35 protein-coding genes, 1 tRNA gene and 1 pseudogene are annotated in these 44,633 nt (G+C 49.4%); 16 read left to right on the plus strand and 21 right to left on the minus strand.

The features are described 5' to 3' along the window. Positions 1-73 precede the first annotated feature (73 nt). The 4 genes from D9T21_RS17400 to D9T21_RS17420 all read left to right on the plus strand — a co-directional run bounded on the left by D9T21_RS17400 (position 74) and on the right by D9T21_RS17420 (position 5,180). Complete coding sequence (locus D9T21_RS17400) at positions 74-1,285, plus strand: IS256 family transposase (protein ID WP_123323316.1); 1,212 nt, start codon at positions 74-76, stop codon at positions 1,283-1,285. A gap of 516 nt (positions 1,286-1,801) precedes the next feature. Next, a complete protein-coding gene (locus D9T21_RS17410) occupies positions 1,802-2,866 on the plus strand; it encodes a chemotaxis protein (protein ID WP_123326414.1) in 1,065 nt (354 codons plus the stop codon). Positions 2,867-2,886: 20 nt separating this feature from the next. Continuing rightward, positions 2,887-3,939, plus strand: a complete 1,053-nt coding sequence (locus tag D9T21_RS17415) for an aldo/keto reductase (protein WP_123326416.1) — start codon at positions 2,887-2,889, stop codon at positions 3,937-3,939. 74 nt (positions 3,940-4,013) lie between these two features. After that, positions 4,014-5,180, plus strand: a complete 1,167-nt coding sequence (locus D9T21_RS17420; RefSeq protein ID WP_123326418.1) for a Na/Pi symporter — start codon at positions 4,014-4,016, stop codon at positions 5,178-5,180. An 84-nt stretch (positions 5,181-5,264) separates the two neighbouring features. On the opposite strand, the gene D9T21_RS17425 is transcribed toward D9T21_RS17420, so the two are convergent. Beyond that, positions 5,265-6,428, minus strand: coding sequence for a DcaP family trimeric outer membrane transporter (locus tag D9T21_RS17425; RefSeq protein ID WP_123326420.1), 1,164 nt, complete (start codon positions 6,426-6,428; stop codon positions 5,265-5,267). 260 nt (positions 6,429-6,688) lie between these two features. On the opposite strand from D9T21_RS17425, the gene acs reads away from it, so the two are divergent. After that, positions 6,689-8,635, plus strand: coding sequence for an acetate--CoA ligase (gene acs / locus D9T21_RS17430; RefSeq protein WP_123326422.1), 1,947 nt, complete (start codon positions 6,689-6,691; stop codon positions 8,633-8,635). 11 nt (positions 8,636-8,646) lie between these two features. Further along, positions 8,647-9,300: a response regulator transcription factor gene (locus D9T21_RS17435; protein ID WP_123326424.1), complete on the plus strand. Its 654-nt coding sequence runs from the start codon at positions 8,647-8,649 to the stop codon at positions 9,298-9,300. A 5-nt stretch (positions 9,301-9,305) separates the two neighbouring features. Here the strand turns inward: D9T21_RS17435 and D9T21_RS17440 are convergent, their stop codons facing one another. The 6 genes from D9T21_RS17440 to D9T21_RS17465 all read right to left on the minus strand — a co-directional run bounded on the left by D9T21_RS17440 (position 9,306) and on the right by D9T21_RS17465 (position 17,220). Continuing rightward, positions 9,306-10,208: a type 2 periplasmic-binding domain-containing protein gene (locus D9T21_RS17440; RefSeq protein WP_123326426.1), complete on the minus strand. Its 903-nt coding sequence runs from the start codon at positions 10,206-10,208 to the stop codon at positions 9,306-9,308. An 8-nt stretch (positions 10,209-10,216) separates the two neighbouring features. Then, a complete protein-coding gene (locus tag D9T21_RS17445; protein WP_164464744.1) occupies positions 10,217-11,083 on the minus strand; it encodes a type 2 periplasmic-binding domain-containing protein in 867 nt (288 codons plus the stop codon). A gap of 136 nt (positions 11,084-11,219) precedes the next feature. After that, positions 11,220-11,666: an ATP-dependent zinc protease family protein gene (locus tag D9T21_RS17450; RefSeq protein WP_123326431.1), complete on the minus strand. Its 447-nt coding sequence runs from the start codon at positions 11,664-11,666 to the stop codon at positions 11,220-11,222. Next, positions 11,667-12,698 carry a succinylglutamate desuccinylase/aspartoacylase family protein gene (locus tag D9T21_RS17455; protein WP_123326433.1) on the minus strand — a complete coding sequence of 344 codons (1,032 nt, stop codon included), beginning with the start codon at positions 12,696-12,698 and terminating at the stop codon, positions 11,667-11,669. Then, complete coding sequence (rimK, locus tag D9T21_RS17460; protein ID WP_123326473.1) at positions 12,698-13,603, minus strand: 30S ribosomal protein S6--L-glutamate ligase; 906 nt, start codon at positions 13,601-13,603, stop codon at positions 12,698-12,700. Before rimK ends, D9T21_RS17455 begins: the two co-directional genes overlap by 1 nt. Before the next feature lie 185 nt (positions 13,604-13,788). Next, positions 13,789-17,220, minus strand: a complete 3,432-nt coding sequence (locus D9T21_RS17465) for a PAS domain-containing hybrid sensor histidine kinase/response regulator (protein ID WP_123326435.1) — start codon at positions 17,218-17,220, stop codon at positions 13,789-13,791. Between the two features lie 255 nt (positions 17,221-17,475). Between D9T21_RS17465 and D9T21_RS17470 the strand changes: the two genes are divergently transcribed. The 6 genes from D9T21_RS17470 (at position 17,476) to D9T21_RS17495 (ending at position 23,445) form a co-directional block, all read left to right on the plus strand. Then, complete coding sequence (locus tag D9T21_RS17470) at positions 17,476-17,742, plus strand: DUF4212 domain-containing protein (RefSeq protein ID WP_105933789.1); 267 nt, start codon at positions 17,476-17,478, stop codon at positions 17,740-17,742. A gap of 4 nt (positions 17,743-17,746) precedes the next feature. Continuing rightward, positions 17,747-19,471, plus strand: a complete 1,725-nt coding sequence (locus D9T21_RS17475; protein WP_123326437.1) for a sodium:solute symporter family protein — start codon at positions 17,747-17,749, stop codon at positions 19,469-19,471. 183 nt (positions 19,472-19,654) lie between these two features. Then, entirely contained in the window at positions 19,655-21,487 is a 1,833-nt protein-coding gene (locus tag D9T21_RS17480; RefSeq protein ID WP_123326475.1) for a putative nucleotidyltransferase substrate binding domain-containing protein, read from the plus strand. A 1-nt stretch (position 21,488) separates the two neighbouring features. Next, entirely contained in the window at positions 21,489-22,196 is a 708-nt protein-coding gene (locus D9T21_RS17485; RefSeq protein ID WP_123326439.1) for a 3'-5' exonuclease, read from the plus strand. Between the two features lie 63 nt (positions 22,197-22,259). Further along, positions 22,260-22,346: transfer RNA gene (locus tag D9T21_RS17490), tRNA-Leu, on the plus strand. A gap of 550 nt (positions 22,347-22,896) precedes the next feature. Then, positions 22,897-23,445 (plus strand): YaeQ family protein, encoded by a 549-nt coding sequence (locus tag D9T21_RS17495; RefSeq protein WP_123326441.1) that lies wholly within the window; start codon positions 22,897-22,899, stop codon positions 23,443-23,445. A gap of 61 nt (positions 23,446-23,506) precedes the next feature. Here D9T21_RS17495 and D9T21_RS17500 read toward each other — a convergent pair whose 3' ends face one another. The 7 genes from D9T21_RS17500 to grxB all read right to left on the minus strand — a co-directional run bounded on the left by D9T21_RS17500 (position 23,507) and on the right by grxB (position 33,511). Continuing rightward, the gene (locus D9T21_RS17500; RefSeq protein ID WP_123326443.1) at positions 23,507-24,274 is read right to left on the minus strand and encodes an AsmA family protein; all 768 of its coding nucleotides are present in this window, start codon (positions 24,272-24,274) and stop codon (positions 23,507-23,509) included. A gap of 167 nt (positions 24,275-24,441) precedes the next feature. Beyond that, on the minus strand, positions 24,442-24,726 hold the full coding sequence (locus D9T21_RS17505; protein ID WP_105933794.1) for a hypothetical protein: 285 nt from the start codon (positions 24,724-24,726) through the stop codon (positions 24,442-24,444). Positions 24,727-24,796: 70 nt separating this feature from the next. Beyond that, positions 24,797-25,546 carry an alpha/beta fold hydrolase gene (locus tag D9T21_RS17510; protein WP_123326445.1) on the minus strand — a complete coding sequence of 250 codons (750 nt, stop codon included), beginning with the start codon at positions 25,544-25,546 and terminating at the stop codon, positions 24,797-24,799. A gap of 110 nt (positions 25,547-25,656) precedes the next feature. Beyond that, positions 25,657-28,410: a M16 family metallopeptidase gene (locus tag D9T21_RS17515; RefSeq protein ID WP_123326447.1), complete on the minus strand. Its 2,754-nt coding sequence runs from the start codon at positions 28,408-28,410 to the stop codon at positions 25,657-25,659. Positions 28,411-28,558: 148 nt separating this feature from the next. Next, positions 28,559-30,622, minus strand: coding sequence for an amidohydrolase family protein (locus tag D9T21_RS17520; RefSeq protein WP_123326449.1), 2,064 nt, complete (start codon positions 30,620-30,622; stop codon positions 28,559-28,561). A gap of 54 nt (positions 30,623-30,676) precedes the next feature. Then, positions 30,677-32,659 (minus strand): methyl-accepting chemotaxis protein, encoded by a 1,983-nt coding sequence (locus D9T21_RS17525; protein ID WP_123326451.1) that lies wholly within the window; start codon positions 32,657-32,659, stop codon positions 30,677-30,679. 207 nt (positions 32,660-32,866) lie between these two features. Continuing rightward, on the minus strand, positions 32,867-33,511 hold the full coding sequence (gene grxB / locus D9T21_RS17530; protein ID WP_123326453.1) for a glutaredoxin 2: 645 nt from the start codon (positions 33,509-33,511) through the stop codon (positions 32,867-32,869). Between the two features lie 91 nt (positions 33,512-33,602). Between grxB and D9T21_RS17535 the strand changes: the two genes are divergently transcribed. After that, positions 33,603-34,244 carry a LysE family translocator gene (locus D9T21_RS17535; protein ID WP_123326456.1) on the plus strand — a complete coding sequence of 214 codons (642 nt, stop codon included), beginning with the start codon at positions 33,603-33,605 and terminating at the stop codon, positions 34,242-34,244. 14 nt (positions 34,245-34,258) lie between these two features. On the opposite strand, the gene D9T21_RS17540 is transcribed toward D9T21_RS17535, so the two are convergent. Beyond that, entirely contained in the window at positions 34,259-35,026 is a 768-nt protein-coding gene (locus D9T21_RS17540; protein ID WP_123326458.1) for a ParA family protein, read from the minus strand. A 177-nt stretch (positions 35,027-35,203) separates the two neighbouring features. Here D9T21_RS17540 and D9T21_RS17545 point away from each other — a divergent pair, with 177 nt between their 5' ends. Continuing rightward, the gene (locus D9T21_RS17545) at positions 35,204-36,364 is read left to right on the plus strand and encodes a tetratricopeptide repeat protein (RefSeq protein ID WP_123326461.1); all 1,161 of its coding nucleotides are present in this window, start codon (positions 35,204-35,206) and stop codon (positions 36,362-36,364) included. After that, the gene (locus tag D9T21_RS17550) at positions 36,364-37,284 is read left to right on the plus strand and encodes a M28 family peptidase (protein ID WP_123326463.1); all 921 of its coding nucleotides are present in this window, start codon (positions 36,364-36,366) and stop codon (positions 37,282-37,284) included. Before D9T21_RS17545 ends, D9T21_RS17550 begins: the two co-directional genes overlap by 1 nt. Before the next feature lie 42 nt (positions 37,285-37,326). Here D9T21_RS17550 and D9T21_RS17555 read toward each other — a convergent pair whose 3' ends face one another. The 5 genes from D9T21_RS17555 to D9T21_RS17575 all read right to left on the minus strand — a co-directional run bounded on the left by D9T21_RS17555 (position 37,327) and on the right by D9T21_RS17575 (position 42,105). Continuing rightward, positions 37,327-38,166, minus strand: coding sequence for an isopenicillin N synthase family dioxygenase (locus tag D9T21_RS17555; RefSeq protein ID WP_123326465.1), 840 nt, complete (start codon positions 38,164-38,166; stop codon positions 37,327-37,329). Positions 38,167-38,272: 106 nt separating this feature from the next. After that, positions 38,273-39,484, minus strand: coding sequence for a NupC/NupG family nucleoside CNT transporter (locus tag D9T21_RS17560; RefSeq protein ID WP_123326467.1), 1,212 nt, complete (start codon positions 39,482-39,484; stop codon positions 38,273-38,275). 11 nt (positions 39,485-39,495) lie between these two features. Beyond that, the gene (udk, locus tag D9T21_RS17565; protein ID WP_123326469.1) at positions 39,496-40,119 is read right to left on the minus strand and encodes a uridine kinase; all 624 of its coding nucleotides are present in this window, start codon (positions 40,117-40,119) and stop codon (positions 39,496-39,498) included. A gap of 242 nt (positions 40,120-40,361) precedes the next feature. Then, positions 40,362-41,333 carry a hypothetical protein gene (locus D9T21_RS17570; protein ID WP_123326471.1) on the minus strand — a complete coding sequence of 324 codons (972 nt, stop codon included), beginning with the start codon at positions 41,331-41,333 and terminating at the stop codon, positions 40,362-40,364. After that, positions 41,320-42,105 carry a PhnD/SsuA/transferrin family substrate-binding protein gene (locus D9T21_RS17575; RefSeq protein WP_241155751.1) on the minus strand — a complete coding sequence of 262 codons (786 nt, stop codon included), beginning with the start codon at positions 42,103-42,105 and terminating at the stop codon, positions 41,320-41,322. The genes D9T21_RS17570 and D9T21_RS17575 overlap by 14 nt, the downstream gene beginning before the upstream one ends. Positions 42,106-42,681: 576 nt before the next feature. Here D9T21_RS17575 and D9T21_RS17580 point away from each other — a divergent pair. Beyond that, a pseudogene (locus D9T21_RS17580) lies at positions 42,682-43,557 on the plus strand (carboxypeptidase-like regulatory domain-containing protein); the annotation flags it as partial. A 20-nt stretch (positions 43,558-43,577) separates the two neighbouring features. Here the strand turns inward: D9T21_RS17580 and D9T21_RS17585 are convergent. After that, complete coding sequence (locus tag D9T21_RS17585; protein WP_105933364.1) at positions 43,578-44,630, minus strand: ISAs1 family transposase; 1,053 nt, start codon at positions 44,628-44,630, stop codon at positions 43,578-43,580. Positions 44,631-44,633: the final 3 nt, after the last annotated feature.

Here is a 44,633-nt window from a genome sequence, read left to right on the forward strand (position 1 = left end):
GAGACTGTAACTAATTTTGTGTAACTGCCTATCTCAACATACTCTATTAAGAGTTAAGGATAGGCAGATGAACATGAATAAGAAAGAGCTTGAAGCTTTCGCAAGGGAAGCAGCCAAAGGGATTAAAACACCTGAGGACTTGAACGAGTTTAGCCAGATGCTGAAGAAAATTACTGTTGAAGCGGCATTGAACGCGGAGATGGATGAGCATCTTGGCTACGAGAAACACCAACAGTCCACGTCTACCAATACCCGTAACGGCAAGAGCAGTAAACGGGTCAAAACCGAAGACGGCGAGTTTAAACTCGATACGCCTCGCGACCGTGAAGGCTCCTTTGAACCCAAACTTGTCAAAAAGCACCAAACCCGTTTCACCTCCATGGACGATAAAATCCTCTGGCTGTATTCACAGGGCATGAGCACCCGTGACATCGTCAATGCCTTTGAGGAATGGTATGGCGCAGAGATATCGCCCACGCTCGTTTCTCGTGTCACCAATGCCGTTATTGAGCAGGTGATTGAATGGCAATCTCGCCCTTTAGATGCCGTCTACCCGATTGTTTACCTGGACTGCATCGTAGTGAAGATTCGTCAGGATAAACGGGTCATCAATAAATCTATCTTCCTGGCTCTGGGTATCAACACCGAAGGTCACAAAGAACTGATGGGGATGTGGATTGCTGAGAATGAAGGCGCTAAGTTCTGGTTGAGTGTGCTGACTGAGCTTCAGCAGCGTGGCGTCGAAGATATTCTTATCGCCTGTGTGGATGGCCTGAAAGGCTTCCCTGATGCTATCAACACCGTTTTCCCTCAGACACACATCCAGCTATGTATCGTGCACATGGTGCGCAACTCACTCAAATACGTATCATGGAAAGACTACAAGGCCGTCACGACGGATTTAAAGCGGGTTTACCGCTCAGCGACTGAAGACGAAGCCTTGCTCGAACTGGAACGCTTCAGTGAAATCTGGGATGGCCAGTACCCACAAATCTCTAAATCATGGCGTAACCACTGGCAGAACCTTAATACGTTGTTCAGTTACCCTGAAGATATCCGTAAAGCGATTTACACCACCAACGCCATTGAGTCGCTCAACAGTGTCATCAGAAAGGCTATCAAAAAGCGGAAAATCTTCCCCAGTGACGATGCAGCAAGAAAGATGGTTTACTTAGCGATTCAAGATGCCAGCAAAAAATGGACAATGCCCATTCAAAACTGGCGTCAGGCTATGAGTCGTTTTATTATCGAGTTCGAGGAACGCCTCGAAAGACACATTAACTAAATGGCAGTTACACAGAATCTGTTACAGGCTCCGATCCACTACTGTAAATATAAATTTAACAGGAGGTCCTAGAACCTCCTGTTATTAGTTTAGGTTTAGGGATAAGAACAATGTTGAAAAAAGTTTTTATACATACTTTCCAAAGCTTCGGTATCTATATTGTTTACATTAATATTAATAACTTTATTCTTGATGACTTGTTTGAATTCACTACAGATCCGACTCTGATTCCATTTTTTATAATACTATCGTTTATAAATATCTTTTTGCGTAAAGAAGAGTCAAAACATCAATCTTTATATTAGATGAATTACTCATAGATTGTTTACGTATTAAAGTCATATTCAAATAGCCTGAAACGCACTGCGTTCCGGAGTCTTTTCATCGTTATCCTTTTCAGTTGCCCTACGTTAGTTAAGGTGATTTTATGATAGGCGCAATTCTCTAAGTAATTCTTCATGTAAACGTCACAAAGTTATCGTAGCGTCGGGCTTTATTTGCCAGCGAGGTGAAGCGATGAAATGGGATTCAATTAAGTCCCGGTTACTCCTGATGACAACTTTATGTGTGCTGGGCATGGGGTTAATGACAATTAACCAGCATTATTTTGGACAGAAGTTAAGTGCGCTCAACGAACAGAATGTAGCGCTACAGCAAATGCAAACCGATTTACTGCAGTTAAGGCGTCACGAAAAAGATTTTTTACTGCGCCATGACCGTCGCTACCTCGAGCAGTTTCGTGAGCAATACCAACGTTTTATCGCTACTGTTAACAGCCTCGACCAAGTCATTGGCCAATATGAATTACCCGCTAGCCTGGTTAGCGATATCGCGGTAAACAGCGAACTTTACGCGCGTGATTTTTATAAGTTGACGCAGTTGATGGAAGTGTACGGACTCACAGCAGACACTGGCATCAATGGCGAACTTCGCCAGCTTTCCACGGCGTTAAATACCCGGGCTGAAGGGCTCACGCCAGCTTTGGTAAGCTTGCTCGGTCGGGCTACTTATCTGGCCGCTGATTATCAACTTATCGCCGACCCGAAGACCCTGGAAGCACTCAGACAAACGCTGTCACTCATCCTTGGTAATCAGTCGCTACCCGTTGAAGTCGAAAGCCTGTTGGTTGATTTTCGCCAGCAGGTAAATCGTCTGGCTCAGGTTAAGCAACAAATCGGCCTTACCGAACAGCAGGGCCTGCGCGGTCAGTTTCGCCAGCAGGCCCACCGGGTTGAAGAGGATCTTAAAACGCTGGATAACGCCTTGCAGCCAGTGTTGGTATCGCACAAAGAACAGGCTACTGTGTTCAGTACTGTGATTGCTGTACTGACGTCAGTCGCACTAATCTTGTTACTGGTCAAAAGTTTTGCCACCTTTCACCGGTCTTTTGCTAACTTCGTACTGTTTTTTTACCGCTGTAAACGGCAATATCAACGTATAGACCCAAAGCAACTGGGATTTTCGGAATTTCGCTCGCTGGCCGCACTGGCCAATGAAATGGTTGAAAGCCGCCGGCAAATTGAGCGGCGACTGGCTAAGTTAGAAGCGAGTGACCCCAAGCCCGCGGAGGTTGCACCATAACATTTTATAAGAGGGCAGCAATGCAATTTAATCAACTAGGTAGCAGTGATTTACAGGTATCGGAAATTTGCCTGGGTACCATGACCTTCGGTATTCAGAATACCCAGCAGGATGCGAACGACCAGCTGGACTACGCGGTCGATTACGGTATTAACTTTATCGATACCGCCGAAATGTACCCTATTCCGCCAAACGAAGCGACCTACGCTGATACCGAGCGCTTTATTGGAAACTGGCTGGCAGCTAATCAGGATAAGCGTGAAAAGCTGGTGTTGATGACCAAGATTGCCGGCAGTGGTCTGGCTTATATTCGTGATGCCAGTCCTATCAGCAGTAACACCATTGCTATGGCTCTGGATGACTCTCTGAAACGGTTACAAACCGATTACGTGGATGTGTATCAGTTGCACTGGCCAAACCGTACCTCACCACATTTTGCTAAACACTGGCCCTGGCGCACCAATCCTCAGGATACCGATGTTGAACGCGAGCGCGAAGGCATGCGCGACATCGTAAAAGGCATTGGTGAGGCTATTGATGCCGGTAAAATTCGTCACTGGGGGCTTTCTGACGATACGCCCTGGGGGATTCATACGTTTTTAACCCTGTGTCAGGAAATGGGGGTGCCCAAGCCGGTTTCCATCCAGAATGAATTCAGCCTGTTACATCTGAAAGACTGGCCTTATCTGATTGAGACCTGCGTGTTTGAAAACATTGCTTATCTGCCCTGGTCGCCGCTGGCAACCGGATTACTGACCGGTAAATACCAGAATGATGAACGCCCTAAAGGTAGTCGCTGGACCTTTGTGCAGCGTCAGGGGTTATTCCGCAATACCACCGAGGCGCACGAGGCAACGGCGCGTTATCTGGAAATCGCTGAGCGCGCTAAAATTACACCCGCCCAACTGGCGCTGGCCTGGTGTAAGCAGGTTCCCGGCGTGACATCTACCATCATTGGCGCAACCAGTGTGGCACAGCTGAAAGAGAATATTGAAGCCTTTGAAATAGACCTGTCAGAAGACACCAAAAGACAAATCAACCAGGTGATCAAGCGCTATCCTATGCCTTTCTAGGGCGTTTACCCCTTCATAGATTTGTCATGTTACGTCCATAGACTGGAGGTTGATTAACTTTCCACCTTCAGTTTATGTCGACAACATCAATTCCATTAGGCAGCCAGGCGGGCGCTGCACCTCAACCAAACCGCCATCAGTGGGTGGTCTTGCTGGGGCTTATATACCTGATGCTGGTTGCCGTCTCGGTAATTGGCAATGGCTTTCAGGCCATGACGGCCGGCCATGCAGAGTCGCTTTTTCAGTTTGCCGAAAACCCGGTTACAGGTTTAATCATTGGCATTCTTGCTACGGCCCTGATCCAGTCGTCCAGTACGGTAACCTCGATAATAGTGGCAATGGTTGCCGGCGGGTTACCCATAACACTGGCGGTGCCAATGATGATGGGCGCTAATGTTGGCACCAGTATTACCAATACCATCGTCAGTATGGGCCATATCAAAAATGCCGATGAATACCGTAAAGCCTTCCAGGCCGCTACGATTCACGACATTTTTAATCTGATGGCGGTGGTTATCTTCCTACCGCTGGAGATTATGTTTAATCTGCTGGAGAAAATCAGTGGCATGCTGGTGAGCTGGATGCACAGCGATGAGGTGCTGGAGGTGGGGGGATTTAACCCCATAAAAGCGGTTACCTCGCCGGTAAGCCAGCAACTGGAGTCGATGCTGTCGGGCTTATCCTCCGGCTTTGCCGGTGCGCTGATGATTGTGGCAGGGGTACTACTGATCATCGTTTCCATTACTTATCTTGGTAAAATCATGAAAGCGTTGATGGTCGGTCGGGCCAAAACCATGCTGTACAGCAGTATTGGCAGAGGGCCGGTTTCCGGTATTGCCTCCGGCACGGCGGTAACCGTGCTGGTGCAGTCCTCGTCAACCACCACGTCGCTGATGGTGCCGTTGGTCGGCAGTGGCGTACTCACGGCCAGAGATATCTATCCATTTACGCTGGGGGCTAATATTGGCACCTGCATTACTGCAATTATTGCTGCGCTTGGGGTCAGTGGCCTTATGGCAGAGCCTGCGCTGCAAATCGCGCTGGTGCATTTTGTCTATAACTTGCTGGCGGTTTTGTTGATTTTTGGGTTGCCATGGTTACGGGAAATCCCGCCGCTGTTGTCTGGTTTGCTGGCTGACAGGGTGGCCAAACAAAAGGTACTGGGTCTGGTGTATATTCTGAGTGTCTTTTTTGCAATGCCTTTCGGCTTTTTACTGTTATCGGGATTTAAGCTGGCATAAAAAAGGCCACAATCAATGTGGCCAACTTGGGAACAACCGAACACAACGGGCAGCGCGCAGACGCTGCCTTTTCTAAGTGTAGTCTTAAAAAGCGTACTTCGCAGAAAATTGCACGCGGCTCATATCACCTTCAAGACCGGCATCAGTTTCACGTTTTGCATAAGCATACTCTGCACCCACCGTAACCGTTTTGCTCATCGAGTAAATGTAGTTAACGCGGGCACTGTAGGTTTTGTCAGTGTAATCGCCCATGGTGACCTCAGTGATTTGCTCAGCGTCAGCGTCGAAGGCCGAAAACATGATGCTGGAACGGGCTTTGTCGGTCCACATATGGCGGTAAGCCACACCGTAACCCGTTGAGTCGATGGCATCCAGACTGCCAGTTTCTTCGTTGTACACAGCACCTTGCGCGGCGTTCAGTGCAGCATAACGGCCCAGACCACTACCAGTGAAGAAAGTAAAGCGCAGATCGTCGGTATCGCTTAACTTCACTTTTGATGTAATCGACACACCCATGCCGGTGTCTGAGGCATCAATGCCGCCAACTTCATAAGATAACTGGCGTAAGATACCTGCTACTTTTACGTGACCCCAGTCTGCTTTGTGCGTGTAGGCACCAATTACGTCTGGAACTGAGTTGTCATCTGTTGCGCCAACACCCACCACGGTGGTTTCTGGATTTTCCAGCGCAAAATCAAAGCCGTTCTGTGAATAACGCACCATTACCTGACGACCGAAGGTAATCCCATCGGTGGTGCCGATAAAGTCCAGAGACTCCGGTAATGCACCCACGTCCATAAAGGTGGTCCAGGTTTGACCAACTAACCAGTTTTTATATTTTAAGAAGGCGTGGCGCATACGAGGCAGATAAGAGTTGGAGATCCGCTCGTTATCGTAGTCGCCTTTGGTTACCATGAAATCAAATTCCAGCACACCTGTGATGCTGTCACCGCCATCTACCGGCGTATTGGTAGTTAAGCGAAAACGTGATTGTCTGGCATGACCGTCGAAGCGGCCGCCAATGTCATCGTCTGACGCGCCAACTGCAATAGTGGAAGGCACGTAAAAATCCCGGTTAAGCGGGTGGCCTTCACCATTAGAGTAGTCACTGTAGATGCCATCTACTTTGATATAGCCGGTGTATTTGACGTCTGTTGAGCCGATGGTAGCGGCGTTGGCAGATGCCATTGCAAAGCCAGCTACAGCCAGTGATACTGCGCGGGTAATTGTTTTCATAGTGGTTTTCATGTTTCTCGTCCCATTTGTCCAGGAATTGGATGATTGGTAAAAAAAGTGTAAAAATACAGTTAACGAATAATAATTTGGATGAGTTTAGACCAATTGCAAATAAGCGGATGGTCTATAAGACGAAAGTCGTAACACATGGTAAGTAAATAGAATTTTCGCACTCGGTAAGACCAAAGTCGCATTTTTCTTTGGTCAGGAACGGCTACATTGATCTATCAACAATATCACTGCTTTTTATTAAAAAATTGGAGGCACATCAAATGACTGCCAGCAAGATATACCCGGTTCCAGAGGACATCAAAGCATCTACGCACCTGACTGAAGAGCAATACTTCGAGATGTACAAGAAGTCGGTCGAAGATCCTGAAGGGTTCTGGGGCGAACATGCCAGCACGCTGGATTGGTATACCAAGCCTACAAAAGTAAAAAATACTCACTTCGGCGCCGATGACGTCTCAATTAAGTGGTTCGAAGATGGCGAGATCAATGCCAGTTATAACTGTATCGATCGCCACCTGGCTGAAAACGCAAAGAAAACTGCCATTTTCTGGGAAGGTGACTCGCCTGAAGACAGTGATGAAATTAGTTTCCAACAGCTCCATTATGAAGTCTGTAAGCTGGCCAATGGCCTGAAAAAACTGGGCGTCGAAAAAGGCGACCGCGTAGCTATTTACATGCCGATGGTGCCCCAGGCGGCTTACGCCATGCTTGCGTGTGCACGTATTGGTGCCGTGCACTCAGTAATCTTTGGTGGTTTCTCGCCAAACGCGATTGCCGACCGTATTAACGACAGCAGCGCCAAGGTAGTGATTACCTGTGACGAAGGCCGTCGTGCTGGTCGTAGTGTGCCGCTTAAAGCAAACGTTGACCGCGCGCTGGCCAATGATGCCTGTCCTTCTATCACCAACGTTATTGTGCATAAGTTAACAGGCGGCGATGTTGCCTTTGATGACAGTGTTGATGTGTGGTGGGACGCGCTGGTAGAAGACTGCTCTGCGCAGTGCGAACCAGAAGTGATGAACGCGGAAGATCCGCTGTTTATTCTGTACACCTCCGGCTCTACCGGTACCCCTAAAGGTGTGGTTCACACTACCGGCGGTTACCTGTTATATACCGCAATGACCTTTAAATATGCCTTCGATTATCGCGAAGATGATATTTACTGGTGTACCGCCGATGTGGGTTGGATCACCGGTCACAGTTACATGACTTACGGCCCGCTGATTAACGGTGCTACGCAGGTATTCTTTGAAGGTGTACCTACTTACCCGGATGTACGTCGTATTGCTCAGGTTGTTGAAAAGTACAAAGTAAACTCTCTGTATACTGCACCTACTGCTATCCGTGCGCTAATGGCCCACGGTGATGCGCCGGTGGAAGGCTGCGATCTGTCTTCTCTGCGTCTGTTAGGTTCGGTAGGTGAGCCAATCAACCCGGAAGCCTGGGAATGGTACTACCGTGTTATCGGTGAAAGCCGTTGTCCGATTATGGATACCTGGTGGCAAACCGAGACCGGCGGCATGATGATCACTCCTTTGCCTGGTGCCACACCGCTCAAGCCGGGGTCTGCTTCACGTCCGATGTTCGGTATTCAGCCGGCACTGTTTGATGCAGAAGGTAAAGAACTGGAAGGTGCTAACGAAGGTAACCTGGTGATTAAAGAAAGCTGGCCAAGCCAGGCTCGTACCGTTTATGGCGACCACGAGCGTTTCATTAATACCTACTTCAGTGCCTATAAAGGCGTTTACTTTACTGGCGACGGTGCCCGTCGTGATGAAGATGGTTACTACTGGATTACTGGCCGCGTAGATGACGTACTCAACGTATCTGGTCACCGTTTAGGTACTGCTGAAATCGAGAGTGCACTGGTTGCTCACCCTAAAGTGGCAGAAGCCGCTGTAGTGGGGTATCCGCACGATATCAAAGGTCAGGGCATCTATGTGTACATCACGCCTAATGAAGGTGTTGAGCCGGACGACGATCTGACTAAGGAAATCCGTGCCTGGGTACGTACTGAACTGAGCCCAATCGCAACACCGGATATGATCCAATGGTCACGCGGTCTGCCGAAAACTCGTTCAGGTAAGATTATGCGTCGTATCCTGCGTAAGATTGCAGCCAATGAGCATGAGCAATTAGGCGACACGTCAACGTTGGCGGATCCGTCGGTTGTTGATACACTCATAGAGGAGCGCCTTAACAAGTAAACGGAGTCACAATGATAACGCTGCTGATTGCTGATGATCACCCTTTATACCGCGATGCGCTAAAGGGGGCGTTGTCATTGTCGTTGCCAGATCTAACGATTTTAGAAGCTGGTGACCTCACCACCACGGTCGACATGCTCGAAAAAGAGGATGTCGACCTGTTGTTACTTGATCTGCATATGCCGGGCAGTAACGATTTGTTCGGCTTATTGCATATCCGCAAACTCTATCCCGATTTACCCGTTGCAGTAGTCTCCGGCACCGAAGATGCTACTATCATTTCCAAAATTGTGGGCGTGGGCGCGCTTGGTTTTATTCCTAAAACCACCAGTGCCGATAATATCGCCAAAGCGGTGGAAGTGATTCTGGACGGTGACATCTGGCTGCCCGAGTCAATCAGCGAAAAAATCGAAGACGTCGACGAAGAGTTCTCTGAACTGGCGGATAAAGTGTCAAGCCTTACACCTTCTCAGTATAAAGTGCTGTGTTACATGCGCGATGGCCTGCTCAATAAGCAAATTGGCTATAACCTCGATATCGCAGAAGCCACAGTTAAAGCTCACGTTACGGCAATCTTTAAGAAGCTGGGTATCAACAACCGCACTCAGGCGGTTTTGATTGCTTCACAGCTGGAACTGGAACCGCCGGCCACACCGGGCAAATAATCGTTTTAAAATAAGTGCTCAAGCGGGCTGTCGAAGCTTGCTGTCGCTGCTTTGGTGGCATCGGATAATAGTGGGTTCTGTAGTCTGATAAGCTCTCTGCCTGCGAGCAGGTTACGTGCTCTGATATAGAAATGCTGGGAGGTAAGCAGACGGGACAAGTCGCCATTGGCGGTGAGTATTGCTAACCCTTTTTCTAACCGTCGGGCGAGCTCGGGTTTACTCTTTGTCACAAAGAAAAACATCGGATTATCGTAATGCAGGGTAATGTGCTTGGCGATGATAAGATCCTTTGTTGAACGGGATGCCAGCTCGGTAAAAACCTCATTAGCGGCCCTGGGAAAATAGTCTGCCCGGCCGTTGCTCAGGCTTTCAAAAGCGCCGCTGTAGCTGTCGGTTATGAGATTAAAACCGTTAAAAGTCAGCACGCTGGTATCCGGCCAGCCTGTACCTTGCACGGCGGTGAGTGCTTTAAGCTCGGCAACGCCCAGCTGCTCGTCGAAGCGTTCATCAGAAGCTCTTACCAGTATCACCCGGTAACCAAACAGGCCTGCGGTTAATGGTACCCGTACGGCAATATGCTGTTGCTCCCGCTTGATAGTGGTAATCGACCAGTTTATGTCTGTGGTGCCCTGTGTTAACTGATTAAACTGTTCTTGCTGGCTTGCCACCTCAGAGTCGGGCACCAGAATCACCGGTCCGAACTGATTATCGGTTTGTGCTAATGCCAGGCTAAGCAGCGTTTTTATGTAAAAGTAAAACTCATCGGTGCCTTGCTGAAAATTAGGAATATTGACTTCGGTAACGTCGTCGAATGCGCCTGGCTGGGCCAGGCATGAAGATGCAGCCACCATCAACCAACTGGCGAGTAGGCAGCCGATAATTAACCTTGTCCCTGGTAGTCTTTTCATTTTACGAACTAATTATTGCCATAGGGGGCCTGTAACAGTGTCTGGTATAGTTTCTCGGCCTGCAAACACCCTCCCAGTGAACCGCTATTTTCCAGATCAAAAATCGTTCTGCCCCGCATAATAGAAATGGCTTGCTGATACCACTGCTGGCTTTCCATCAGCGCCAGAAAACTCCCATCCTGAATTGAGCGTTCAAAACCGGTGGTGAGCCTTTGGGCCAGCGCCGTATTGCCTTTTTTAACGTACACTAAAAACAACAGGGGATAGCGTAAAGCGTGATCAGGGGCGATTACCAATCCCTTTGTTTGCGCCGTTTGCATTTCGCCCAATACCTCTGCAATGCCTCTGGGGTAGTAATCGGCCAGCCCTTTCTCGACCGCGCGGTAAGCGGAAAATCGATCGGAGGAAAGCACGGTAAAGCCGTTATTTACCAGAATATCGTAATCATGCCATTTGGAAGACTGTACTGCTACGAGTCCTTTCAGAGCGTCGACAGAATTGATGTTAGCAAAGCGCGTGTCATCTTCGCGTATCAGACTCACCCGCAGACCAAACAACCCGGCTATTTGCGGCACTAATACTGGTTGATAGTCTTCGTTGCGCTTCAGCGAACAGGTGGCCCAGGCGATGTCCGTGATGCTCTGGTTAAGATTACGTAACTGACGTTTTTCCTCAACCGGGATTTTGAGCCTGACCACTTCGGTTTCACCGTAATCCTGCTCGGTGGCCCTTATGGCCTGTTCCAATTGTAAATGAAGGTATTCAATAATCGGATGTTCAGTGGTGAAGGTGGGTAGCCTTATGACCTCCTTGGCATTACTCTTTGCAGAATAAATTCCAAGTACAACAACGGCTATCAGGGCCAGTTTATTCATGCTCAGCACACTTCCTTTATCATCACCTTGCAAGTATAGGTGATGGGTTTGCTTCCTGCACAACCGTCGGGCGAAAATTGCTGAAGTTAAGTAAAATCCGGAAGCGGGTGCTTCCGGATGACTCAGGTTGGAATGGCTATGGTCGGGCTGGCAGGATAAACTCGTATTCTGGGTCAACATAAAACTTGCCTACCATGGCTTGTCTGCCTAATAACATCAGATAGGTCATTTCAGAACGGTCGGTTAGCGTGAGCTTAATTTTCCATGACCGGGTACCCATCTGCAGGCGCGTGTTGATGACATAGCGGCGCTGCCTGTCTGCCGTGGAGCTCTTAATTTTTTTCTGGCTGAGCACCTTACTTTCGCAACGTACCGTGCGGGCAACGTCGTGAATATCCGGGTGAATATCAAAGCGGATCCAGCGTTCGTTGTCGCGCTCGAATTCTTCGATATTGTCTACATGCAGTGAAGACGTTGCGGCACCGGTATCTACCCGCATGACTAAGTTATTAATCCCCAGTTCTGGCATGCTGCCATACTCAAGGGCGCCAATCATTTGTTTGGTTTTACTGGATTTGCTCATTTACAAGGCCACCGTAGTGTCATTAGGTACCAGATTGTCCTGCAGCATTTCCACCTGTTCTGCCACGGTATCCGGAGTTTTAAAATAGGCAATGTGATAAATCGCCTCACCTTCCTGGGTTAACGGAATATTTTGTTTACCAATCACTACACCCTCTGCCGGACTGATGAGAGTGCCCAGAAACTGCCCGTAAGAGTCCGCAATGGTAGCCAGCTTATCGCCTTTTTCCACATGGTCTCCCAACTGCGCCAGGTGGTTAATAAAGCCACTTTCCGGCGCGCGCACCCAGCCACTGGAGCGGGCGATGTAAGGTTTAATCGGCACACCTTTTGCGCGGCTTTTATTGAGCATACCCAGATGACGCATGGTATTGATAATGCCTTTTACGCCAGCCCGAATGGAAAACTCGTCGTAACGTAAGGCCTGACCGGCTTCGTACAACAGAATTTTGATTCCGGCTTCACTGGCCGTAGCACGTAAAGAACCATCACGAATATCGGCGTTTAGCAGCACGGGTACCCCAAAGGCCTGCGCCATAGCGAGGACTTCCTCGTCGTCGAGGTCGGCGCGGATCTGCGGTAAGTTACTGCGGTGAATCGCACCGGTATGCAGATCGATGCCAACGTCGCACTTACTGACTACCTCGTTAAAAAACAAATGGGCCAGACGTCCGGCCAGACTGCCTTTCCGGCTCCCAGGGAAGCTACGATTAAGGTCGCGTCGGTCGGGTAAATAGCGAGACTGGTTAAGCACGCCATAAACATTCACGGTTGGCACGGCTATTAGAGTGCCTTTTAACCTGTCGATAGCCCGGGATTTAATGAGGCGGGCAATGATTTCAATGCCATTGAGCTCATCACCGTGGATCGCCGCACTTACGAATAACGTAGGGCCTGGACGTTTACCACGCTTCACATAAACCGGAATACTCATACTGGTAGCAGTATAAAGAGGCGGCATATCCAGCGCGATTTTCTTCGTTTCACCCGGCAGTATGGTTTCACCGCCAATCACAAGCCCTTTGGTGGCCATCAGCCTTTTCCTTTGGTTTTAGTTTTGTGTGGTTTTGCAGAGGTTTCGATGAACTGAATAATCATACTGGCCACATCTTTACTGGTTGCTTTTTCGATCCCCTCCAGACCAGGCGAGGAGTTTACTTCCATCACCACCGGCCCCCGTGAAGAACGTAAAATATCTACACCACAACAGTTTAAGCCCATGGTTTTCGCTGCGTTAATGGCGGTTTTACGTTCATCCGGCGACAAGCGCACCAGACTGGCTGAACCGCCACGATGCAGGTTGGAGCGAAACTCGCCCGGCGCAGCCTGGCGTTTCATGGCAGCGATCACCTTGCCACCTACGACAAAGCAGCGGATGTCTGCGCCACCAGCTTCTTTAATGTATTCCTGAACCAGAATGCTGGCATTCAGACCCATAAAGGCTTCAATCATGGCTTCCGCGGTTTTTTGTGACTCGGCCAGCACTACGCCGATACCCTGGGTACCTTCCAGTAACTTGATCACCACCGGCGCGCCACCAACGTTTTTAATCACGTCGTCTACTTTATCCGGGTGATGGGCGAAACCGGTACGGGGCATGCCAATCCCTTTACGGGATAAGAGCTGCAAGGAACGCAGTTTGTCCCGCGAACGGCTGATGGCCACTGATTCGTTGATGCTGTATGTGCCCATCATCTCAAACTGTCGTACCACCGAGGTGCCATAAAAGGTCACCGATGCCCCAATGCGCGGGATGACTGCATCATAGTCAGGTAGTCTTTCACCTTTATAGCGAACCGACGGATCGCTGCTGGTAATGTCCATGTAGCAGTGCATGGTGTCTATGATATCCACGGTGTGTCCGCGCTGCTCTGCAGCCTCTTTCAGGCGACGGGTAGAGTAAAGACGGGGATTTCGGGATAATATTGCAATTCGCATGATGTAGCCTAATTTTGGTTGCGGCAAAAAACGGCATACTTTGCCTTGTGTGTGGGTAATGTAAAGTAAATAAAATTTGTCGTGACGGTGATAAATCTTGAGTAATAACAAGACTCACCGTCTACCGTATTGGTTATAGCATACGCCTAAAAAAGGGCCATTGTCACGGGAGATGCTGCCCACAATCAGTGGGCAGATTTAATATACCGGGTCATACTTTTCAGCAACGCGCGCAGCTTGGCGGGTTTAATGGGTTTGCTCAGATAATTCACCCCTTGCTCCTTACAACGGGTCACCACGTCCTCATCGTGAGTGGCGGTAACCAGTGAGGCTGGCAGCACAATATCGAGATGCTGGCGAATAGCGTCAATTAAATCCAGACCATTCTGGTCGTTGCCGAGCTGGTAATCCATCAGCAAAATTTGCGGAGAAAAAATATCGGCCTGAGTGATAGCGTCGTCCCAGTTATCTGCAAGCACCGTACTGACACCCCATTTCTCTAACAGGGTTTGCAGTGCGTCGAGATTTTCCTGCTGATCGTCCACGCACAGTACCCGTAATCCGCGGAACGAAGCAGTGGGGTTGGCCAGTGAGGTACTCTTTGAGACCAGAGGTTGGGTCATGGGGAAGCTTAGCGAGAAGCAACTGCCCCGACCCACTTCAGATTCCACCTTTACCTTACATTGCATCTGTTGGCTTAAGCGCCTTACCACGCCTAAGCCCAGCCCGATCCCGTGCTCGGAGCTTTCATTGGTGCGGTAGAAGTCGCTAAAGATTAAAGCCTGTTGCTCTTTGGAAATACCAATGCCAGTATCGCGGATCTCTATAAGTAGTTTCCCTGCTCGCTTGCGGGTAGAAAACAGCACCTTACCCGAGTTGGTGTATTTCACAGCATTAGACAGCAGGTTCTGAATAATCCGATACAAGAACGTTTTATCGGCATATACCCAACAGTCCAGTAAACGGGTGCGCAGGGTGAGGCCTTTATCCCGGGCGCGCATGGATAATTCATCCACGATGGGATCGCATAAATCCTTTATGTTTACCGGCTCAGGGTTGGGCTTGAGTTCGCCCTGGTCCAGGCGGGAGATATCCAGCAGAGTGGCAATCAGCGCCTCACTGGAGGTTACCGAGTGATTGAGTTTGTTGACGATGTTATTCACCGCGTCCGGTAGTCTGGCTTCCTGCAAGGCAGAAACGTAAAGCTTGGCGGCGTTCAGCGGCTGCAATACATCATGACTGGCCAGCGCCAGAAAGCGGGTTTTACTGGCATTGGCATCTTCGGCCTGTTTACGGGCGCGTATTAGCTCTTTTTCAACGCCACGCCGGCGCTCGATCTCAAGGCGTAACTCAGCGTTAATCGAGTGTACTTCTTCCGTGCGCTTTTTAATTCGCAGCTCAAGGTCGATATTGGACTCTTCCAGCGCCTGCTGGATTTCCACGTGCCCGGTAATATCATTAAAGCTGGTTACGAAGCCACCACCCGGGAGCGGGTTACCCACCATTTCAATAACCCGGCCATCGCTACGCTGACGGGTAAACCGGTGAGGCGTACCGGAACGCAAATGTTCCAGGCGTTTCTCGATTTCGCCTTCAATATCGTTAACCCCAAACTCGCCTCGTTCGGCGTTGTAGCGAATGAGCTTTTCTATCGGCATGCCCACCACTAAAAAATCTTCCGGATAGGTATACAGTGTGGCGTACTGTTTATTCCAGGCCACCAGGTTAAGGTGTTTATCAATGACGCTGATACCCTGATCCATATTCTCCAGCGATGTCAGCAGGGCGGTCATATTAAACTGCATGGCCTGGGTGGTATCGTCGAAGAAGTTAATAACTTCGGTAAAGTCGAGCTTCTTACCACGCAGGACACTGTCGATCAGGGCTTTAGCACTGGATGCACCAATTACCCCTCCGAGGGCTCTTTCGCAGAAGGCCATAAAGGCGTCGTCCGGCGCCTGAGAGCTTTCAATGGTAGTGTGATGAAGCTGCTGATATTCATTAACCAGTTGCTTGCAGCGCCCGGTGCCCATAAACGTGGAGAGCAGGGTGATAAGGTCGGCGATGGTTACGTTAACGCTCTGATTCTTGAGCGGCGTATTACGCACTTCAGCCGGGGATACAAAGGCTTCAGCCTGGATCCTGTCGATTAATCGGGCCGGCGCAAACCAGGAAAACAGGCAATAGGCCATGGCGTTGGCAATCAGGCTGATAATTGCGCCCTGGCTAAGTAACTCACTTTGCTCAAAGTCTGTAGCGGAGTTGTTGACGATGGGAAGCACCAGCCACAACACCCAGGTAATCAGCCCCACTACAAGGCCTGCGTAAACACCGTGAGCGTGGCCGCGTTTCCAGTACAGGCCACCAATTACCGCAGGCATAAGCTGAATAACCAGTGAAAAGGCAATTAAACCGATGGAATGCAGCGAGCGACTGCCGGTCATTTGCTGGTGGTATAAAAAGGCCAGTAGCAGAATAATGCCAATAATTACCCGGCGGATCAGCCTGATGCGTTTACCGTAATCACCATATGCGGCGGAATGTTGTTTGACCGCCAGTAAGCGCGGCAGCACCACATCGTTAGTCAGCATGGTACTGAGTGTTAGTGTGGCTACGATGATCATCGCCGTGGCGGCCGACAATCCGCCAACAAACACAATGACCTGCAGTAAAAAAGACTCCGAAAAAATGGCCAGTGATAACACGTAGGTATCCGGCTCAATGGGGTTATCGGCAAAAACTGATTGCCCGGCCATGGCTATAATCGGGATCACAGCAGCGGTAATCGCCAGATACAGCGGAAACAACCAGCGCGCTGTTTTAAGGTGATTCAGGCTCAGGTTATCGACGATGGCTACATGGAACTGACGGGGCAAACAAATCACCGCAGCGGCGGCCATGATCACCTGGGCAAAAAAGGTAAAGGAGGAGAACTGAGATAATGCTTCTGTTGTTAGAAAGTCTTCCAGGATCGGCCGTGTTTCCTGCTCATACCAGGCCTGATAGCCGACGATAGCAACAAGAACCAGCGCCAAAAGTTTTATGGATGACTCAAAGGAAATGGCCAGAATCAGACCGCGACGGTATTCGGTAACGTCGGTTTGTTTGGTACCAAAATAGATGGCAAACAGAGCAATAAAGGCGGTGGCCAGCACAATAATAAACTGGCTGTTAGGCTGATTAGTTAACAGCTTAAAGGTTGCGCCGATGGCTTTTAGCTGCAGGGCGATATAGGGAATGGTAGCCATCAGAGCGATAATGGTTACCAGCAGAGCAACCGCCTGGCGTTTGCCGTAGCGGGAAGCAATAAAGTCGGCAATGGTATTAATGTGTTGTTTTTTACTGACCAGCGTCAGTTTATAGATAAACCGGTAGCCCAGAATGTATACCAGTACCGGCCCGAGCAGAATTGGCAGGTAAATCCAGGTGTCCCGGGTAGCCTGACCCACCGCACCAAAAAAGGTCCAGGCGGTACAATAAATGGCCAGTGCCAGCGAGTAGATCACCGGGTGTGAGGTTATCCATCTGGCAGTGGGAGAATTCTTATCTCCCCAACTGGCGATGTAAAATAATAAAAATAAATAAACGAGTGCGAGCGAAACCCAACCGAACGTCATGCCTTGTCCTAACAGGTTTTTAACAAATCTGATTGCATTATAACCAACCCCCTAAGGCCTGACCTACGACCATGGTCTCATTTCTTGAATTGACATGCCCGTCTAGAGTATATCCGAAGCTCCTAATTATGCGGTTTTTAGGCGATTTTGGCGGTTTGGGATTGCCAGGGTAAGCGCTAAAGTCGCCTGAGAAGCTCTCCGTTAGGAAAATGTAAAAATAGAACATCGAATTAACCTGTTGATGAGGACGGAAAGATGGCATTTAAAAGTGATGACGACAAAACGGCGTATTGGAAGGAGAACCTCTCCATCCTCGCCAAATTGTTAGTAGTCTGGTTTGTCGTGTCTTTTGGCTGCGGCATTCTTTTAGTAGACGTGCTAAACGAAATCCAATTCTTTGGCTTTAAGCTGGGATTCTGGTTTGCACAGCAAGGTGCAATATACGTGTTTGTGGTACTCATTTTTGTGTATATGGCCAAAATGAATGCATTAGACAAAAAATACGGCGTAGACGAGGAGTAATCCAATGGATGTACAATTATTAACCTTTATCATCGTTGGCGCCTCGTTTGCCCTGTATATCGCAATCGCGATCTGGGCCCGCGCTGGTTCAACCAACGACTTTTATGTTGCCGGCGGTGGTGTTCCACCTGTCCTTAACGGTATGGCAACCGCAGCGGACTGGATGTCAGCCGCATCATTTATCTCTATGGCCGGTCTGATTTCCTTTATGGGTTACGACGGCGCTGTTTACCTGATGGGCTGGACCGGTGGTTATGTACTGCTGGCGTTATGTCTTGCGCCCTACTTACGTAAGTTCGGTAAATTCACTGTACCGGATTTCATTGGTGATCGCTACTACTCACAAACCGCACGTACTGTGGCGGTATTCTGTGCCATCTTCGTAAGCTTTACTTACGTTGCCGGTCAGATGCGTGGTGTTGGCGTAGTATTCAGCCGCTTCCTTGAAGTTGATATCGTAACCGGTGTGGTTATCGGTATGGCAATTGTATTCTTCTACACCGTATTAGGTGGTATGAAAGGCATTACCTACACTCAGGTTGCCCAGTACTGCGTATTGATTTTTGCTTACTTAGTACCTTGTGTATTTATTTCTGTAATGGTGACTGGTCACATTCTGCCACAAACTGCCTTCGGTGCGACGCTGGCTGACGGGTCCGGGATGTACATGCTGGAAAAACTCGACCAGATATCCGTGGCGCTTGGATTTGCTGAATATACCACCGGTACGAAGAGCACGATTGACGTATTCTTTATCACCTTCGCTCTGATGGTAGGTACTGCGGGTCTGCCTCACGTAATCGTACGTTTCTTCACTGTACCTAAAGTACGTGATGCACGTAAGAGTGCGGGTTGGGCGCTGGTCTTCATCGCTATCCTGTATACCACTGCACCGGCACTGGCTTCATTCGGCCGCGTAAACATGATTGAAACCATCAATGGTCCGGACCTGGCGGGTACGCCTTATGCCGAAGCGCCTACCTGGATTAAAAACTGGGAAAAAACCGGCCTTATCGAATTTAACGATAAGAATGGTGATGGCAACATGTACTATGCAGCGGGTAGCATTACCGACCCTAACAGTGCAAACGAAGTAAAAGTTGACCGTGACATCATGGTACTGGCTAACCCTGAAATCGCCAATCTGCCGGCCTGGGTAATTGCGCTGGTGGCAGCTGGTGGTGTAGCCGCGGCACTGTCTACTTCAGCGGGTCTGCTGCTGGTAATCTCTACCTCGGTATCGCATGACCTACTGAAACGTAACTTTGCGCCAAACATCTCCGATAAAGCTGAGCTGGGCTATGCCCGACTGGCAGCCGGTGTGGCAATCGTTATCGCAGGTTACTTTGGTATTAACCCGCCAGGATTCGTAGCGCAGGTGGTCGCCTTCGCGTTCGGTCTCGCGGCCTCGAGCTTCTTCCCGGCCATCATTATGGGTATCTTTAGCAAGCGTATGAATGATAAAGGTGCTGTGGCAGGTATGATCTCGGGTATCGCGTTTACCGCCGCCTACATCATCTACTTCAAGTTTGTGAACCCGGCGGCTAACGTGCCTGCAAACTGGTGGTTCGGCATCTCACCTGAGGGTATCGGTACCCTGGGTATGCTGGTGAACTTCGCAGTAGCGTACGGCGTGTTCAAGATGACTGATGAAGCACCGCAGGAAATCCAGGAAATGGTTGAAAGTATCCGCTTCCCGAAAGGTGCGGGTGAAGCCTCAGCTCACTAAGCACAACTGACACTTAAGATAAGAAAAGGCTCACCAGATGGTGGGCCTTCTTTATTTATCCCTGAGTTGCTTTTTGAGCAGGCAACTCAGGCATAAACAGGGTTGATCTGGCACAGTCTATCACTGGCTAAAACCCGCTATGCTGTATCTATTAAGAGAGAAAAACGCGACCGGGGACAGCCTATGAGTACCACGCCACAGCAAGTTATTGATTTTCTGAAAACGTCAGCACCGTTTGACCAGCTGAAAAATGAATTGCGTGAAGAGCTGGCCCAGAAAGCGCGGCTTATCTACCTGGCAAAGGAAAACCAGGAAGCACTTCTCAAAGAAAATGCCGGTCGTCTGTTTCTTATTCAAAGCGGCCAGTTCTCGGTGAAAGACAGTGACGGCCCCCAGCGACACTTAAGTGAAGGTGACTATTTTGGTTTCCACGCTCTGATTGATGGTGTGACCTACCCACTGGAAGTAGAGGTAGACTCGCCGGGGCTGGTGTATTCGTTTAGCGAAACTGCGTTTAAAAAAGCTCTGGAGATGCCGGAAATCGCCAACTTCTTTCAGGGCACCAAAAGTGAGGCCCTGCAAAATCAGGCGGTGCAGGACTCAAACTCCATGTGGCTGTATAAAGCCCTGTCTGAAGTGATTGAGCGTGCACCGGTAAAAGTTGATGTGAGCCTGTCTGTGCAGCAGGCTGCCGAGGTGATGTCAGAGAGTAATGTGTCGTCGTTGCTGATCACTGAGAATGACAAACTGGCCGGCATTGTTACCGACCGTGATTTACGTAACCGGGTAGTGGCCACCGGCCTGGATGTTGGTCTGCCGGTTAAATCTATCATGACAGAAAAACCGGCGATGATTATTCAGAACCGCACTATGTTTGATGCCATGGCACTGATGACCGAGCGTAACATTCACCACCTGCCGGTTGTCGATCGCACCACCCGGGAGCCAGTGGGGATGGTTACCGCATCCGATGTGATACGGCATCAAAAGGGTAATGTGTTGTTTGTGATTGGTGAGCTATCTAAGGCCGAAAACCTTTACGAACTTACCCGTCTGTCGTGGCAAATGCCCCATTACTTTGCCACCCATGCCAAGCGGCCCGGCGACTTTGACATTGCCGGTAAAGTACTGGCACAAGCTACCGATATCATGACCCGCAAGCTGATTAGTTATTATCAGCAGCAGCACGGCCCGGCGCCGCTTGATTATGCGTGGATAGTGTATGGTTCGCAGGCCCGGGAAGATCAGACCATGGGCTCCGATCAGGATAACGGCTTGTTACTGGAACGCGAGCCTAATCAGCAGGAAGCTGAGTATTTTGCTGGTATGGCCGAGTATGTATGTAACGGGCTCGGCAAGTGTGGAATAAAACTGTGCCCGGGCAATATTATGGCCAGTAACCCGGATCTCAGGCTGTCGCTGGATGCTGCGGTAGATGAAGCGAAAGGCTGGGTAGCTCAGCCTACCAATAAAGCCATCATGTATTTTAATATATTCCTGGATGCCCGGGCGGCTGCCGGTGATGTGGATTTATTCAGGAAAATGCAGATGGCCCGGGTGCCTTTATTAAAACAGCCAATGTTTTTGGCTGCGCTGGCCCGACAGGCCAATGACGCCTCGGTGCCCCTGTCGATGTTTAAGAAATTCACTTATGAGAAGGGCCACACCGTTAAAGATGCCATTGACCTGAAAGTCCGCGCTATTGCTATTATTAATAACCTGGTGCGGCTTTATGCGCTGGCAAATGGCCTGACCATGCCATCCACCCTTGGGCGACTCGCCGCACTGCCCGCTGGCGCCGGACTATCTAGCCGCGATGCCGATAACCTGCGGGATATCTGGTTGTTCTTAAACCGCTTGCGCTGGCGTCATCAGCTACATAATAAAGTCACCGATAATCTGGTGTCGGTGAGCGATTTGTCTTCGATTGAAAAACACCAGCTCAAGGCGGCCTTTCAGGCCATAGAGCGAGCTCAACAGGCCGCTGTTATGAAGTTCTCCGGTGGAATGTCCTGATATGCCAGCGCAGCAACAGCCTTCCATCTGGCGGCGCATACAACAGTGGCTGAGCGGCGGCTCAGCGCTTCCAGAAAGTCGTAAACATCAAATGCTCAGGGATGTCCCGCTGCTGGCGGTAGATTTGGAACTGACCTCGCTGGACCCACAGAAAGCTAAGATAACATCGATTGGCTGGACCGAAGGGAAGGCCGGCAGCATAGCTTTGAGCAATTGCTATTATGCTGTGGTCAGGGCATCTGGCGATCTGGAGCAAAGCCCGGTTATCCATGGCCTGACAGCCGATGAAATTGCTCAGGGAGCACATATTAAAGAGGCGCTTGAGCAACTGATTCCTTATGCGCAAACGCATGTGTGGGTATTTCATAACGCCGGGCTGGACTTAGCCGTACTGGATAAAGTACTGGCCGCTAATGATATGTATCTGCCAGAGGTGATTACGCTTGATACGCTGAAGCTGGCAGTATATCAGTTGCAAAAGCAGCACGACGTGCTGCCGCCTAACAGCGCCACCCTGACTGTTTGCCGGCAGCGATTAAATTTACCGCTGGCACCTGCGCACAACGCCCTTGATGATGCGATGGCAACTTTACAGCTGTGGTTTGCGCAATATTACAGCATGGACCCCGGCGGAAAGATGAGTTTGCAGGATATTGTTCACACTCAGGCGGTCGGATGCAAAAATTTAGGAAAAAGTTCGAATAATTGATTGACAAGAATAGCCCAAGAGCGTATCTTTCCGCCCGCGTTGAGCAACGAGCTAAACGCAAAGGCCCAGGTGGTGAAATTGGTAGACACGCTAGCTTCAGGTGCTAGTGACCTCACGGTCGTGGCGGTTCAAGTCCGCCCCTGGGCACCATTCCTCGAAAGACATTTTAAACTTCCTATTTCTAAATAAATTCAAGCTTTTATCGAGTCGGCGGACTAACCCAGCCGAAAATCACAGATTTTCGTCGTTCATCCGTACGCGAAGCAGTGCTTCGCATAAAACGTACAGCTTCACCCACCCCTGGGCACCATTCCTCGAAAGACTCTCAAAAATAAAATTCCCGATATAAAAATCTACAGAACAAAACCTGTTAATGACTGTTTTGTTAATAAAGCTCCCGCTAACAGTTCATATGTGTATTACATCCCTGTAGCATCGTCCAGCCACGCCATCCGGGCGTGTCGTTCTTCGTGCTGCGTTATGCCACTGGCATAACGGTCACTCCTCACCCAGCCGAAAATCACAGATTTTCGTCGTTCAGTCGCGAGCCAAGCAATGCGTAACCAAATGCGTTTTCAATATATTTTAATCCGCGTAACGTACGCCCTGGCAGAATAGCTGCTAATATAGCGCCTCGTTATCCGGCGACATTTGTTTTTGCGCCCACTGCCGTTCTTATTGTTCATTATTCAGGATCACCATGGCACTTAAAGCAACCATTTTTAAAGCAGACCTGTCGATCACCGATATGGACCGCAACTACTATAACGACCACAACCTCACCATTGCCCGGCATCCGTCTGAAAATGATGCGCGTATGATGCTGCGAATTATTGCGTTCATTGTGAATGCTCATGAACGACTGCAGTTCACTAAGGGGTTATCCGATGATGACGAGCCGGACCTGTGGCAAAAGAACTTCAGTGATGAGATTGAGTTGTGGATTGAATTAGGGCAACCCTCAGAACAACGTATTAAGAAAGGCTGTAATCAAAGCCAGCAGATGATGATTTACTCCTACGCCGATAACAGCTTTGATGCCTGGTGGAAAAAGGAACAAAACAAGCTGCAAACCCGCAAAAACCTCTCTGTGTTTACGGTGCCTGAAGCACTGGCTTCCACGCTGGAGAAGGTCGTGCAACGCTCTATGCAAATTCAGGTGACCGTGCAGGACGGTCAGATGTGGCTGACTATCGAAGGGCCGGACGTTACAGAAAGTGTTGAAGTGGCCATTGAACAGCACATGTAGAGGCGGTAAGCGACGGACGTCGGAAACGTCCGTCTAGCACTACTGTGCAGCAGGAAAACTGCTAGTTAAACAGATCTTTAAGTTTGTCTTTGCCTTTTTCCATTAACTTGTCTTTTTCTTCCTCAAGTCTTTCTTTGGCTTTATCGGCTACCACTTTCTTCGCTTCGGCTTTTGCCTGTTTAATAGCGTTATCCAGCATTTGCTGCACAATAGCGGCACCAACCTGGTCGGCCGGTAAACCGTCGGGCTTACCAATTGAACCAGCGTTAAATGTAGGCAAAGTAACTTCATAGGCCTTTTTATCAATCTCAAATTCCCCGGTGTCGAGGTTTTCAAAGTTCAGCACCAGTTTAGCGTTGCTAACGGTAACCTGATCGACAATCAGTTTCGGACTCGGTGATGAAGGGTCGGCGGGCTGTTCATTGCCGCCTTCAGGCAGGTTGGCGGTCAGGTTGTTCTTAAGTACTACCAGGTTGCCCTGGCCTTTGCTATCCAGCTCATACAGGATTTCCGGACCGTCAACGGTGACTTCCTGAATACGGTAAGGCTCTTCGGTAGAACCTGCTAAGTCCAGGGTGATACCGGTGAGGCTGAGGGCATCTTCGTCGCTAAAACCATCCGGGTTTTCCACGTCGATATCGTTAATGGTCAGGCGGCCTTCACTGAAAGACAAATCTACCGAAGCCACGCTCACCGGGGTGTCTAAATATTTAGTTCCCTGGGTTTCTATCTGCGAGCGGATAAATTCATTGGCACCGCTGGCGAGATACACCACGCCACCCACAACGGCGGCAATCACTACCAATAAAATGATAATAACTTTTTTCATTACGCTTCCCTTTATCTAATGAGTTATACGCATCCTACTACAAAATACGCAACGGCAAACAATGCTCGCGATGAAATCCCTGCACTGCTGTTTAATAACTACGGTAAACCGCTTAAAAAGTATTATTTCGCACCGAGTCGATAACCGCTAAGTCGCAAATTACCTGTTTAGGATTCTGAGCTGTTAAATAAACCGGAACTAAAGCTAAGACCGCCTACACCAAGTACAAACCCGAAATCATACCAACCGCCATTGTTGTATATGGCATAGATTGCTACATCATCGAAAATCAATGAGGCGAGCCAGGAAAAGATAATGATTAGCCCATGCCATAAACCGTGTAAAAAGCCCACTTTATCGGCCTGTTGTGCTTGCTCAAAGGTCATTTGGTCAGCGCAACCAGTAAGCAACAATACTGCCACGGCCAGCATGATCAATTTGGTCTTTGCCATAAGTATTTCCTTATACGGGGGAACCTGTTGGCAGATTAACAAACTCTGCCTCCGTTGTGCATGGCTCAGGTTAATTTTTGTGCGATAAAAGTTCGGTAATTGCTTGTGCCACCAGAGCTGGTTGGTCTTTATGGGGGTGATGGCCAATTTGTTTTGAGCGGATATGCCAGGCCTGTTCTGAATTTGAAATCAGTGCCTGATGCAAGGCAAGCCACTGCTGTTTACCTTGCTCGGTTTCTTCAAAAAACAAGGGGTCTGCTGCGCGCCGGGTGGAAGTAAACAAAGCGACGGGTAACTGTGCGGGCAGTGGATAAGTGTCGATAGCGGCATCGTCGAGTTGTTGAATCAGTAATTGATATTGGGCCAACAGGTGAGCAGGCAGGTACTGCTGCATCAGCTTGTCATCTGCGGCAATACGCCGGCTATCAATGGCTTTAAACTGGCGTCGCTGGCTGAGTACGGTAGGCTCGAGTAATACCACACCGTCGATTAACTCGGGTGTAAGCTCGGCGACCTGCGAAACAATCAGCCCGCCATAAGAATGTCCCACCAGAACGATCTGCTCACCCTGAAAAGGCTTAAGCTGGCTAATCAGATACTGCACGTCCTCGGCAATGCTGGTGGGTTTTGTATTTGCTTGCGCAATACTCGGGCGGGTATAGGTTATTACTTTATAGTCGGCTGGAAGATGTTTTAACAGCGGCGCCCAGCTTTGTGCTGTTTGGCCAAAACCGGCCTCAAATACAACCACCGTGGCAAGTACGGGTCTGGCTGATAACAGCAGAATAAGGAGTAAGCAAAGGTGAATGATTTTGTGCATAACAGGCCTGTTGATAAAGGTAAAAACAGTATGTTAGCGGGCAGGGGGTAAAGGCGGGGTCAAACAACCGGGTAAAATTGCCAGCGGCAGAGGCCGCTGGCAGACAGAGGTTACAGGCTGTTCATGCTCTGTACCGAAACCGGACCAAGGTCAGCGGCTTCAACTTCAGCTTTAATTTTCTCGGCATCGCCAATGATAAGCCAGGTCAGCTTATCCGGGTGAATAACCTGTGCAGCAGCTTCATTAAGGTCGTCCAGGGTGAGGCCGTTGTATTTTTCTACCAGGGTTTCCGGGTAGTTATACTGGCGGTTAAAACGGCTACTGGAAAGCAGGCTGCCCAGCACCGAACCGGCAGTTTCAAACTGCCCCGGCAGCGAGCGTACTTCATCCAGACGCGCACGTTCCAGCTCCATGGCCATCGGCGGCTTGTCACCTAAGTAACCATTCAGCTCTTTCTTCAGCTCCAGTAAGGACGGGCCGGTCTGGTCGGTCTGAACCGGTGCATACACCATAAACGGACGCTGACCTCGGGCATCCTGAAGGAAGGTATAAGCGCCGTAGGACCAGCCTTTATCTTCACGCAGGTTCATATTAACCCGGGCAGTAAACGCACCACCTAAGGTCAGGTTCATTGCCTCAATGGCAATGTTGTTGTCGATACCTGTGGGCGGTGCTAAATGAGCAGCCAGAATCAGCGACTGCTGCGATCCCGGACGGTCAATAATAATCGCCTGGCCCTGTTCAGGTAGTTCGGCCTGAGCGATTTGCTTACTGCCTTTACTACCCGACACTTTCCACTTACCAAACTCTTTCTCAAGCGCCGGTTTAATCTCGTTTAAGGTGGTGTCACCAACCACGAAGATAGTGGCATTATCCGGGCGTAACCAGGTGTTTTTAAAGGTAACCAGATCGCTGCGAGTCACTGCCTGTACATCTTCAGCCGTTCCTGTGCCGGTAAACGGAATACCGTAGGCATGGTCGTCACCGTAAATGAGTGGTGGCAGCAGAGTCAGGGCAATACTTACCGGACGGGTCTTTTGCTGAGCAATATTACTTAGGATAAGCGCACGCTGACGCTCAATCTCTTCCTTGTCAAAGGAGGGCTCCTTAAGGATATCACCAAGTAAGGCCAGTGATGGCTTCATGTTTTCCTTCAGCATCGACATGCTGACGGTGGTAGTGTCGAGATTAGAGCCACTGTTTAAGTTAGTACCCAGTTGCTCCAGCTCGGCTGCCAGCTCCAGTGCGTCATAGTCACCGGCACCTTCATCCAGCATGCGGGTGGTAAAGCTGGCAAGGCCCAGTTTGCCGCCTGCATCTGCTGCATAACCGGCATCAAACTGCACTGCTACATTCACTAACGGTACCGTAGAGCGTTGTGCAAATACCACTTTGATGCCATTCGATAACTCGGTTTCAGTCACTTCTGGGAAGCTTAGTTGGGTTTCTGCATCAATCGATGGCAGGCCAGTGCTGCGGTCAACGCCTTCTGCTTTGGCGGTATGCTCTTCGAACGGCACAAAGGTAATCTGATGCCAGCCATCTCCCAACCATTGCTGAGCGGCCGCTTTAACCTTTTTAGGCGTTGAATTAGCCAGTTCTTCCAGTTCGGTTTTGAAGTAATTGGGATCGCCGGCAATGTATTCGCCGGTAGCCAGGGTATCGGCCTTACCGCCAAAGCCGCCAACTTCCTCAAGGCCACGAATAATCGAGGCGCGACGCTTGGTGGATACCAGTTCTACCTCATCACGGCTGGGGCCTTTACGTAAGAATTCGGCGATGATTTTATCCATTTCGCGTTCAACTTTAGCCGGCTCCTCACCGGCTTTGACGTCAACGCTGACACCAAAAATCGAAGCCATCTGCAGTTCATAGTTAAACACGGAGGCGTTGGTAGCGATTTGCTGATCGTAAACCAGCTCTTTATACATCCGTGAATTCTTACCATCGCCTAACACACTTGCTGCAATAAACAGGTCAGTGGCGGCTGGACTGGTATTTTCAGGCGACACCCACAAACGGTAGATGCGGGTTTGCGGTACCTTATCCTGAATAATTTCGCGGGTATTGGCTTTACGCTCTGGTACCCAGGATTGCCATTTGGCCAGGGCCGGGCCCGGCTCAATATCGCCAAAGTATTTGTCGACCAGAGGCTTGGCCTCGGCGGCGTTTATATCACCACTTAGCACTAAAATGGCATTGTTAGGCCCGTAATACTGATTAAACCAGCCTTTCACATCATCCAGCGAGGCCGAGTTGAGATCCTCCATCGAGCCGATAACCGTGTGATTGTATGGATGGCCGCTGGGAAACAGGGCTTCAACTACATGATTAAACAAGGTGCCGTAGGGTTGATCTTCACCCTGACGTTTTTCGTTTTGTACAACGCCTCGTTGCTCGTCGAGCTTGTCCTGGGTTACCGCACCGAGTAAATGCCCCATGCGATCTGATTCCATCCATAAAATCCGCTCCAGGGCTGGGGTAGGAACGGTTTGGAAATAGTTGGTGCGGTCAAAGTTTGTGGTCCCGTTGAGGCCGGTTGCCCCGGCTTCCTGTAACGGCCCGAACCATTCGTCGTCATAGTTCTCAGAGCCGTTGAACATCAGATGCTCAAATAAGTGAGCAAAACCTGATTTTCCTTCCGGCTCATCCTTAGAGCCCACTTTGTACCATACCGCTACCGCTACTACCGGCGCTTTGCGGTCTTCATGGACAATAACGGTAAGGCCGTTATCGGTGGTAAATTTCTCGTAGTCGATGTTAATGTCGTCTTTGGCAAACGCAGCAGTTATACATAAACCACTGAGTGCCAGCACACCAACGCCTAGTTTCAGGCCTTTGGTGAGGTGCTTGATTACTGTCATGAATGTCATCCTTAATCTTTTTATTAGCGTTGATTATCGCCCGGATTGGTATTATGCCAATGCTAAACATAAAACATTCCGCCAGTAATTAAAGTACTGGCGGCAGCAAAACTGTAAATGTTTGTTAACGGGTTAAATTCGACCCGGTTTAATCGGGAATATGCACCTCAGGTACCTCGGTAAATGGCTGTATGCCAAACGAAGGATAAACCTCGGTGGGAAAGTAAATGCGTCCCTGAGTGGCAACCATGGCGATGGTTTTAATGGCTTTCAGATTCTCGGTTGGGTCGCCGGGAACCAGAAAGAAATCGGCCTGTTTACCCACTTCAATAGAGCCGCGCTCTGTATGCCCAAGGTACTGCGCCATATCGTAGGAGCCGCGCCGCAGCGCTTCGGCTGCCGTCATCCCAATTTTTTCAAACAGTTCCAATTCACGATGCAGGTAAAATGCGCCGCCCATATCCGTGCCGGGCACCAACAGAATGCCCCGTTTGTGCATTAAAGCCAGGGTATCGAGAATTTTCTGATAGGCGGCAAGGTAAGCTTCATCCTCGGCTTCGTCAGCCACATTAAGCATGGCGGATTTGGCTGCACGCTGCACGCTGATAGGCATGTGATCGATATAATCACGCACCGCAAAGTTGGTAATACCGTTACGGCCTGTCATGGCGTATTCGTGGATCACAGCCGTTGGGTCGTGGGCGATATCGTTATCGGCCATCAGCTTTAATGTGTGCTGCACTTTATCGCTGTTAAGGTCTAAATCAACAAAGCGCTTCATGCCGGTAATTCTGAACAGAGTACGGGTGTCTTCTTCCGGCCCCAGTACCCAGCCCAGCATAATCTGATTGATATGCGTCAGTTCATCATAACCTGCCTCAATCATCTGGTCGGCGCGGTAAAACGCCGGAACGTGGCCTGCTACCCGCATACCCAGCCGATGGGCTTCAGCGGCCATATCCTCAACCCAGTCACCGTTCATGGAGTTGTAGATTTTAATTTGCCAGTAGCCTTTTTCGGCGTAGTTTCTGACCAGCTCCAGCGCTTTTTCTTTACTGTCTGCCAGCTCTCCGGTTGCTGCGCTGAATTCACTTACGCCTTCAATAAAGCCGCTTTTGGTGATGGTAGGGCCAATCAGCACGCCGCGATCAATTTTGTCTATCAGGTCTGACAGCACGTCGTCTTCATTACCCATATCGCGAATGCCGGTAACGCCGGCCATGACATTCATGATTGCCTGATTATCGCCCACGTGGCCGTGCATATCGTAAAGGCCTGCTACCAGTGTACCGCCTTCGCCCTCGATAAATACTTCATTAGCGCCAGGGGCTGAACGAACCTCTTCAATAGCGGTAATGGTATCGCCGGTCATGACCACCGATACCGGATCGGTCAGGCTTAGTGACTTCGGATCGAAAATGCGCACATTGTTAATCCGCACCGGTTGCTCATACTCATGGGTAACGTTGCTGGCGATGTCTTCATAACGCTGGGTATTGAGAGTGGCCGTTAGTTCGCGCAGTCGACTGTCTTCATCCTCAAAGCCTGCTTTTAACAATGCAAAACGTGGCGATACGGTGCCTACGTACTGCTGTTGTTCATCAAGTAAAATGTAACTGGGGTTAAGGTTGATGCCGCCAACGGCATACAAGGTAACTGCCAGTTCGCCGTCTTTACCCTGTAAGGTAAGAGATTCTTTCGGCGTAACTGTTACCTGGCCCGCCGGTAAGGCGGGGTAGGGCTCACCACCGGCGTCAAGAACAGTTTTCGCGTAAGTATACAGCGCATAAGGGCTGGGATTCTGAGCAATATAGATGGGCTTGTTGCTGGCATCGGCTTCGCCACTGCCTGCGGCAGAAGTCCAGCTGGCCTGGCCGTCCTTTACCTCGTAGGTTTCATTAACCTGGTTACCAAAGGTTGTTTTACCGGTGATTTTCCAGCTGATTGGCAAGCCAGCTTCAGACAGTAACAGGGTTTCTTCGCTGCTGGCACCACGGCCGTTATTGCTGAATCCATAGCTGATATCAATCAGCGTGCCGGATTGACTGATGGTCATATCGCCCACATCGGTACCGCCAAACAGTACATTGTAACTGGCGGTTTCAACCTGTGGTTGCTGGCTCTGTGAAGCCGTTGTGTCTGAGCTTACAGGTGCCTCACCGCTACAGGCAGCCAAACCTGTAAGTGTTAGTAAAACAATCAGTTTTCGCATGTTTCATCCTTTTTGTCGTTATTATTCTCAGTATGTCACAAAGCGGACATTAGCCTAATATTTAAAATTACCCATGGTACGCTCAAGCAGCGCATTGTTGGTTTGCAGGTCGGTTGTCAGTGCTTTAAGTTCGTCGGCTATAGAAACCTGATGCGTGGCGGCGTCCTGGACTGAAATCACATCCTGAGCAATTTGATCTGAGGTAACCGACTGCTGCTCGGCCGCTGCCGACATCGCATTGGCCTGTATTTCCACGTTACCGGCGCTCTCGCGAACGGTATTAGCGGTGCGCTCACCGCTTTCGGTGAGATTGAGTGAGGTACGTGCGGCTTCTGCGCTCTGGCTTACCCCGTTAATCACTTTGGTACTCACTTGCGCCAGGGTATCGAGTAGCGATGATATTTTGTCGGATGAGCCGCGACTGGCTGTGGCCAGCTGGCGCACTTCATCGGCCACTACGGCAAAACCTCTGCCGTGCTCCCCGGCCCGGGCAGCCTCAATGGCAGCATTGAGCGCAAGCAGGTTGGTTTGATCAGATAAAGTGTTGATAGTATCAAGAATGCCGCTGATTTCGCTTAGGTGTTCGCCCATGGTTTTAGCGCTGTTTTCCACGTCCTGCATTTGTTCTGTCAGACTGTGAATCGAGGTTTTAATGGTGTTATTGGCCTGGGTTGCCTCGTCGGCCAGTTTGTCGAGGGCCTGACTCGACTCCAGGGTATTAAAAGCCGACTGAGCAATCTCCTTACTGGTTTGGGTCATCTGCTCAATGGCGGTTGCTATGCTCATGGCACGTTGTTGAGTTTGCTCTGACTCACTGTGAATGGTATCGGCCGACTCTGCTACGCTGTCACCCAGCCGGGTGCTGGTATTTACCGATTTGGCCAGACCGGTAATCAGATCCCGGATCGCCATTAAGGTTTGATTAACCGCTTTGGAGATAACGCCAAGTTCATTGTCGCTATTGAGTTTAACGTTAATGGTGAGATCGCCGCTGCGCGAGATATCGTTGAGCCTGTGAGTCAGTGTGGAGAGCTGGGAATTAAGGGTTTTGACCAAAGTGATCACCAGTAAAATAACTACTGCAAATACCGCCCCGGTTACTGAAACCAGCACAATCAGGCTGGTGAGCTCTGCCTGGTATTCAGCCTGGGCACTGGCTTTTACCTCTAGCCATGTGCCGTCCAGTAACCCTTTTACCAGGCCAATCTGGGCTGTGGCCTGACCAAACCAGTCGGATGCGGTCGGAAGTTGTGAAAAATCCACTGATTCGGCGAGCAATGCGCGGAAAACCTTATCCATAAACGCTTTTTGAGAGGAGCCGGCAACGGCATTGAAGTCAGCCAGTTCCTGGCCGGTTAAGGCATTCTTTTGTACAGAAATAAGATAGTTAATGCTGTCGTGGTATTCCGACAGGTCGTCGGCTAACCGTGGCGTAATGCTTTGGCTGGTCAGTACACCATTAATTTTGCCGCGTAATTGGCCGAGACGCTCCTTTAGCCACGCGTAGGTTAGCGCGTGAGCCACGGTATTACTCACATCGCTGTTGGCAATGTTGAGCACCAGCGTATTAGCGGTGTCGAGCGCCATACGGTTGACCTTGCTGTAGTAAGCGAAAGCTTTGCTGCCTTCACGCCGGTCGACTTGCTGGTGAATGGCATTTTTGTTGTCCAGCATAGCAAACAGACTGCTGAGCTTGTGTTGAATGCTGAGTGAGTCAGGCCAGTCCTGGTTAGCAAGCTGGCGTAGCGTATCTACCGATGCGCTGGCTTTTTGCCGTTGTTCGAGGACTTTTGCCCGCGCTTGTTCACTGCCTGAACCCAGAAAGCCGGCGGTTAGTCCACGCTCTACCGCGTGATTATGGGCAATTTTTTCTACCGCATCGACCAGTTCTACCATGCGGGTTTCCAATTCAGCCTGATTTAACTGGGTAAGGCTTTTGTTCACTGCAATGCCGGTCATCACCAGCATTAGTCCGCCAATCAGGCCGATACACAGTAGCGTCAGGTTTACTATCGATAAACGCATAAATCCATTCATAGTCTGCTCGTCAGAAAGTCTCTGGACTACATAACTCAGAGGTATCTTGGTTAACTAGGCTTATAACAGCGGTGTCTGAGGGGAATCTTTTGGTTTATTTCCCGTCACTTGGACTAAAGTATAGTTACAGTTTTATGTTTCGCGAGGATTTGATCGAACGGCATGGGTAGCGGGCCCAAAGGCCCGTAACGGACTGGCTGTTAAGGATTAAACGGCTTGCTGCCAGTAAAGGTGAATATCGGTTAGTGCGGCGATGTCATCTACGTACTGCTTCACCGGTTGCGGCCACTCAAGGCCTTTTACCATGGTCAGGTTACGCAGGAATGGGAAGATAAGCACATCATCCATGCCCAGGCTGGAAGAGACCTTTAGCGGCGGCAGTTTGCTGAGCATGTCATTTACCCGGCCAATGTAATGTTCTGTTTTTGACATGGCTTCAGTAAAAGTCATGGCAATCACTTTTTCTTTTTTCGCCTGAAAATAGTCACGGGCCGAGGCGGTTGCAAACTCCGGTTGGTCGATAAGGATATTACGCGGGAATAGCAAACCGTTCATATCGCTGCTGTATTCGCTTAGCAGAGTGGTAACACTTTCAGCTTGCTTTGCTGGCTGTAACTGTTTATCAGCCGGAGCCAGAGACAAAATTTTATCAACGATGTCCAGGCTTTCGCCCATTGCAGTGCCATCGTCGGGTTGTAATATCGGCACCATTTTTTTGCCAATCAGCTTGTGGCAGGTCTCATCGTCGTCGTTAAGCAGCAGTACCTTCTTGTGAGGAACACCGGTATAGTTGGCTACCATATCGGCGCGTACGCAAAACGGGCAGTGTAAATATTGATACAGGGTGAACATTAGGACACTCCTTTTGGCTGAATTTGTTGATAAACTATAACGTATTCACCTTACACATTTCATTTTTCAAAGATAATAAGTTATTCATTTCATGACCTTAACGCCTGATACCCTTATGGCCTTTGTGGTAGCAACGCTGATCATCAGTTTGTCGCCCGGCCCCTCCAATCTGTACATTATGGCTTGCACGCTGGGTTCAGGCCGGACCGGCGGTACCGCTGCAGCACTAGGCATGGCTGTAGGGTCTTCCAGTTATGCCATTGGCACGGCTTTTGGACTAGCTGCGGTAATAGCGTATGTACCAGTGGTATTTACGGTGATAAAGGTGCTGGGCGCGCTGTATCTGATATATCTTGGTGTTACCGCGTTACGTTTTGCTGCGGCGCCGCATCTGCGCAAGCCGGTTCAGGCATCGACCCGGCGGATTGTTTCCAGAAGCCTGCTGGTAGAACTGAGTAACCCTAAAACCGCGCTGTTTTTTATTGCCTTTCTGCCGCAGTTTACCCATGCAACGGGCGATGTGTTGATCACCGATTTGCTGGTCCTCGGCCTACTGTTCAGTGCTATCGCGTTATGTTGTGACTTGCTGGTGGTGCAGCTGTCTCATCAGTTGGGGCGCTGGATGGCAAAGAATCCGCGTATTGCGGTGCGTCAGGAACAACTGGTCGGGCTGATTTTTCTTGGCTTAGGCGCCACCCTGCTGCTGGACTTTGGCCAGACAGCAACGGTTTAGTCAGCCGGCCAACCTTAACTGCCTTCCACCTCATCGAACAGCGCCGCAATTTGCTTGGTTACCTTATGGCTGGGCATTAAAAATGGTAGCGGTGTGCGATGGGAGTGCGATTCTTTCACTTTCACAGAGCTGCTCAGGCGGGTTTCAAACAAGGGCAGGCCTTTTTCCTGTAATTCACCAATCAGCGCCGCTGGCAGCTTGGCCTGAGCGTTATACTGATTGATCACCACGCCAGACAATGCCAGTGACTGGTTGTGATCTTCTTTGATTTCCATGACATTTTCCAGCAAGCGTTCAATGGCCTGGGCAGAAAAATGATCGCAATCAAAGGGTACCAGAAACTCATCGGCAGCAATCAGGGCCGCTTTGGAGTAAAAGTTAAAATTGGGCGGGGTATCAATATAAATGCGTTCAAATTCTTCGCTTAACGCTTCGAGGGTCTCGCGCAACTTGAACATCTTGTAGCGTGATTCCAGTTCTCGCTCGATAGTGGCGAGAGTTGGGTCTGCCGGTAAGACATAAAGGTTTTCGAAAGCCGTTTCCTGTACAAATGCCTTAGGCGGCTGGGGCTTGGAAAACCAACCGACAATTTGCTTAAACATGTCGGCCACGGTGAGGGTGTCTTCACTAATATCGATGCCTGCATAGTGGGTGCTGTTACCCTGTGCATCTAAGTCGACCAACAGGGTTTTATATCCTCTTAAGGCACTTTCTGCTGCGAGATTGGTGCTGATGGTTGATTTGCCAACACCGCCCTTTTGATTGAATACCACCCGTTTCATGTGACTCCCTTTGTTTCCTCGTCGGTCGATGAGATGAGGACTTGCTGTATAAATAATCGACGCTTTCAGCATAAGTTATCCCTGCCGAAAAGTAACGGATTAAAGTGTTTAAAAAATGTTAAATATATGTGAAGTGGGCTAGACTTGTATAAGCCATTTTAATGGAGCGGCCTGCCTATGAAAGTTTATGCATTGGTTGTCGTACTCTGCAGCTTCATCTTGCTTGGCGGATGCGCCAGTACCGAGCCCGATACAGGTAATTATTTACACCCGGTTTATACCGACGCATTTCCCGCTGCCAGATCAGTAAACATTGAGTCGCCAGCCCAAATCCTCACGCTGCCTGAAGAGGCCAAACGGTTTTTAACGAAAATTAAGGTGACGGCGGAGCAAAAGCAAACTACGCCGTTAGACGAGTTGGTAAACAGCCTGTTTGCTGAGCAACAGCTTGGTTTAAGTTACTTTAGCGATGCAAACTCCACGGTGGCAGATACTTTCAGAAACCGTCAGGCCAACTGTTTGTCGCTCACCCTGATGACTTACGCACTGGCAAAGGGCTTGGGGCTTGATGCCAGCTTACAGGACGTGTTTATTCCTGAATACTGGTCGCGCAAGCAAGGCTTTAGCCTGCTCAATGGCCACGTAAATGTGCTGCTCACCGACAAGCGGGATCTGTTTGCTACGCCAAGACTGGTGGACTTTGACGCCCGCATGCAGGGCCAGCAATTTAAATCAGAGACTATGTCGGTAAACCGAGCACTGTCGATGTTCTACAACAATAAGGGGGCTAATGCACTGGTATACGGCAATTTCCCTGTCGCATTTCGATATCTCAGTGCGGCCCTTAAACAGGACGATCAGTTTACCGCTGCGTGGATCAATCTCGGTGTGTTGTACCGATTTACCGAGAATTACCGTTACGCCGAAGAGGCTTATCAGAAAGTCCTTCAGCTTGACGCTCAGAATCTCACAGCCAGAGAAAATCTGGCGATATTGTTTCGCCTGACCGGCCGTGATTCCAAGGCCAACGAGCTGGCCAAAGAGGTACATCAACTGCGGGTAGCTAATCCCTATTACCATCTGATCCGCGGCGATGAAGCTTTCGAAGAGGGCGATTTCACCCTGGCTCATAATTATTACCGCCGGGCCTACCGGTTAGACAGAACGAATCATTTGATCCTCTTTGCCCTGGGCAAAACTGCGCTGGCGACGGGTGAAACAGACGATGCACAAACTTTTCTGGAGCGCGCCATTAAGCGCGCCGAGTTGCCGGCTGATCGACAGCGCTATGCCGCCAAACTGGCCGTACTGAGTCATTACCATGAGGAACAGCTGTAATGAAGTTATCCCTATTAATCGCAGTCTGGGGGGTAGGATGGTGTGCACTGGTGAACGCCAGTGAGCCGGTATGGATGCAGGATCTCAATGTGCTGGCCGATGATTTGATGGAAGGCCGTGAAGTGGGTAGCAAAGGCTCAAAGCGTAGCCGCGAATACCTGATGGAGCGCTATGCCGAAATTGGCATCGAGCCACTGCCGGCACTTAACGACTTTGGTCAGCCATTTTCAGCCATCCGCAAAAATAAGCCATTGGCCGGCACCAATGTGGTTGGTCAGCTCAGAGGCGCTCTGGATATATATATTGTGGTAAGTGCTCACTACGACCATATCGGACGGAAGGGAAGGCGTATATTTAACGGAGCAGATGATAACGCCAGTGGCGTGGCGGCTATGTTGTATCTTGCCGCGCAAAGTCAGCAAAGCGGGCGACAGTGTCACCAGGTGTTTTTAGCGTCGGATGCCGAAGAACATGGACTGCTTGGCGCCAAAGCCTTTGTGTCGTCCGACGTGGTGGCAGCAAAGTCGATTTTTGTAAACCTCAACCTCGATATGCTCTCGCAACCGGGTGGCCGCAAAGAGGTACTGGTGAGTGGCAATCTCAGCCATCCGGCGTTTAATGGCCTAATAGAAAATATTGAACTGGCCAGCAACATGCCCATGATTGCTACCGATGAAAAACGTCGTGTCGGCCGCTACCCGAGCCTGGCAGACCGCCGTAAGGTGAGCGACCATGCCGCTTTTGCAGAACAGGGGATCCCGTTTTTGTTTCTGGGTGTGGGCAGGCATAACTACTATCACACGCCGAGGGATACCGCTTCCCGGGTAAATCAATCGTTCTATGGCGAAACGGTCAGAATTGCCTGGCAATACCTGCAAAAGCTGGATGCTTTGTGTGCTAAAGCTGACGAGCAGGCATAAAAAAGCGGAGCTATTGCTCCGCTGGATATTCGTTTCAAAGCCTTAGATTACGCCCAGTTCACGCAGGCGTTCCTGTAAATACGCCTCGGCGGTGTAACGGTCAGACAATTTAACGTCCGGACGCGGGTGCAGGAATAACGGCAGGGAAATACGTGACTTAGTCATATCCGCACCATCGGGGTTAATGACCCGGTGGATGGTAGATGGGTAATAACCGCCACTGGCTTCCTGCAGCATGTCGCCAATATTCACAATCAGCGTACCGAAATCGCAGGGAACATCCATCCAGGAGCCGTCTTTACGCTGTACCTGCAGGCCCGGCTCGTTAGCTGCCGGTAAAACGGTTAGCAGGTTAATATCGCCGTGGGCTGCTGCCCGGATAGCATCCGGCTCTTCATTGCCGTCCAGTGGCGGGTAGTGCAGCACGCGTAGCAGGGTTTGCTCACTGCCATCAATCATTTGTGACAACGGCTCGTTAAAATTGGCCTTAACGTCTTCTGGTGCATTGTCTTCGACCCAGGTGAGTAATTCAGCGGCCAGGCTGGTGGTTTTGGCGTAATAGTCGGCCAATTGCTGCTTTAACTCCGGCGGGCACATACCCCATGGGTAGTAATGGAAATATTCCTTAATGTCTTTTTTCTTAAAGCCCTTAGCAACTTCGGATACTGACTTTGAAAAATAACCGTCCTGAGTGCCTTTGTTGTAGGTGTAGTCGAACTTTTCTTCGCTGTCGAAAAACGCCTGCCAGGCTGTGTAGATATCTTCTACCAGTTGTTTCTGAATAGGGTGATTTTTTAATACGCCAAAGCCGGTTTCGTGCAGCGATTTAGCAAATAACTCGGCAGCGTTGTCTGCCTGATAATCTACGGCAACTAAGTTCATTAGGGTTTCCTGTCGTTCTGATTTTACAAATTATAATGTGGCTTTGCGGCACTGCAAATGCCGGCGGCTTGATACACATCAAGCCGGATTGATTACGGCCGAAAGTTTAGCCCAGTGTCAGATAAAAGCCGGCCAGTGCTGCACTCATCAGGTTGGATAAGGTGGCAGCAAAAACCGCCTTAAGGCCTAACTGAGCGATTTCTTTACGCCGGGTGGGGGCCATGGCGCCAATACCGCCCATCAGAATGGCAATGGATGAGAGGTTGGCGAAACCACATAAGGCAAACGTAATAATCGCCTGACTGATTGGAGACAGCTCTGGCTGTGCTGCAATAAAGTCCAGGTAGGCGATAAATTCATTAACCACTATCTTCTGACCAATAAAGCTACCGGCAATCTGCGCTTCAGACCAGGGCACACCGAGCGTCCAGGCGAGAGGCTGTAACAGGAAGCCGAGAATTTGCTGAATGGTGAGGTTTTCAAAACCAACCAGACCGCCAGCCCAGCCAATGATGCCGTTCAGCATGGCAATCAGGGCCACAAAAGCCAGCAACATCGCGCCTACGTTCAGAGCAAGTTGTAAACCGGAAGCAGCACCGCTGGCAGCGGCGTCGAACACGTTTGCATAGTGGGTTTTTTCTTCTTCGGTTTTTTCCAGCTCGTTGTGCGGCTCTGAGGTTTCCGGCTGCATAATTTTAGCCATTAGCAGGCCACCCGGTGCGGCCATAAAGCTGGCAGCCAGCAGATACTTAAGCTCAACGCCCATGCCGGCATAGCCAGCCATTACCGAACCGGCAATAGAAGCGAGCCCGCCCACCATAATTGCAAACAACTCAGAACGGGTCATGTTGGGGATAAATGGCCGAACTACCAGCGGTGCTTCGGTCTGACCGACGAAAATGTTGGCGGCTGCCGACATCGACTCCGGGCGACTGGTTTTCAGGGCTTTTTGCAGCAAACCCCCGATCAAACGAATGATAATGTTCATCACTTTGAGGTGATACAGCACGGCAATCAGGGAAGAGAAAAAGATAATAACGGGCAATACATTAAAGGCAAAAATAAAGCCCAGGGATTTGTTACCAATCGGGCCAAACACAAAATCGATACCGGCCTGGCTGTAGTCGATAATGTTCTGCACAAACTCGGTGGTTTTAAGTAACAGCTGAATACCGGGTTCAAAATACAGGATAAACGCGCCCACGGCCGCCTGAATGGCGAAAGCGCCACCCACGGTGCGCCAGTTTATGGAACGTCGATTACTTGATAAAGCGAATGCAATACATAACAGCAGGGCGACGCCCAGTAAACTTATCATGGGGTAATCCTTTACTTAATAGCTTGTTGTATGTGTGATTTTATTACGTCCAGCGCAATTTGGTTTTTGCCACCCTGAGTGACCACTACGTCGGCGGTAAAGCGACTGGGTTCAATAAACTGGTGGTACATGGGTTTTACGGTTTTTTCGTACTGCTTGGCCACTGAATCCATGGTCCGCCCGCGCTCTTTAACATCCCGCATCATGCGGCGCATCAGACAGATATCCAGCGGTGTGTCGATGAAGATTTTTACATCGTATAAAGGCAGTAACTCTACTCTGGCAAGCAGCATAATGCCTTCGAGGATCACTACCGGGGCAGGCTGCAACCGCTCGGTTTTAGGTAACCGGGTATGGGTTTTAAAGCAGTAATGCGGGTAGTCAATGGGCTCACCATTACGCAAGGCACCGAGGTGGGCTTTTAGTAATTCGTGTTCAAAGGCATTAGGATGGTCGTAGTTGTTTTTTTCCCGCGCTTCCATGGGTAAATGGTCCTGGGCACGGTAATAGTGGTCCTCGCGGAGGATCTGTACCGGCCGACCTTGCTCAGAAAAAGCATTAATCAGGTTCTCGGTGAACAACGACTTACCGGAGCCAGAAGCACCGGAAATAGCAATAATCAGGGGTGTTTGCATAGTGGGAAAAACGTATTTTTAGTTATAGCAAAGATACGCAAATGCACCGTGCGAATCAATCCCACAGTATAGGCTTTAAATCAGATAGCGCCGTTCGGGGGTGTTTTGACATCCCGGCAAATGGTGAGTCTTTGCATTATAATGCTGACCATTTGTTCAGGTTACCATTGTTTTCCCGGCTTGCAAACTGTCTGTCATCAGGGGGTCATACCTGTGCTGTACAAGCCTGATTACAATTCTCGCTATTCGCCAATAATGTCGATGTCGCTGGCATGCAGCACCGGCAGGGCATAGGAGTGTTGCTTGGAGCGTGAGCCTTCACCCTGAGCGCGCGGAGGGTAATAGCGGGTTTTCTCTTCACTGAACCCGGCAAATACCTCATCGAGGGCGGCCCGGATCTCACTCAGGGTTTTATCCAGATTAGCGTTAAAATCAGGCCGTTTACGTTTGGTATGGCCTAATTCCATCAAGCGGGTAAACACTTTACTGGCAAGATTGGTCAGCTCTGGTGGGATATCCTTGTGGTGAAGTAATACCGCGTTGGGGTTTTCGATACAGTAGTGCAGCAAAGCTGTGTAGAAGCACAACGGTTTATTTTGTAGCTGCACGGTGACATCATTAACGCCATTGCCGAGGGTTTTCTCGTTGAGGTTAACGGTCAGCTTAGGCGTAATTTTTACTATTGGAACCGGTTGCGCCAGGACTGCTGCTTTTACTGCGCGGCGCTGGCTGGTTCGTACCTTAACAAATGCCGGCGATACCAACAGGGCTGCCAGCAGGGCTAACGGGCTGAATGACAGGTAGCGATAAAGCGGTTTAGTGGCCAGCTGTACGTTAACGGTTTGTTCGGAGTTTTCCAGTACCAGTTGGGTTAAACGCGCATTTTCAGGCTGCCCCGCAGCATTGGCAGTAACCGATTGCAGTGATACCAGCCATACACCGGTTTGCTGTTCGCTTAATATGGTATTAATGCGATTAAGGTAAGCCTTGAGTGTATCCTGATTAGGCGGCGTTCTTAACGTTTGGTTGCCCACGTCGAGAAACTGCAGATCCAGGCTAATGCGCGCTTTTATTTTATCGACAGCTTCATGTTCGGCATATAACCGGGCACTGGTCTGGCCAACCAGGGCACCTAGCTGGAAGATAACAAACAGCAGAAGGGTGACGAGGCCGCCCTTTAGCCAGTCGTTGGGTGTAATATCATAGGTTTTCATTTGAATTACACTCGTTAATTAGCACCACGTCGCGGTAGTACTTGCGTGGGTGGTTATTGGATATCTCAGTGATAACCTGCTGAATAGCACAGCGTAAATCGGTGTTGTTATCCTGCATCTTTAAATACCAGCGCATGCCAGGCACACTGTTTTCCAGTGAGGTAATGTAATTACGCGACAACGTTTGTTCATCGGCCTTACCCCAGTAGCTGGAGATAATATCTACCTCTCCGGCCATCAGTGCGCGGCGCAGTTCCTGATGCGAATTGTAGTAGTAGAGCTTAATGTTAGAATCGTTAAGACCCAGCCGCTGCAATACTGTTTTCGGCACTATATGGCCTGAACGACTGCTCGGGTAATCGAGTATACCGATGCGCTTGCCCAGCAGATACTCCTTACTGAGTACCGGTTTTTCACGCAGGGCAATAAAATATGCGCTGTAATCGGGGTGAGCTGCTATGCTGTCGTAGTGGTAGATGCGGTCGGCGCCGAAAGCGTCTACTACATTACTCTTTACCAGGGTTAATTCCGGCACGCCGTGATTAACAAACCGGAAGGTATCAAAATCGTTACGACCGATAATCACCTGTACATCACCAAATTGACGTTGCACTACATTATTATCACACAGTAAGGGTAGTGCTTTTTCGGCGATGGATTGCTCAGTGAGGTATACATTAAAGACCTTGCTGTTTTGCGACAACGGGGCATCGCACTGCAACTTGCTGGTAGTTTGCGGTGAGATGTCATTTATTTTTTGTGAATTTTGCACGAAGCCCACTACGCCGCTAAAAATAAAAATAGCAGCAACAATCAGCCATCGTGTTGTTGAATTCAGTCGTAAACGGTGCAAAGTGTTTTAGAGTTAGTTTTACTTGTTTGACCAATTTGAACAGTTAAACTTATTTAATGCAATAAGTAAGTTTATTTTGAGTGCGTAAGTCGTTGAAAAAAAGCTTAATTCATTAAGTAACTTTGAATTTGCTTAAACGCTGTTTATTCATTGTGGTTATGCGAAGAATATAGCTGGGCTTGTGAGCAGGGCCGGGAGTTCTAATAATTTAGGTAAATAACTGACCGTTTGTTCAGGAAAATATAAAAATAATAAGCGTTGTCAACTTTTTAAAGTAGTTCAACCAGAGCGAATTTGTCATATTGCTGAAACAATAATAATGAACAATCTCGGCCCGATTTACGCTGTTTCAGAAAAACGGAACTGTCACCAATAACGGCTATGGTGACCGAACATAAAAATTGCCTTTACTGCCGGAAGCAACAGGTTACTGTTCTATCTCTTGTTAACGGGGGTAATACAAACGCCTTATGAAAATAAATGGGAAACACACTAATGATGACAAAATCGAAGCTTAATCGCGTAGCGATTGCGGTAGCGATGTCTGTTGGTCTGTCTACTGCCGCTATGGCACAGCAGACATCTTCAGAAATCACTGGTCGCGTAGTTGGTCCACAGGGCGCACCTGCAGCGGGTACAGTAATTACTGTTAAGCACGTTCCAACCGGAAGTATTAAAACAGTTACTGCTAATGCTAACGGTCAGTTCAACCTGTCGGGTCTTCGTGTTGGTGGTCCTTACGAAATCGTAATGGATTCTGACACTTTCGAAGATGCTACTATTTCAGATGTTTATCTGTCTCTGGACAGCGGTTTAAACCTGAACAACTTTGCACTGGGTGCACAAGCTGACGTTGAGCGCATCGAAGTAACTGCTTCACAAATTGCTTCTATTGCTTTTGGCCAGAAAGGTCCTTCTTCAAACTTCAGTCTTGAAGATCTGCAAAACGCGCCTGCTATTAACCGTGATATTAAAGACCTGGTTCGTGCCGACCCACGTGTTTATATCGACGAAACTTTCTCAGACGGCATTCAGTGTGCCGGTGCATCACCTCGTTTCAACAGCTTAACGCTGGACGGTATGCGTCTGAACGATAACTTCGGTCTTAACTCAAACGGTTACCCAACTGAAAGCATCCCGTTCTCATACGATGCAATTGAGCAGGTTGCAGTAGAGTTAGCACCTTTCGACGTAGAATACGGCGGTTTTACAGCGTGTAACATCAACGCCGTAACCAAGTCAGGTACTAACGAAGTCCACGGTTCTGCTTTTTACGATTTCACTTCTGACTCGTTTAAAGGCGATTCAATCGAAGGTAACGACATCGACAACGGTAACTACACTGAAAAACGTTACGGTTTCACGGTAGGTCTCAGGGCAACCGCATACTTTTACCCAAAAATAAGCTCTGCTCTGAATTCATCGGCCCAGCCAGCCATTTTGAGTTTGCTTCTCATGCTGGCTTTCTTGGGGTGTAAACGAGCCATATTCAAACAAAACCGCCTAATCACTCCGACATTTTCCGCTCCGTCCTCTTTGCGTATTCGGCTATCATCTTCTTTGAACGTCACGTCTAACACCCAGTGGACTTTATTTTCGACTTCCCAGTGTGCTCGGATAGCCTGGTTGACCGCAACGGGGTCAATATCCAGTGAACTGATGTAATATTGCGTTTCAGTGCTCACCTCTTTGTCTTTAAGGTGGCGCTCTCGCTCTATTTTGATAACACTGCGTATACCTTTCCAGTGCTGTGCTTCACTTATCCACTCACTGACTCTTAGTTGCTGGCACCGGCGTACTTCAATTCGTCCATGGCCAGAATCAGTCTGTTCATTACAGGCAATCCAAGCGGGATTATCCCTCTCTACCTTATGGAAATAGGCGGCAATTTCATCGCGTAGTTGTTTGTGGTTGTTTTTGATGCAGAGCACATAATCTGCGTTCTCCGAGCTGATTTTCTCGACTATCTTTTTCTGAGAGTTCATGGCATCTGCACTGATAAGAGCGCCTTTAATATTAAGCGTGTCGAGTAGGTCCAATACCGAAGCATTCTCATTTTTCTTGCCCGATGACTTCAGTTGCGCAAGCACTAAACCTGCATCTTTGCTCCAGGCGGTAATGCTATGTAATGCCGTTTGCTTATCGCCATCGTAGGAATGACGAAGTGTCTTACCGTCGATGGCAATTTGAGGCTTACCCGTTTCAACACGCACTTCATTCACCCAATTCATAAAGGCTTTATTTAATTGTTCAGGGCATATTACTCGAACAATTCGGGCAATGGTATCGTCAACAGGAATGCCGTTTTCAAAGGGACGGTATTGGCGCAACCAATCAAGTTTATCTCGACCAAACACTTCTATATCGCTCCAACCCTCTGCTCCAGAAAGGACTGCACTCACAGTCAGAAATATCACATCAATAAAGTCATGTTGAACATTAATTTG

The sequence above is a fragment of the Marisediminitalea oceani genome (genome assembly GCF_003731635.1).
Taxonomy (GTDB): domain Bacteria; phylum Pseudomonadota; class Gammaproteobacteria; order Enterobacterales; family Alteromonadaceae; genus Alteromonas; species Alteromonas oceani.

Bases quoted from the DNA above. Each gene is read 5' to 3' on its own strand.
- D9T21_RS17400 (WP_123323316.1), top strand. From the start codon at position 74: ATGAATAAGAAAGAGCTTGAAGCTTTCGCAAGGGAAGCAGCCAAAGGG.
- D9T21_RS17410 (WP_123326414.1), top strand. From the start codon at position 1,802: ATGAAATGGGATTCAATTAAGTCCCGGTTACTCCTGATGACAACTTTA.
- D9T21_RS17415 (WP_123326416.1), top strand. From the start codon at position 2,887: ATGCAATTTAATCAACTAGGTAGCAGTGATTTACAGGTATCGGAAATT.
- D9T21_RS17420 (WP_123326418.1), top strand. From the start codon at position 4,014: ATGTCGACAACATCAATTCCATTAGGCAGCCAGGCGGGCGCTGCACCT.
- D9T21_RS17425 (WP_123326420.1), bottom strand. From the start codon at position 6,428: ATGAAAACCACTATGAAAACAATTACCCGCGCAGTATCACTGGCTGTA.
- acs (WP_123326422.1), top strand. From the start codon at position 6,689: ATGACTGCCAGCAAGATATACCCGGTTCCAGAGGACATCAAAGCATCT.
- D9T21_RS17435 (WP_123326424.1), top strand. From the start codon at position 8,647: ATGATAACGCTGCTGATTGCTGATGATCACCCTTTATACCGCGATGCG.
- D9T21_RS17440 (WP_123326426.1), bottom strand. From the start codon at position 10,208: ATGAAAAGACTACCAGGGACAAGGTTAATTATCGGCTGCCTACTCGCC.
- D9T21_RS17445 (WP_164464744.1), bottom strand. From the start codon at position 11,083: ATGAATAAACTGGCCCTGATAGCCGTTGTTGTACTTGGAATTTATTCT.
- D9T21_RS17450 (WP_123326431.1), bottom strand. From the start codon at position 11,666: ATGAGCAAATCCAGTAAAACCAAACAAATGATTGGCGCCCTTGAGTAT.
- D9T21_RS17455 (WP_123326433.1), bottom strand. From the start codon at position 12,698: ATGGCCACCAAAGGGCTTGTGATTGGCGGTGAAACCATACTGCCGGGT.
- rimK (WP_123326473.1), bottom strand. From the start codon at position 13,603: ATGCGAATTGCAATATTATCCCGAAATCCCCGTCTTTACTCTACCCGT.
- D9T21_RS17465 (WP_123326435.1), bottom strand. From the start codon at position 17,220: ATGACGTTCGGTTGGGTTTCGCTCGCACTCGTTTATTTATTTTTATTA.
- D9T21_RS17470 (WP_105933789.1), top strand. From the start codon at position 17,476: ATGGCATTTAAAAGTGATGACGACAAAACGGCGTATTGGAAGGAGAAC.
- D9T21_RS17475 (WP_123326437.1), top strand. From the start codon at position 17,747: ATGGATGTACAATTATTAACCTTTATCATCGTTGGCGCCTCGTTTGCC.
- D9T21_RS17480 (WP_123326475.1), top strand. From the start codon at position 19,655: ATGAGTACCACGCCACAGCAAGTTATTGATTTTCTGAAAACGTCAGCA.
- D9T21_RS17485 (WP_123326439.1), top strand. From the start codon at position 21,489: ATGCCAGCGCAGCAACAGCCTTCCATCTGGCGGCGCATACAACAGTGG.
- D9T21_RS17495 (WP_123326441.1), top strand. From the start codon at position 22,897: ATGGCACTTAAAGCAACCATTTTTAAAGCAGACCTGTCGATCACCGAT.
- D9T21_RS17500 (WP_123326443.1), bottom strand. From the start codon at position 24,274: ATGAAAAAAGTTATTATCATTTTATTGGTAGTGATTGCCGCCGTTGTG.
- D9T21_RS17505 (WP_105933794.1), bottom strand. From the start codon at position 24,726: ATGGCAAAGACCAAATTGATCATGCTGGCCGTGGCAGTATTGTTGCTT.
- D9T21_RS17510 (WP_123326445.1), bottom strand. From the start codon at position 25,546: ATGCACAAAATCATTCACCTTTGCTTACTCCTTATTCTGCTGTTATCA.
- D9T21_RS17515 (WP_123326447.1), bottom strand. From the start codon at position 28,410: ATGACAGTAATCAAGCACCTCACCAAAGGCCTGAAACTAGGCGTTGGT.
- D9T21_RS17520 (WP_123326449.1), bottom strand. From the start codon at position 30,622: ATGCGAAAACTGATTGTTTTACTAACACTTACAGGTTTGGCTGCCTGT.
- D9T21_RS17525 (WP_123326451.1), bottom strand. From the start codon at position 32,659: ATGAATGGATTTATGCGTTTATCGATAGTAAACCTGACGCTACTGTGT.
- grxB (WP_123326453.1), bottom strand. From the start codon at position 33,511: ATGTTCACCCTGTATCAATATTTACACTGCCCGTTTTGCGTACGCGCC.
- D9T21_RS17535 (WP_123326456.1), top strand. From the start codon at position 33,603: ATGACCTTAACGCCTGATACCCTTATGGCCTTTGTGGTAGCAACGCTG.
- D9T21_RS17540 (WP_123326458.1), bottom strand. From the start codon at position 35,026: ATGAAACGGGTGGTATTCAATCAAAAGGGCGGTGTTGGCAAATCAACC.
- D9T21_RS17545 (WP_123326461.1), top strand. From the start codon at position 35,204: ATGAAAGTTTATGCATTGGTTGTCGTACTCTGCAGCTTCATCTTGCTT.
- D9T21_RS17550 (WP_123326463.1), top strand. From the start codon at position 36,364: ATGAAGTTATCCCTATTAATCGCAGTCTGGGGGGTAGGATGGTGTGCA.
- D9T21_RS17555 (WP_123326465.1), bottom strand. From the start codon at position 38,166: ATGAACTTAGTTGCCGTAGATTATCAGGCAGACAACGCTGCCGAGTTA.
- D9T21_RS17560 (WP_123326467.1), bottom strand. From the start codon at position 39,484: ATGATAAGTTTACTGGGCGTCGCCCTGCTGTTATGTATTGCATTCGCT.
- udk (WP_123326469.1), bottom strand. From the start codon at position 40,119: ATGCAAACACCCCTGATTATTGCTATTTCCGGTGCTTCTGGCTCCGGT.
- D9T21_RS17570 (WP_123326471.1), bottom strand. From the start codon at position 41,333: ATGAAAACCTATGATATTACACCCAACGACTGGCTAAAGGGCGGCCTC.